Source organism: Acidicapsa dinghuensis, from assembly GCF_025685685.1.
Lineage (GTDB): Bacteria > Acidobacteriota > Terriglobia > Terriglobales > Acidobacteriaceae > Acidicapsa > Acidicapsa dinghuensis.
In genome coordinates this window covers 230,687-288,357 of record NZ_JAGSYH010000004.1, presented here as the reverse complement: position 1 = coordinate 288,357, position 57,671 = coordinate 230,687, and the positions used below count along the sequence as shown (strand labels likewise).

The following is a 57,671-nucleotide window of genomic DNA, read 5'->3' as shown; positions in this document are numbered from 1 at the left end:
GTAACACTCGTCCGCCGATGAGCGCCTTGGCAATGAGGCGCTCATCGGGAACCAAGTACAAATCAGAGGCTCTGGTGTCGGAGAAATCGTGGCCAGTGGCCACGCCGGTAATGAGGACGCGGTCTACTGCCTCGCATCCTCAGCGATTTACCATTTGCTGCATCCTGGCCGGATATCTCTCACCTTGCACTGTAATCTCCGAAACGGCTTCATTGATTGCGTGGAGATCGTCGGGGCTCAGTCCGACGGCAGCAGACCCAATGTTCTCCTCCAGACGATGCTGCTTCGTCGTGCCCGGAATCGGAACCATCCAAGGCTTCTGCGCCAGAATCCAGGCAATCGCGATCTGGGCATTGGTGATTTTCTTTTGCGCCGCGAGCTGGCTGAGCACATCGACCAGCGTCTGATTGGCCTTGCGACTCTCCGTCGAGAAGCGAGGAACCATGTTGCGAAAATCCTTTTCGTCAAAGGCGGTGTTTTCATTGATTGCGCTGGTTAGAAAACCTTTACCAAGCGGGCTGAACGGAACGAAACCAATTCCGAGCTCTTCAAGTGCCGGGAGTATTTCCTTCTCAGGCTCGCGCCACCAGAGGGAATACTCGCTCTGCAGGGCTGTGACGGGCTGAACGGCGTGTGCGCGGCGAATCGCCTCAACTCCAGCCCCTGACATACCGGAGTGCTTTACCTTGCCTTGCGCAATGAGATCCTTCACGGCGCCGGCAACGTCCTCGATCAGCACACTCGGATCCACGCGGTGCTGGTCGAGGAGGCCGATCACATCGGTCCCGTCCGAAATTTAGGTAGAAGTCTGAGATCAACTCGGCGATCGCATGACCTTGAAGTTCCGATCACGGTTAAATCGAAAGTCGGGGAGGCAGGCTCGATAAAAGCGTAGACGATGTTTTCTGCGCCTTCTTTCCTGCAGGACCGACCCCGGTAGCGCAGGCCGAGAGCGTCATGAGATCGGCGTCGAGCCGAACACTTCTGCTCTCGCGCACCTGAAGAAGACCGTTGAACTTCCCAAGCGGATAGGTCCTGTAAGTTGTGGGTGCAAGAGAAACAAACAAGCAACGTAGTCACTATGGAACTTCCTTTTCCGATATTTGCGTTATCCGCGTTTGGAAAGCCAGCAACGTAATGCTCTCGCTTGCAGTCCATCAGAACGCAGACATGTGTTGTCATCTCCGTTCAACTGACTTTGTTTGTGGAGAGAGTTATGGCAGACTTGGCTCAGGACCGTTCTTGTAAGATTTGGTCCCATGTTGTAGCGAGCGCAGCACTCGTCGGCTCAGAGAAAAGTTCTTGTGTGACATACAGAGGTTGGGCGCACGATACTGAAGAAGGTCTCTCAAGCGGACATCGATATTACATTGCCGGAATACATGTCCTTCTACGAAAAGTCATTCGTCAATCCGCAGTGTAAAGAACTTCCTGCAGACTTGACCACAGCTCTCTCTTTATCCGTGGCTAAGTAGCTCCCATGTTGAGCCTCCTAAGGAGAACGTCTCGTGGTATTCCACGCTGTTCCGCGCAGCGCGATCATTGACGCCCTGGTTCATATTCGAGAGCTCCACCGTCGGATCAAACCATCGAACGAGCGTGAGATCCGTGCGTATGAACGAAGAGAAGTTGTAATAAGGGATCTGTTGTCCAATCTGCCGCGAACCAGCGAACACCCAACCCTCAAAACTTTGCTTGAGATTGCAGAAATCTGTTGGCTGACGTTGGAAGGCGCTCATCGGTTGTTTGGCTATGATCTTGAAGCGATCAGAGATTTTGATCTGAGACTGAATGGCGGACGTACACATATTTTCGAGTCGTACCCATTCAACCGCGACCTGCCCGTCGATCTGCCTGCGCGCCTTGCCTCTCATGAATCGTTTGGTGTGGATGCTTCCTTGCGAGATCTCGTGTTGGAGTGGCAAAAAGAAACTCCGATACGAGTGATCGAGGAAGACGGTTGGAAGAAGCCCGGTGCCTTCTATGTGCATGTTGGAACGGAAGATAGCCTGGGATCGAGCATTCCTCCCGGAGCTATGGCTCTCGTAGAACCTATCGGCGAAAACGAGAAGGCACTTCCAAATCCACGAGCAATCTATTTGCTTCAATTTGCGAATGGATATCGCTGCAGTCACTGCGTCGTCACACGCGGAACGCTCCGGTTATTCAGTACGGAGAGAGCCTACTTCGCACGAGAGGAATTCGCTTACCCCGGCGCAGTGCGAATTGCGGGACGAGTTCGAATGTTCGCTATAAACCTTCCTGTCCCGGATCATCCGTCCTTGCGGCCCCTGCCGCACGCCGCACGGGGTGCGGACCTCATTCTTCCATGGGAGCATGTCACACGGGACAGCCTATTGGCGACGAAGCGGAGGCGTTTTAAGAGATCCAAGGAAGAGAAGGAGTTCATTCAGCAATTCCTCAGGACGGAATTGCAGGCCAAGCTGAGTGAAAGAAGCGAGCGACGGTATCGCAGCGATACGTCCTCCGATCCACACGTCAATGCACTCCTTCATCTCACGCTTGCGAACGTCGCGCGCTATACGGACGCTCTTCGAACTGGAGGCTCGTGGTTCTCGGATCGAGGCCGCTTCTCGCTCGAGACTCTCCTGAACGCAACGTCGTTGGAGGAGGCGTCGGATGCCGATCGCAATGCGCATCTGCCCACGCCTGTCGATGTATGGGAGGCCCGTCGCAAAGAGTTCGGCGAATGGCCCCCTCTTTTGTCGATCAAGTTTCCACAACTACAGCGGTGGGACGATCGTGTCATACGGCTATCTCAGGGTGGTGGGATCAAGGATCTTGACCCAGCGATTGGCCCTGGATCGTGGCTGCTCCTTGAAAGAGTTTCCTCTATCCCGGATACGAGAAGAGAGGGAAGACGGTATGGATGGTCGCGGCCGATCTATGTACTGCGGAAAGGATTAGAGATGATTTGCGGCCATCTGGCGCGAGACGGTGACCAATTCGCGCTACTCGCAGACAGAGTCGGCGAAGTGAAGCAAACGTTCCGTATCGATTCGCTTGCACAACTCAATCGCGTTTCCGGCATTGCCGTTCCAGTGTAGAAAATGCAAGCATGCGTGCCGTAAATCTGGCCGAAAACGACATCGATCGCTGCACCATTACAACGACATTCAATCGTCCTAACACCCCTAAAAACATCGATCGAAAGTAAGTTTGGCCAATATAAACATTCTCTCTTTCCGTTTCCTTCATTGAGGGTAAGCTCTTGTTCATTGTCGGCGTCGTCACGACGCTGCCTGCGGGAGGTTATTCAATGAGACGCGACGCTTCACATCTGCGAACAGTTGCAAACGCCGATGGTGCCGTGATCCTCGACACCAGACGCGGCAGGATCTCGACGTTGAATTCCACGGGAGCCTATGTCTGGGCAGCTCTCGAACGCGGGGATGAGGTCGGACAGATCGCTGCGGAGCTCGCACGTGAAACTGGTGAGCACGTAGACGCTCTGGAGCGGGATGTCCGCCAGTTCATCAGCGCCTTGATGGCGGAACAACTTCTGATTCACTGAGGTGGTATCGCGATGGATGAATCGCTTGAAATTGCCGATTCGATGGAGTACCGGATCATCCTCGTGGATGATGTTTCCAAAGCCATATTGGCGCTAGAAACGATCAATGGCTATTCGTTGCCCCACATGTCAATTCCTTCACGGATGCGTCCCGCACAACAACTATGCAGAGCGATTCATGCGACCTGGGGGCTGCGAGTCCTGATCCTGGATTTTGTCACGGCGGACAATGGCAACGTGTGCAGCGCTGTTGCCGAACTGCTGGCCGGGGAGACTCCAAATCGAGGGTTTGCGAAGTTGGCGTTCGATCAGCTCTCCAGTTTCGACTTGTCTGAGCAAGAGATTGCCAATGTTGCTGAAATACTGAAGGGTACGAGTCAGTGCGCACTCTCACGGTTTGGGTGGATCGAGGAGGCTGCCGTCTGGGTGGAAGGGACGACGGGCCGCACCCTCTCGCCACGAAACGAGATCGAGCAGTGGAACGCGGGCCGCGGTTTCGCGCTCATCCGGTTCCGCATGGAGGACGGCGACAGCTACTGGTTGAAAGCCACCGCGCCACCTAACGATCATGAATTTGCCATCACTCTTTGTCTTTCCGAGTTGTCTCCCGATTCGTTGCCACCTCTGGTTGCGGCCAGGAACGACTGGAATGCCTGGTTGATGGAGCAAGCGGGGACTCCATTGGCGGATCGCCCACCGGAGCATGTGTTGACGTACGCTGCAAGAACGCTTGCATCTCTTCAGTTTCAGACAGCGGACTGTCCTGATGTGCTGCTGGCTGCTGGAGCGTTCGACTTGCGGCTTCCGGTTTTGAGAAGCCACATCGATCCGATCACGGAGTTTCTGGTCATCGAAATGGCACGGCAGAGCTCGACCAAAGTGGCTCCCCTCAGTCGAGAACGCCTTCATGGGTTAGCGGACATGCTGCACGAAGCGTGTGAGCGCTTGGAATCTCTCGGTATCCCGGAGACCTTGATCCACAACGATTTGAGTGCAGGTAACATCCTCGACGATGGAACCCGTTGTGTATTCACGGACTGGAGCGAAGCGGCGATCAGCAATCCCTTTCTCTCGTGTGAGCGTCTCTGCCGGTTGAACCCGGATCACAGCGACCAAGTTCGCTCAATCTATCGGCAAACGTGGTCGCACCGGCTCAGCGCTGCCGCGATCGAAGAAGCGCTTGCTTTGATGCCGTTGCTCGCTATCTACGCATACCTGCACGGCAGAGGCGACTGGATCAAAAGCAAGAACCACGATGCGAAATTTAAAAGCTATGCACGGAGCCTGGCACGGCATATGGATCGAGCGGCAGAGAATCCCAATCTCTCGGAGATACTATGCCGCTGAGCGTAGCGATGCCCGCGTTCGAAGAGACGCTTCATGGAGTGACGGTGCGTGATCCCTACCGTTGGCTCGAAGAAAGAGGCATGCCAGAGACCGAAGCCTGGATCCGCGAGCAACAGCGTCGATGTAAGGCCTATTTCGACGGATATCCGGACTTTGAGTGCTTGGAGCGTCGGGTCCGAGATTATCTCGATGTGGAAGTCGTCGATCAACCTAGTCGGGTGGCAGATCGATACTTCTACCGTATGCGGCGCAAGTATGAAGAACAAGGCAGTATCTACGTCCGGGAGGCCGGCACAACGGAGGAACGATTGCTCGTTGACCCCTCACGGGACGGCCTATTCACCTCGGTCGGAATACACCGCGTTTCGGAAGATGCGAAGCTGGTGGCAATCGAAGTGGGAAGAGGCGGCGGCGACCGCAAGGAAATTCATATTGTCGACGTCGAACGTGGCTCAGCCTTTCCCGACTGTATTCCGATGGGACATCCCAGAGGGCTTGCATTCACTCGCGAGAGCAGCGGCTGCCTCTATGCGCAGGATACCGAGGACTCGCCGAATGAGCACTTCATCCGTCTTCATCAATTGGGGCAAGGAGGCGAGGACGAGGTTCTATTCCACGCCCCACGGACCGTTGGGAGTCGACTCGTATTGATCGCCAACGACCTGCTCCTCGGCGCCTATTGTCTTCGCCAGCAAGGCACTGAGCGGTTCGCGGATTTCTGGGTGGCTTCGATGAGCGAGGTGTGCAACTGGGCAACAGTTTTCAGGAATCGACGACTCCCATATGGTCCAATCTTTTGCCAAGACAGAATCTTGGTGCTCACCGCAGGGGCTTCTAGGAATGCAACGATAGTCGAACTGTCTACGAACGGTGAGGAGATCCGAACGGTGATCCCGGAGACGGAATTTCCAATCCGGCAAGTTGTGATCACACGGGACCGAATCTATGTGAGCCGCCAGAAGCGCGATGGTTCAGCGATTGAAGTCTGGGGCACCCAAGGGCAGCAAACCGCCTCGATTGATCTCCCAACTCATGGAACGGTAGAGCTCTTTCCTGGTCACACGCAACACGCCAAAGGCTTACTTTACAGCCATGAGTCCTATGACATGGCTCCGGCAATTTACGAGTACGATGCGGAGACCGGGGCATCGACACTCTGGCATCAGAAATATCAAGGGTATCGCGTACGGCGTCTCCAGATACGCGAAGAGTGTTTTGAATCCAAGGATGGCGTCCTTGTTCCGCTGACGCTGGTAGCACAGAGCGAGGAGGTCTACCTTCGTCCGTCGCCGATCATCATGACCAGCTACGGTGGTTTTGGCGTCTCCACGAAGCCGCGGTTCTCGGTGCTGATCACCATCATGATGGAGCTCGGCGCCATCCTCGCGGTACCACATATTCGCGGCGGCGGGGAGTTTGACAGAGCATGGCATGACGCCGGGCGCGCCAGGAATCGCCAGGTTTGTTTCGATGATTTCCTAGCCGCGGCTGAGTGGCTCTGCAGTCAACGAATCGCAAGCACTCGTCAACTCGCAATATTTGGAGGTTCGAATGCCGGTCTCCTGGTGGCAACGGCGATGATCCAGCGCCCTGACCTGTTTGGTGCGGTGCTATCGATTGCGCCACTGCTTGATATGGTTCATTACGAATCCTTCGATCACGCCATCCAATGGCGACACGAATACGGAACTGTTGAAGACCCCGAAGACTTCCGTGCTCTCTTCGCTTACTCGCCGTATCACCATATCTCGGATAGTGTCGACTATCCACCCATCCTGTTCGTTGCGGGTGACAAAGACGATCGCTGCAATCCGGCACACGTCCGGAAGATGGCCGCAGCCCTGCAAGAGAGAGACAGCCAGAGATCGCCCGTGATTGTGGACTACAGCGAAGAGCGCGGACATTCACCCCTGCTACCCCTCTCAGTGCGCGTGCAGGCCCTTGCGCGCCGCATTGCCTTCCTGTGCCGGGAACTTGCCATCCCTCTGCCAAAAGGAGATCTCGATGCTACGTCGCGTTCTTGAGAGCTGGTTGCTTCTCTTTCGCTTCGAAATCATGATGCGCTTTGCGGAATTCAAGGACCTGCATCGGCTTGTCCGAAGTGTGCCGGTACGAGCTAGTCACGGTTCCGATTTCGTCACCAGCGGAGATCTTTGTCGAGCGATGGACTATGCGTGTGTCTTCTACTTCAGGCGAGTCCAATGCCTACAACGCTCGTGCGCTACCACGTTGCTGCTACGACGTTACGGATGGCGTGCGGAGTTGGTCATTGGCGCGCAACTCGTGCCGTTTAAGTCGCACGCCTGGGTGGAGATCAACAGCGTGATTGTGAACGACAAGCCTTATGTGTCCGAAATCTACCAAGTCCTGGAACGCTTCTGAGGCGAACGCATGAGTATCCTATTCGGCATCTCGAAGCAGCAAGCGGATCCTCAAATGGGGAGCCATTTGGAGCGTTTGGCTCACGCCACGCGACGGTATGCGCCTGATGGTACATTTCTTGGGACCGCAGGAACGGTGGGGATGGGGTTTCAGCCGTACCACACCCATGAACACTCCAGTCTTGAAGCGCAGCCGCTTTCGAACAATCAAGGTGACATGATCGTCTTCGATGGACGACTCGATAATCGAAAGCATCTGTGCGAGCAACTCGATGTTGAGAACCGAAATGCCTCGGATTCATCTATCGTGCTCTCCGCCTTTCATCGTTGGGGTGAAATGTGCTTCTCTCGATTTGTTGGGGATTGGGCTCTTGCAGTCTGGTTTCAGCGAGAGAATGCTCTGTACTTGGCACGAGATCATGCCGGTACGCGAAACCTTTATTACGAGATTGCCGGCGAAGCCATCACCTGGGGTACGTATCTAGAGACGCTTCTCGTTGATGGATGTACGAGGGATCTCGACCAGGCATATGCGCTGCGCTACCTCACTGCGCAGCCTACCCGCGATTCCACGCCTTACCTGGGTATCCGATCCGTCAGCCCCGCTCACTATCTAAAGATCCGTGGTCAAGAGGTACAGCAGCGACCTCATTGGAGCTCGAAAACACGGGAAAGAATCCACTATCGAAACGATGAGGAATATGCCGATCACTTCCTGTCGCTGTTCAAACAGGCGGTCCTGCGGCGCACGGGTCCCGGCGCGCCGATCCTCGCTGAGTTGAGCGGAGGCATGGACTCCTCATCGATCGTGTGCGTATCCGATCACGTGCGTAATCAACCGGGGGCTTCATCTTCTGATTTGCTGGACACGGTATCGTATTACGACGACTCGGAACCGGATTGGAATGAGACCCCATTCTTTATCGCTGTGGAGCGGCAAAGAGCCAAGCAGGGTTTCCATATTGACGTTTCTCGCGCGGAGTACGGCTATGGAGTGCCAGACTCAGTGTATTTACAACCGGGAGCAGACGCATCAGCGCTATCGAGAGAGCAGGCATTCGAGGATCAGATCGAGGAAGGGAACTATCGGGTCATACTCTCTGGAATCGGAGGGGATGAGCTTCTGGGGGGACCGCCCAACCCTCTTCCAGAATTGGCGGATTACGCCTTCGGAGGACGTTTCTGGGCGCTATGGACGCAAGCGCTTTCGTGGAGCCTCGTTTCCAGATCGCCTCTCATCTACACTCTCGCGCACACAGCAGCCTTCATAGGAAAGCTCTATGTGTCGCGATTCCAGCAGTTCCATCACAACCCACCCTGGATTCTTAAATCCCGACTACCAAGTACCCGGTGCCTGGAGCCAGATGATTTACGCCACGTGGAATTCGGCCATTTGCCGTCTGCCCTGGACAATTGCGTTACCTGGTGGAACATGCTTGAGACTCTGCCGCATCGGTTTCCGACGGTGCTGTACCGCCGCGAGTATCGCTATCCGTACCTCGATCGCGATCTGGTGGATTACCTTCTGCGAGTACCGCGGAGCCGGCTACTCAAGCCTGGCCGCAGACGTTTCCTGATGCGTAACGCTTTGCGCGGTATCGTTCCAGTCGAGATTCTGGAAAGAAAAAGGAAAGCCTTCGTGGCTCGCAGCCTAAGGATCCGCTTCTCGCGCGATCGGGAGAGGATCGCATCGCTGTTCGCGAATTCTGCACTAAGCAAAGTCAACTTCGTCGATGTGGATCTGCTGCGGAGTGCCCTCATGGGAGCGAATACTCATCAGATCGAGATGTGGCTCGCTCCCATGCTTCGAGCTGTGCAATTCGAGTTGTGGCTCCGGAGAGAAGACTCCAATAAAACCTCCTGCGAATTTTCGCCGACTTCGAATCGGCCATCAGGCTCTGCGTGAGGAGTAGATCGTTCGATCTTTCTTCACGCAGATATTCCCCAAAGAAAGGAGAACAACATGACCAGGAAGTACGAAGCACCCAAACTCATTGAAGTCTTCGATGCCACCAAATCAATTCAGGGCGGCAAAGACGGCCCGAATGGGGATGCGCATACCGGGCCAATGCAGCCGGAAACCACACCGGCGTATCCGGCCGACGAATAACCTCTAAACCGGAAGGGTGGAACGATCGCGCGCTCGTTCCATCCCTCGGATCATGCCTCGTGAGAGGATCAAGGAAGCATCTTACGAAGCTTCTCCCATCGCGCCGATTCCTTCGCATCGATGTGCGCTTGACCCTCATTTAGCCAAAAGCGGAACCAATCTACGTTCCCTTGTTGCGAAGCGTACCTGTCGAGCGGAGCCTGAAGTATGTGTTGCCCGTCGGGAATGTAGATAAAATCGACCGGCTTGCCTTGCCGGGTCAAGAGAGAGTAAATCTCCCACTCGCCCAACGCGGATAGCTTTCCGATGGCTTCGATCCGGATCGGAGTCATAATCTTATCCAGATGGAAGCCCGGAGCACGTTCGACCCATTGCTGCAACCCCGGGCCGAACGGCTTGCCTCCATTTGCCGCCTTATCCTCCATCGCGGTCGAGGGCATGTTGGCTGCGAAGAGAATGTCTGAGACATACGATTGATCGACGCCATCGATCAGTGTGGCTGCCTTGAAACAATGAGGACAATCAATCAATGCGCTTTCGACATACCAGTGAGTTCTACTGAACCCAATGATTCCGACTCGCGCTTCATCAATCAACCCATCGGCTTTGAGATGTTCGATGGCCGATTTGAAGCCTGCTACCTCAAGCGCCGCTTCCTCCGTGGGGGGATAAGTAAAGCGGTCCGCGCGGTCCTCCATTTGCAGAACGATCATGCCTGCGGCTGCTAACGGTTGTGCCGCGAATCCCGTGGTGAAGGACCCGTCCGCAAGGAACTCTTTTTCGTTATAAAACCCGTGTGTCTGGATAACCAGTGGATAGCGGCACCCCGGCACGTAGTCGGGTGGAAGCACGAGACCGCCTCGCCAAACGTACCCACTCCTGTCTTTCCATCGGTAGACTCTCGCTTCGCCGAAGTGGATTCGCCGCACCTGAGGATTTGGGTCCAACAGCGGTTTGCTGGTGTGAGTGACGTTATCGGCTGCCCACAATTCTGGTGGCGAATCGAGATCTTGATGCAATGACAGGGTGAGCCTGTTTTCCTGTCTTGTGTCAGCCCTCTCCGTTTGCTGCGACCAAGCGCGCCCTGATTGCTGATAGAGCTCGGTATGGATGGCGCCATCTCTCAACCAATCCAGGCGCACCTCCTGGTCCGAGTCTTCGAACTCCGTGTGCCGTAAATACTCCTTTGGAAAGTGGGTGAAGGCGATGCAGGAGGCTCGTCTTTCGGCGATCTCATAGATTGCGGCGGCACACGGGTTGCGCAGGTCGGTATCCACATCGGAAGCCGACCTCTCAAGCGGCAGGTAAGTGCCGGTAAAGAGAATGCGCTTCTCATCTTTCGACCAAACGGCCTCGAAGGCGTCTCCGTTATTGCTCAAAAAGCTCGAGGGTGCCGCAACGAGGGGCTGAGACGTCTTTTTCTCAAGATCGAGGATGACGTATTGCCATGGCCAATTTCGCGATCTTCCTGATCGATCAAGATCTCGGAGAGAATCAGGTCGGAAGCTGAACATGGTGAGCGAGGTCTTGTAATTCGACCACGACTCGGGGATCTCTTCGACAGGCTGGGCAGCGATCAAGTACTTTCCATCCGGCGACAGAGCCAAATGAAAACTCCTGGCTCCATTTGGGAAATACCTCCCATGGTCTCCCATTACCTTCCATGTTTGCCCATTCCGACGAGTCCAAAGCTCATACGAAGGACCAACATTCTCGAGATCGGGATAGCGTTCCGGCTCCAGGAACTGAAACAGTGTGGTGCCGGTGATCACCGACGCTCTTGCGTTGATTGGCTGACCGATCGCATTACCCTTGTGATTCGCGATCTGAGATTCAACCACGTATGCGATGGTTCCGGACGACTCGCTGAAGCTCTGGACATCGACCTCGGGCTGCGGAGTCAAATCTGTCGCTGGCCTGTGACAGGTGACGCATATTCGATAAAGATGGCGTCGTCCCTGAGGCATCTCTACCAGCGCCAGAAGGGAAGCGGAATCGCTCGCCCATTGAACGCTGGTGATGAGCGACCCGTACGAGTTGCTCTGCAACGCTTCCGGCACCTTGGATCGAGTGAACAGCGGGTGCGGCATCGGCGGAACTCCACCCGGCTCCTGCAGATAGTTCCGCACTTGCCGGGACGAATACACCAGGACACGCGACTCCAACCGATTCGACGAGAGCATTCCTCTTGTTGTCACAACCACGAAGTAGCGGCCATCGGGCGACACCTTGCTCGTCGCCCCCGGATCTCTGGTATAGGGATCGCTGAAGGTGGTCATTTCAATCGACAAGGCCACCGAGAAGCGATGGTCTTTTTCCGTCTGAGCCTGCATCGCTCGGCAACACACACAGATTGGCAACAGCCACCATACGAGGCTTTTCATGGGTCGCAGTTATCCTTTGGTCAATCGAAGAATGGGTAGGGAGATGTGTAGAGCTTAACGATGGCGACTCAGAATCCCAGCTTGAGAGAAAACTGCATCGAGCGCGCTCCTCCTTGCTGGTAGAGGGAGCTCATGGAGGCGAGACTCGCGTTCAGCATCTTGATTGCTTCTCCGAACTGCAAGTCGGTCAGGGTCGGATCGATGTACCCGAAATTCGGCTGATTCAAGACATTGAAGGCTTCGGCGCGAAAGGACAGGTGAATATCTCCATGAATCGGAAAATCCCGTCGGATGGCGGTGTTGATCTGATGTGCTCCAAACCCGCGGACAAAGTTACGCGGCGCATTGCCCGTATCCGTACCGGTTGGCAGACTGAATGCAGCCGTTGTTTCCGCTACGTTGGGACCGCCATTCAGGATGCGGCCGCCGGGATATTGCGAGCCATAGAGATAGGCAGGTTTCGAAGAGTCGTAATTCACCGAGCCGTAGGAATAGGAACCGGTCGGATCGACGATGACGTTTCCGGTCAACGTGATGGGAAATGCCGACCTGACATTGAGGCGTCCGTCGACTCCCCAGCCGTTTGTGAACCATTTCAGTGCCGATCCTTGATTCGTGCGCGGAATGTCCCAACTGAGCGCCGCCTGGAGGTTGTGGCGCACGTCGAAATCGGCATTGCCATAGGTGAGTGGCAAAGAAGTGGTCGTCGAACCGAAGTCCAGAGCATGGGACCAGGTGTAAGAGCCGAGCACCTGAAGCCCTGCCACGACATTCCGTTGGAACTTAACCTGAAGCGCTTGATAATTGGAGGTGACGCCTTCCGGGTAGTAGTAGATGATTCCGAATAGCGGGTTGAACGAGTTTACGGAACGATATTGCTCTTGCAATAAACGGCGGCCATCCGAGCCAAGGTAAGAAATGGTGAGTGCCTGTGATCTGCCGAGGGCCTGATCAAGGCTAAGGTTCCACTGCAGAGAGTACGGCAGCTGCATATGCCGCGGATACGCATAGACGAAGCTATCCGTATAGGGCGCGCTCACAGCTGTCGTGAAGTCATAGTCTGAGGCAGCAAACGGCATTGTCGAATTGGCAGGAGTATTCGATGCCAAAAATCCAAGTCCCGAAAAGCCATAGGCGCCGACTTGATTTCCGGTATCAAAGAACACTCCTCCGCCAGTACGAACGACCGATTCCCATCCGGGAGCACTCCGTGCTTTCCAGGCCACACCGAGCCGAGGCGCGAAGTTGTACCACGATGTGTTCCATAAACGCGTTCCTCGAGGCGCCAACGTAAGAGAAGCCGGATCAAAGACGTTGCCTAGGACAGTGTACGGAGGGTGCCCATCCGCTGCGCCCGGCGCAGGGTTTATGTCCCACCGTACGCCTGTGGACACGGTGATCTCGGGTCTGATCTGCCATTCGTCCTGGATGAAAGCGGAGAACTCATTGAACGTCGGCCTCGCAGGATCGGTTTTGCGGAGAAACAGATAGGAAGTCTGACTCGCTGCTAAATCATTGGGACTGAAGAAATAGGGATAGACCGAGATCGCTGCAGGGCCGAGTGGGCTGGTGAGGTGACGTTCGTCCAAGCCCAGGCGTAGTTGATGCCGGCCCAGGGATATCGCAACCGCATCGGTGACGTTCCATTGTCGAAGGCTGTTTCCGCCCTTGTACGATTCGATGAATGCACTTCCCACTCCGCTGATGCTGATGTACGGGAAATAGCTGTAGGTGTCGTAGACTCCTGGCGCACCCACTTCGGTCTGCAAGTCAACAGGAACAGCTCCTCCGAAGGAATCGAGTCCAAAGAGCGCAACCGCCCGGCTCGCGGCGAAACCGATCCGGAAGTCATTGCTGATTCTTGTGCTGAAAGAGTTGTCCAATCCGGCGGTGAATGTCTCGCTGTTCTGTTGCGTCTGCCCAGGGGAAGACAGATTTCTGCTCGAGATGCTGGTTGGCGAGTAGCTATAGCGAAAGAACGCGGTGGCCTTGTCGGAGATGACACGGTCGAATCGTACACTCGTCGCATCGATGCTCGATGGCAATGAGTACGCCTCCACAAAGGAAGCAAGACCACTGAGATTTCCCGCGAGTTCGATCTCATTTCCCGTCGGCAGAGGAAAGGCGTTGAGAAGGGATCGCATGGCAGCATTCAAAGCCGGGTCCTGGCGCAGGGACAGCGAAGGCACATACTGCGCTGAAGCGTTCGTCGGCTGAACCAGTCGCAGCCCCTCATACGAGACAAAAAAGAAGCTCTTTGATCGGCCGTCGTAGAGACGTGGAAGAAGAATCGGACCACCCACTGTACCTCCGAAGTCGTTTTGACGAAGCGCTGGTTCGCGGATTCCGTAATAGTCATTGAACCAGTCGTTGGCGTCGAAGAAATCATTGCGGAGGTAGTCGAATATTGTTCCGTGCAGGGTATTCGTCCCGGACCGCGAGGAGAATGAGAACTGCCCACCCGGCATTCTTCCATATTCGGCAGAGTAGCTTGAACTGGAAACCCGAAATTCCTGAAGGGCATCGACCGAGATCAGATTCTGCGTTGTTCCCAACGCACTCGATGCGGCGATCGATCCTGTCTGTCCGAATCCACCGGTTCCATTGGCACTGCCTGCCCCGGTGTTGGCGGATAAGCCGTCGATCATGTAGTAATTCGACTCGGTACGCTGTCCATTGACGCTGAAGTCGCCCTGAGCCTGAACGCTTCCGCCCTGCTGTGGGCTCTGAGTGACAACTCCAGGAGTCAAAGAAATCAAGTCCTGGAAGCTTCGGCCATTGAGAGGAATATTCTTGACGAACTTCTGATCGACAACCGTACTGACGGAAGCATCCGTAGTGTTGATCAACGAAGAATCGGCGTCAACCGTCACACTTTCCGAGGTACTGCCGACCGGCAACACAAAATTCAGCGCCAACGCGCTTTGAACATTCAGAACGATATCCGCCTTGATGATGGTTCTGAACCCTGGCTTCGAAATCTGCACATGATAGTGTCCGGGCGGCAGGATGGGAACAACGTACATTCCCGAACCATTTGTCCTGGACGAATAAACGACCCCTGTCGCATCGTTTGCAATCTCAACGTCCGCACCCTGGATGAATTTGCCAGAGGGGTCCGTCACGCCACCACTGATCGTGGCGTTGGTGGATTGAGCAATGGCAATGGAAAAACTTAAAAACAAGAATAGGAGAATGAATCCATACTTCATGCGGCGCTCCGAAAGCTTGAGAGTGAATTGTGTCCACTCTGTCTACCGCCGGTGGTCCCAATGTGTACCAAAAGAAATTTGAAACCGATCAAGGGTGATTCGGTTGAATCTGTAAATATGCCCGCAGTAGCGGTTTGCCCGTGGGCCGATTGCTCCCGCCGGGCGGCTCTACGGTAACGAAAACCATATCTAATCTCGCAAGCGATTTCGCATCGTTGCAACGTAACACCCACCGTTTGTGCGTATCGTCTTGATAGAACAAACCAAGGCTTACGGGGGCAGGCCGGTCGCTGCCACTGCCCCAGACCTGGTAGGACACGTTCTGCTTACGACCTGCCTGACTGTCGAGGTCGAATCCGTAGAATACGAGCGAGCGATCCTTGGTATAGAAGATGCGTCCGAACTGCTTTGCGGTTTTCCCGCTCTCCGTTGTATCGAAGATGTCGGCGATGTAGAGATTCCGGGCTCCGATCAGATCGCGGATATCTCGATCGTGAGCCAGAAAGTCCTTGTCGAGGGCCAGCATTCGGTCCTTTTCGTTGAGAGCCACATCCTTCTCATCGAGGGAAGCCCTGAGTTCGTGGACCTGCGAGCCCAGTAACGCGATGCGATTTGCCTGTTCGGTCGCCTCTGTTCCGGTAGAGACCGCTCTCGTCCGCATGGACTCCATCTCAGCCTGCATCGCGAGGAGTTGCTGCTTCAATTGCTCTTTCTCTTGGTTCAGTTGTCCGCGCGCGGTTTGTTCGGAGTCCAACTGTTGCTCAACGCGGTCGAGCGCCCGATTGGCCTGCCTGACGCGATTCGCCGAGGCGTCCAGCTGTTGCCGGAGCTTTGCCGTCTCTGCCTGAGTGCGCTCGAGATCTTGCTGGGCTGCGCTATCGGGAGTCGTCGATACCGACTGGGCCGGCTGGTAGCGCGGAGGAGGCGCCCCGGAGCCTTGTGCTATCGAATGATTTCGCGCGCGAATGAAAAATATGCCGGTCAGGCCGGCTATCGCGAGGGCGCAGACGGCGATCAGCAAGCGCGAAGACCGCCCGACGAATCGTCGCGGTTCCGGACGCGTCTCTTGGGTAGAGGCAGAATCAAGCCGGCGCATCAGCCGCTGTTCGGCAGCGTCTAGCGAGGCGGCGGATTCTGCGGGAGCCTCTGTCGAATCCCACGCTACCACTGCGGCCATTGCCGGAATGACATCGGCATGAATCTTCTGATATTCGAGGAAGGTCTTTCGGCACGAGTCGCAGTAGGACATGTGGATTTGCAGCAGAGCCCACTCCTCATCGGAGATCTCGCCCGAGTAGTAAAGGGCACGGAGAGCTACAAATTCGTCATGGAGTTGAGGATTCACAGAGGCAGCTGTGCTCGCGAGCTGTTTTCGTACCAATTCTCTCACTCAGATGTGTTTGGGGGGAAAAGGTTGGAGCGAAGCCGCTCCAGGCCCCGATAGAAGTGATGCCGGACATTACCGAGCTTTTGGTGCGTCCTTTCGGCGATTTCTTTGAGGCTATAGCCTTCAAAGAAATGAAGTTCGAGAGTTTGCCTTTGGTCCTGAGTGAGTTGTCCGCGGAGGCGGTTCAGAAGATTCCGGGCAGTCAGCTCGTCGATCGATGACCGCGGACTCGGGCCGAACCGTTGTTCATCAAACTCCTGAGCGGTGTAGTGCTGCCGATGCGCCAGGTATGCCCTGCGGTTCATCGCCCGGTGGTAGGCGATCTGGATGATCCAGGTGGAGGCGCTGCCTTTGCTCGGATCGAAGAGTTTTGCCTTTTCGAACAAGTATACGAAGACCTCCTGACACAGGTCTTCTGCTTCGGATGCATCTCTTAAGATGCGCCGAGCTATATGCACCACGGGAGGGCGATAACGGCGAAATAACAATCCTAGCGCTTCCTTCGACCCAGATTGAACCTCGGCAAGCAGCGCGTCGTCGGATCGGATCTGGTGTGGTGCAACGACAGAGCGTTTTGGCTCACCATGGCTAATCTCCAAGTTCGAACAGGAGTCAGTGACCTCGCCGTCCACTAGGCGAGTTAGTGCACCTGGGAGCAATGCTGCACTATCGGATGTCACGCAGGCCTCGGTACGTCATCAAGCATGCAGAAGGTTGTTTGAGCGGGGTGTTCAACAAATCAGAATAGGGAATCAGTGAACGTATTAAACAAGCACTATAGTGCTTGTCCATGTCGGCACTATAGTGCCTCTACGAATCGACCGTCAAGTTCCAATATGAGGAATGGCCCATCGCGGAGCGCCGGAAGGACTCACGCTCGAACAAGCGATCGGCCGAATACTGCGCAAAGAGCGATTAGATCGAGGGCTAAAGCAGGTCGAGGTAGCGGCAGCGACAAACTTTGGAGTGCGTACTATCCGAACAATGGAATATGGCAAGCAGAGCATGACAATTAGATCGCTTGATGCCCTCTCGTTGTTCTTTGAATTGCCTGTAGAAGAAGTGATTATTCGAGCAAAGCGACTTCGAGACAATCTGTTGTAGCTCAGATCCTCCTGCGACGCTATAAGGCACTATAGTGCCTTATAGCGTCGCAGGAGTTAGACAAGATTAGCTTGTGGCTAACGGCGGCAAGAAACCGAGAACGCTTGAAGAAGCGTGCGGTCGAATCATAGTCCATCATCGGGATAGACTCGGTCTATCGCAGATGGATCTTGCCGTGGCGACTGGGTACAGCCTGCGCTATGTCGGTGATGTCGAACGCGGAACAAAGAGTGCCACGTTGCGAACCATGAATGATATGGCTACGTTGTTTGATATTCCCGTGAGCGCCCTGATTCGCGAGGCCGAAGCACTTTCAATGTCCAAGAAGCGCGAAAGCACAACGCCACTTCCAGGGCAAAGACGCTCTTTGAAGCGATGATACTAAAGCCTGCTCAGGAACACCGATTGCCGTACAGTTTAGTGACCGTGCTGGTGTCGATCAGCGAGATAGGTTATTCGGAGGACTTTGGATGCGAGGTTCCGCCAACGAATGCTTGACTCCCCCTTGTTCGGATCGAAGCACTGTTAAGCCGTTGCTTTTAGGGTTTCCTTTCCGGAGGATCCGCTTTAGCCTTTTGACCAAGACAGGAATCGTTTTGGGGTAGCGCTGCTTGTGATAGATGATGGCTGTATCTACTGTCCAATTCACGCCAGTGAGATACCGCGTTGTCAAACCTTCCTCCAGCGAGGTTCCTTCGCGCATCAGGGCGAGGCCGTGTCCTTCTTTAACTAGAGTCTGCATCTCAGATGGATGGGATGCGCAAGAGTATCCGTCTAACGTCACGCCCGCGTCGCTCAGTAATTCGAGCAACCGTAGATGTGCGTCAGGGTGGCGTTGAGGGTGGTAAATCACAGTTAGATTGCCCCGCAAGTCGGAAACCTGAAGTACCGGTTTGGCCGCAAGCGGATGATCCCTGCGAAGGCAGACTACGATTTTGTCTCCGCGCAGTTCCACGATATGAAAATCGGGATGGGTGAACGGTAAGGTAATCATGGCGGCGTCGACTGTGCCGTCAAGGATCTCTTTCGCCAATAGCACCGCATCTCCATGGGTGGGCCGGACGGCGATTCGCGGGAGCAGTTCCTTGTGCAGCGCACAGAAGTTGCGGAATAGATCTTGATCGACAAGCGGGGTTGAGCCGAATCGCACTATTCCAATTTCGCCCCGCTCGATGGCGACCAGAGCGTCGATGACCTCCTCACGAACCTCAAGTACCAATCGGGCCAGGGTAATGAACGCAATGCCAGTTTCCGTGGGCCGAATCTGTCCATTTTTCAACTTGCGAAAGAGACACACGGATGCATGATCCTGAAACCGTCTCGCCTGAACGGTGAGATTCGGCTGCGAGGTGTGCAGCTCTTCTGCGGCGATGCGAAATCCGCCCTTCTCCAGGACCTTTTGCAGATACAAAAAATGACGGAATTCTGCCCAATCGTACATGACCCTCCTCTTGGATAAGCAAGAGTGATGGGAGTCGACGTGGGGAGAACATCGTGCCTTCTCCTGTGCAAATCTTGCCGCACACTCCTCCCAGATGCAACCTCCGGCACTCGATTTGGCCAAAATTACGCCGAGAGAGACTCAAATGGTTGTTGACAGGACACAGCAAACGATGCGGGCTTCGCTTGCCCGCATTCGGTGCGAAACCGGGACTCAAAGCGCCCGAAGATCTTCGAACCAAGACCAATGGTTCTCACGATGGGACTGCATCAGATCCCAGGTAATTGCAACAAACTGGTCGAGTTCAATCCGGCCGATAGCTCCTGTTTATCGGCCGATAATTGGGAAGTATTGGACACATCGGAGTAAACAAGGGACGCTAGGCCCAATGCGATTTTCGTTGCTGCTCGTTGCATCGATACGAGGCACATTATGGGCAACACCGCTAGTTCATCGACGTCAAGATCCCTTTATTCCGATCGAGAGGCCTTGGCAATTGTAGCGCAAGCCAAAGTGATGTCTGGAAACAAGCTAGAACAGCTTGTCGTACGTCTGCAGCGCCACTCCGGTCAACCAAAGGAGGCATGCTGGCGGTTTGTTATTCAGTACGGTCTCAAAGGACGGACTGATCACCGTCGATGGAGCGAGGAAGAGTTCGAGATGCTGCGAGAAGGACTCGTCAAGTTCTCACTCGAAGAGATGGCGGTAAAGCTTCATCGCACTCCCAAAGCAGTGCGCGGCAAACTTCTGCGCGAGGGTTACAACCTGCGTGAGATCCGCTGCGATCTTTTCTCGGTTGATGGTCTCGCGTGTGCAATTCGAGTTCGGCGTTCGCAGGTTCTCTCCTGGATTGAACTGGGATGGCTGCCGGCCACAGTAAGAAAATGCGGCCAGAGAAATCGTTACACCATAACGCCCGAAGCGCTTGCTTTTCTTTACAGGAACCACCTTCAGGATGCGCTTAAGCGCGGACTTTCGAACCAGTCTCTTTTCGAGGCTTACGTGCAGTATTGCTACTCTCCAAAACACACGGTCGGCGAGCAACTCCTCACTGTACGACGTGACAAGCGAGAGCGAGCCGCATTCGAACAGTCGCAGCACCATCTTGGGGGCACCGACGACGGAGAGGAGGAGCAAGATGCGGATAATGAACAGGACGCAGAGCCAGAAGATCGATACAGCATTGCCATCTGACGTGCCGTGTCAGCGGAATGTCAACCCGGCACTCGACTGCGCTCACAGGTCAGAGGTTTCTCAAGCGGCGATTCCGGTTCGCAATGGCAGACGAATTTGCACGCTTTGTGGAACTGACATGGGCTTCCGCTTTGTTGGGCCGATGAGGATGCCAGAGTTCATTCTGAGTTGTCTTTGTATCCTGTTGTGGATCGCGGTTGTCGCGTTTCTCGGATATCTTCTAGTCTTAAGAGTCGAACGCGGCTTCGAACATCTCTTCGGTGGTTGGATGTGGCATGAACCGGTTGATGACTGGAATCTTTAAGTCAATCTTGAGTAACAAGTCTTTGTAGATAACAGGCAACAGCCGAACCCGGGTTGCTACTGCGTATGGCTTACGATCTGATACGTCCGTCATCCATCACGAAACATGTCTAGCGACAAGCCGGGGAGAAAGCGATGTTGCAAACTTCGTTGCAGGCCGTCGCAACCGCAAATCCTTTCAGTTCAATCTTTCCCTGCAACCATCGCTCAGAGGTTTTTCCCGCTTAAATATCCAAGCCCCTCTGACAGCAATCCGCTCTTTAACAGGGAGAAGTATATGGTGCTCGAAAGGCTCAGCGAGGAAGGTTCCTTAAGCAAGGACACATTGGGCGGTATTAGTCTTCAACAATCCGATGCATGCGGACTCGTCATTTGGAAGTAGGAACACATGCGCATGTTCGCATTGAGAACGCTGGTGAGAAGATTCCGAAAACCCCTCTTCTGCTCAGCCCCACACGACCTTTGAATTCTTGACGTTGGCTCCTCCCGATTACGGGGGTTCGCGTGCAGGGATGTCTGTCCGTGAAAAGAGTTCGCCAAAGTACACTGGCCGTTGCCGTTCTTTTGCTGCTCTCCTGCGCATCTCCCGCGTCGCTCCTGTGGGCGCAGGCGACCGAACCCGCGCTCGGTGAATTGAGAGGGGTCGTCGTCGATCCATCCGGAGCGGTGGTACAAGGCGTTGCGATCGTCCTCTCTTCCCCCGCCGGAAAGAAGATGACCACTCAATCGAACGGACTGGGGCAGTTCAATATCTCCAGCCTTCGTCGGGGTGTCTATGTGCATGACGCAATGGCGCATGGTTTTGCGCCATACCATTTCGGAAGCCTGACGATCGCGTTGGGCAGGACGAGCGCGCTGACGATCCGGCTCGCCATCAAAGTCGAGGAACAGGTCCAGGTGGATGCAGAAACTCATCGTGTCAGCACCGATCACGCTTGTGGCCGCCACATCGATCGCGTTGCTTTGCGCAATCGGCGTGTACTTCGTTCTCAATTCTGAAGTCTGGTTCGATTGGGGGAGGGCTCTTGAGGTGCGTTCATGACCGCGGACCTTTTGTTTAGCCGCACGTTCAATTGGCGTCGGAGATAGTTACGCTGGCGAGATGGCGGGAACCCCGAAGTCGTGAAGTGATGAGGTATTGACAGCCGAATCTACTAGTCCGCACAATTTATGCTGGCAAGTTGGCGGCATGCGGCTGGCGGCATTGTCTCTTCAGTCCGCAGCCGCCAGGAATCCCCTTTGATTTCTGCATTGGCCCCCGGAATCATCTGAACTAGATTTGGGCCCTCGACACCGCCGACCAGCCTCCGAAAGAAACAAATGAGAATAAGAGGCCCAGAATCAGGGTGGAGGCGGCAATTACGAGGGATTCTGGAAGGCCGGGCTTTGCTGCCGTGAGCAGAATAGTTCCTATGACGATCCAGATTCTCATGCTCAGCGAGATTTTGAGAAACGCTGACCGCCTCATAGCTTTCCATTCTGACGGATTCATCTGCTCGCGTTCGGCGTTTCTGCGAATTGCGCGCATGCGCTGGCCGGTAATTGCGCCGCAGAGTGCGAAGAGGGCAATCTCAAGCACTGCGACCCGTGGCCAGGCAAACGCCCAGGAATGCAGGCTTTCGGTAAGGTAGGCGCCTGTAACGTAGATGATGACTAACGAACTGATCGCTCCAATGGCTACGGGCTGCATTGTCCCGATCCAGGGCCGAACATCGGCCGGATACGTAGCTCGTCGAAGCTGGAGCAGTATCCAAGCTTCCAGAGTCAATGCAGCGGTAAGGACAAGGACCGCGATCGCATGGACAAAGAGAACTGCTGTATAAAGATTCATTCGCTACTCCCTCGCAGTGGTTGTCTCGGTAAATTCGAGCATCGTCCTCGCCGCGACGTTTCGCCCGCCTGTCTGCGTGCCAGGCTTACCATCTGACAGGCGAGTGCACCTATGGTCGGCGGCGAAAGAAGAAAGCTAATTGAAGTCACCGGTTGTGCGAACCTCTTCATAAATGCCCGCTGTAGACGATTCAACGAAGGTGCGCAGCAGGGCGATCTGCTGCTGTAGAGCCTCGCTCCGGTGATACTCGTGTTGGGCCTCGGCTGACTCGTACTGAGTCACCCGGGCCGCTGACTTGCCATCTGGACTTTTGTACAAGCGACTGCCAATAAGACCCTTTGGTAGAGTTGCCGACGCAACGAAGCTGCGGTCAGCCTCGAAGAATTCGTCGATCTTGTCGGATTTGATCGAAATGAAATTGATTTGTGTTACGGGTTTCATGCCCTTCCTCCTGGATTGGATTGGATGATTGAGTCAAAGGCGTGACCAGACCGCTGAAACGCCGTGGCGGAGAGTTTGGAAGTTAGCCGTAGGCATTTCAGATGGAATGCCCAAAGCGCATGATCATGCGTGCGCCCTCTTCGTGTATGCGATACCTACGACCCGCCGCATGTGTCGGGGTTGCTCGACCTCATCGAGCATGAAATGAGCGACGTCCGCCCGGCTTACTGTCGCATTTACTCCCGAGCCTGATGGCAGATGATTGTCAGCGACGCCGTAACGCTCAGTCCGGGCTCCGTTGGTCAGGCGTGGTGGACGCACGATCGTCCAGTCGAGAGCGCTCGCAGTTACCACTCTTTCCATCTGGACGGAGTCGATGGCGACGTTGCGCAGCAGCGTATTGCGCAGGATAGAACCGAGCAATCCACTTTCCTTAAACAGCATCGCTACCCCGACAATTACCAAGCGGTGGATGCCCGCCGTGCGCATCGCAGTCACGGTTGCCCGCGCGCTATCACCGGTAATTGTGGATGGTCCCAGCCCCCGTGAGCCGATCGCTGAAAGCACCGCATCGTGGCCGGTAAAGGCCGCGGCCATAGCGTCCACGTTGCAGACGCTACCCTCGACGACGGTTAGGTCGTCCTGCGACGCGCCGAGCTTTTCCGGCGACCTCACGAAAGCCGTTACTCTGTGACGACGCTTCAAGGCCTCGTTCACGATTTCCTGCCCAACACCGCCGGTGGCTCCGAGGATAAGTAGTCGCATCGATCTGCGATCTGTCGCAACCATGGTTCAACTCCTCAAACAGGCCCTCAATTGCCACGCAGATGCACTAGCTGTTTCGGCTCCTGTTGCCTATATTGACTAGAGATGACTCTAATGAATAAAGGTTGCTAGAATTTTTGCAGATGGTGGAATCTAAGAAGCGCCGTTACAAATCAACGACTCGCGAGCGTCAGGCGCATGAAACCCGCGAGCGCATCGTGGAGGCCACGCGGCGACTTCTCGAATCCGAAGGCTATGCCGGAATGACGATCGAAGCAGTAGCGCGGCAAGCCGAGGTGTCAGCGCAGACCGTCTATGCCGTCTTTGGGTCGAAGACGGGCATCCTCGCCGAGCTCCTTAATCAAGTTACTTTTGGGGCTGACTACGAGGACACAGTCCGGCAAACTATGGAGGAAAGAGACCCGGAAAGCCGCCTGCGGGGCGCGGCCCGCATCGCCCGGCAAATTCACGATGCGCAGCGGGCCGGCTTTGACCTTCTGCGCGGCGCAGGCGTGGTTGCGCCGGAACTGGCGCGACTGGAACAGGAGCGGGAGTGCATTCGCTACGAGAGGCAGGAACTGATGATCGCTTCTCTCCGTAAAGCGAAAAGGCTTCGTAGGGAACTCAGTTACCGCACTGCCAGGGACATCTTTTGGATGCTGACTGGCAGCGATGTATACCGGATGCTTGTGCGAGAGCGTGGATGGAGCTCGCAAAACTACCAGGACTGGCTGGCCGATACTCTTGTCCGCTCGCTGCTTAAAGTAGGAGATGGCGTCCCGTAAACGGACTCGGTGTCGCTACCTGCCAATGGTCGTAAATGAGAGCAAGATCGCCAATGCATTGACCGACAAAGAACTCCGGCAGCTATTGCGTCAGCGCAATCGGGGACGAAGCAAAGAGGTACATCCAACCCCGGGGCCGGTCAACAGCGCATCGAGCGAGCTCTCCGCGCATGGCGATTGAGCGAGGCTAAGCGTCGGATGGTTCTCGCATTTCGAATCTTCAGCGATCGAGCTCTAGTCAGTATGGCCTCGAACGCACCGAGGAATGAAGCCGAGTTACTGGCTGTGCAGGGTATCGAGGCTGGCATTGTTAAGAAATATGGAGCACAGATCTTTCGACTGGTTAAGGGTACGTCCTAGCCTTGATCAGGACTGGTGCCCACGGTGACGGACCGCCAATGCTTCGCGGCCCAGACTAAGCAAGTAAGGCAATCAACCCCCGACCGATTCAGTTGAATCTCCTTCATTAGGTTTTGATTTCTAAACTAAGCCAGGAGAGAAGAGCTACTCCCTGACCGATGGCAACGGGCTGATGCTTGTCATCTCACCATCCGGTTCGAAGCTCTGGCGGTTCAAGTACAGGATCAATGGGATTCAAAGGAAGATGGCCTTTGGTGCATTCCCGGTTATCACGCGTGCTGAGGCCAGGGTTCTTCATCTCGATGCGAGGAAGAAAGTAGCTGAAGGCGTTGACCCGATGGGTAAGGAACAGCCAGAGCGGAGCACAACCCTCAGCACCGCTGATGTAGCTAATCAGTGGTACGAGCACTGGAAGGTAGGAAAAGCTCTCTTACTGGCCAGTCCAGGTGAGGCGATGATGCACCCGACACGGCGAGGAGAGGCAAGACCGATCAATGGCGCTTTGAACAGACCCAGGACGAAGCTCGGCTTGGAACTGTCCGCATGGATCGCCATCGTTTTCGTGACGGTCACGGTTTTCCTCGCCGCCTTCCGATGGCTCGCAATTCTTACCTTTCCTGCGTTGGCGATTGGTGCGTGGCTCGTCGTTCGGAAGCACCCCAAGATGTTTCAACTCTGGGCTCTCAGCCTAAAATAGGGGAGCTACTATGACCCGCGCAAATAGCGCACCCTGGTTTACCAAAGCGGGAGCTGCGAACAGCATCGTGCCGCTCTCTCATTTTGTTGGCCCGAATATCTTCGCCATCAAGGGCGGGGGTTATGGATGCTTGTTTTCGTTGGAAGGGTGGAGCCCGAAAGGTGCACGGACGACGACCTGCATGCAAGGGTACGTGACATCGAAGCTTCGTTACGTGGATTGCCGCCGAATGCCTGTCTCTACCAATACACACAGGGTCGCACCGGATACGCGTTGCCACCATGGTTCTCAACGACGGGTGCCCCGTAGAGAACGATCTGGGTAAGGCGGAACGCGTGGTTCTTAGCTGCCTGGGGCGCTCGTATTGACTGTCCTGGTCAAGATCGGCCATCATCCGGATGCACCAATTCACGGCCGCCCTTCTGTTCCGCCGACTTCAGGATTCGTGCAATCGCTTCCGAGAGCTTTTCGCATTTACCGGTTTCCACCGTTAATTGCTTGCGCCCTTTTGTTTTCACGCGATAAAACCTTCCCCGGCGATTGTTTTCTGACCTTCCTTCCTCCGCCACAATCCATTTCCTGCGGATCAAACGGTGCAGCGCAGGGTAGACGGTCCCATTTCCTACCGCGAGAACGTCTGTTGTGCTGTATTCAATACATTTCGCGATGGCGTGGCCGTGTCTCGGCCGTAGGAGTAGCGTGCGCAGAATCAACAGGTCCAAAGTGTCCTGAAGAAGTTCGATACGTTCGACGTCTCTGGTAGACATACTACTTTCGAAGATCCGCCCATTGCGTAAGGACAAAGGCACCCTTCTCGACTCGAATGGATTGCGGAATGGCTCGGCTGCCCGATGAAACGTTATAAGCGGGCATCGTACCTGCTCCAGTCGCTCTTGCGCTAATGGCTCCATTGAGAAGCTTGCCATCGCGAAGCTTGAGATTGACGCTTAGAACATAAGGCCGGCGTGCTGCTTCCGGCAGATCGATGTCGCCTTTGAACACTCCATAAAGCGTGCCGTCTTGAAACGAAACCTGGTCAAGAATGGTTCCGAACTGATTACCGAGGTTTGCGCGGATCTCGCCGGACGGAAATACTTCGAGATGAAAAGGTGTTGAAGAGCGATAGGTCTGAACTGTGCCACTCCATTTGCCTATCAGGTCTGGCGGGGGAATAAATGCTGGCTCGGGTGCTGCAGCCGGAGAAAGCTTCCAGTTCGCTACGAGTTTCAGAGTGATTTGATCGGCGATGTTGTTTGCCAGCCGGTCATCCGAGTTAGAAAGGACTACGATGACAAGGTTTTGCGCGGGAACAAGGCGCAACCATGTGGAGACCCCAGGCATTCCTCCACTGTGGCTGACGATTGTGATCCCATTCCTCGTGTCACTTTGCCAACCTATTCCATACCCAGCGCCAGGGGAAAAGAAGATTGATGGCCTCTGCATGGCGTCTATCAGAGCATCCGGTAAAATCGCGGATTGGCTCGGAAGATGTGCTTTGAGGCTGAACATCCCAAAGAGCGCCATGTCATGCGCACTGGAATAGATTTCTGACGCGCCCGGGTGATCAGTGTCGTAGTAGACAATCGGAGTTGCATCTTTGCCATCGTAGCGAATTGCCTCGTACTGGGCGAGAGCCGGGTCGTTCCCAACGGCAGAGCGCGTCATCCCGAGTTTGAGAAAGACTTCCTGGCGCATATAGTCGGCGAAAGATTTCCCGGAAACGCGGCAGATGATGTCGCTGAGCACACCATAACCAAGATTGGAGTATTGAAATTGCTCGCCCGGCAAGGTGATCAGATTGCCGAAGCGAAGAATCGTCTCATCAAAGGACGGAGCCCGCCAGGACTCATTGCGATAAAAGAACTGAAAGTGCTCGGGAAGTCCTGACGAATGATTTGCGACTCGCCTAACCGTGGCATCGTCTACATTGCCTATTCGCGCTCGAATTTTCGCATCTCCAAGATAGTCGTTGACCGGCTTGTCCAGATCGATCTTGCCAGCGGCGGTCAGGGTCATGAGCGCAGTAGCCGTGAGCGGTTTTGAGATAGATGCGAGCGAATACATGGTATTCGCGTCCGCCGGAATGAGCTTTTCACGATCAGCCCAGCCGAAGCCTTGCTCCCAAATGATGTGGTCTCCTTGTGCCACTGCAACAGCAATCGAGGGTACGTTCCGTTGCTGCATTTGGCTAAGGATTGAGGCGCGTATGGACTCGAACTGATCCTGAGCGAAACAGAAGGGCATGAATGCACAGCAGACGAATAGAGCAAGAGTCGGTAGTTGTCGCACGAAACCCCTCCATGGGCTGATCGGACATGCTCGCAGCGTATTTTTTGTCATGGTGAACATTCGATCCTCGATAGAACCGGATAACAGGCATTCGACTTTTAGCTATTACGGGTCACAATATCGCGCGAATTGTTGTGCAGTTCATTTCGGCGATTTGCGCAGAGTCTCTAGCGCGGTGGATGTACGTGCCGTGATCGCAATTGCTTCTGGAGCAGGCGAGGTCGAGTAAAAGCGGTCAGTGTGAGACAGTAGCTGCATACACCGGATCGGAGGAGAGCACATGGATGATCTCTCCAATGACTTTGGAGCCGTTTTCGCCATTAGTGAAAACAACGGCACCAGTAAGCTTGGAAGGGATAAAGAAAGCATGGGTGTTCACTCCCGTGTCGGAACCGGAGTGATCGACTATGGTGACGCCGTTGTGGACGATAACCTGCCAGCCGAGACCCATTCCGGCGGAGATGTGGCAGGCAGTGCCGGGCGTCTCGTGTGTGCAGGCCTGCTCACGTGCGTCCTCCGAGGTCCAGTCGCGGGTAATGATCAGGCGCTCGGCAGCAATGGCCGGGCTGATGCCTTCGTTGCGCATTACGCTGGCGACGAAGTGCCCATAGTCAGTAATAGTCGTTTCGACCAGGTCGGCAGCATTCCAGGTGGAAGTAAGCGCCGGTGGCAGGAAGCCACTGTTCGTGTAGGGCTGGGCGAGGCGGCCGTTAAACCAATTCTGGCTGGTGAATGAGGTGTCCTTCATGCCCATGGGGCCGAACACCTCGTTCTGTGCGAGCTGATCGAACGGCTGTCCAGTCTTGTTCTGCGCAAACCTAGCTAGGTAGAAAAAACCTTCGCCCGAATAGCCGCTCTGCGTACCTGGCTTGAACTTGAATGTCAGGATGCCGTTTGTCATTCTGCGCCAATTGGCGAAGCCGGTCTGATGCGAGAGGCAGAGACGCGGGGTAAGGAGCTTGCTCCAGGGATTGTTCTTGATGTCGGGGTCGACCCAATAGGGGTAGATGGGTTCGTCTAGTTGAAGTTTGTTTTGGGAGGCCATGCGCAGGATGGTTTCAGCGACGATGGGCTTGGTGAGCGAGGCGATGTTGTAAAGGGTCTTGTCTGTAGCAGGGACACCCGGGCTCTGCTCGCCGATGACAACTGTCCAAGCAAGCCGGCCGTTCGCGATGTAAGCGACAGAAGCGCTGGGTACGTTGTATTGCTTGAGCCACCCGGGAAGATCGTGACTGATTCTTGCGCGGAGTGCGGCTTGTGTCGGTTGCTCGGATTGCGCTAAGAGCCGTGTGGACGAATCAATAATCGACCCAAGAGCGAGAACGACGAGTAAGAGCTTGAACAGATTTTGCATGGTTTCCTTCTAACGGCGCCATGATTCGAAGACCGTTGTGCGCAAGTAATCTGAAACATTCTGGAAAAGAGGGGGAAGAACTGAACAACATTCTTCCCCCTTTTCAGGAGCTCAAAGAATGCGGAGACCGCATGAACGAGATATTCTTCGACCCAACAGAACATGCTGCATTTGATCAAACGTCGCGAACGGATGAAAGCAAACGGTTTCATTCCTCACGCAAAGCTGCCACAGGATGTATATTCGCAGCGCGCAGTGCCGGCATAAAGCTTGCAGCTACGCCAACCACAGCGATACCAGCGATTGCAGCCGCCAGCGTGCCGGGATCTCTCGGCTTTAGCCCATACAACATCGCGGCTGCCGCGTTTCCGGATGCGATTGTCATCGCCGTGCCGGTGAGCACACCGATGGATATCAGAATTGCGGCGTCCCCTAAGACCATTCGTACAATGCGGGTTCGATCGGCTCCCAGCGCCATGCGCACGCCGATCTCGTTTCTGCGTTGGAGGACGACATAGGAGATCACACCATAGATGCCGATTACCGCCAAGATCGTCGCCAGTGCACCAAAGAAGCCCGACAGCGTGGCCATCAGACGCTCGCGCAGGAGGCCCTCGCGAATTTGCGTCTTTAAGACCGTATAGCCGATCTCCATCGAGGGATTGATTTGATTTGCCGCTCTGTTGATGGATGGAATCAGCGAATCCAGAGATTCTTCCGATCGAATCACTAACGTCGAGCGTTGTTCAGGACCATTCGACTGCGTGAACGATACATAGACCGTCGGTGGCGGGTCTTCGCGCATATCGTGGAATTTGGAATCCTTCACCATGCCCACAATCTCGTATGGCTTGGCGGGCGCGTCGGAATCGTGGAACACCTTGCCGACCGGATTGGCTCCCCCGTAAAATTTGCGCGCGAATGCTTGGTTTACGATCGCCTTGCGCGGCGCAGCCGGCAGATCTGTATGATCGAAATCCCGCCCCGCAAGCAGCGGAGTTTCCATCGTTTGAAAGTACCCGGGACTAATGCGGTTTAAGGTCACGTCTTGCTGCTCAGCTCCGCCAGGAATATCGATGTTGCTGTCCCATCCGCTCTGGCTCATGGGAATCATCTGAACCTCCGCGGCAGAATTTATACCGGGAATGGCTTCGATACGCGAAAGTAACGCCTGCTTGAAGATCATCTGGTTCTTAGGGGGTAGCATCAGCGCTGCGAACTCGAAGTCAGCGATGAGAATATGGTCCTGTTGAAAGCCTGCGTTCAACGTGACAATGTTCCGGAAGCTGCGTACGAACAAGAGGGCCGCGGTTAGCAATACAAGAGATAGCGCGACCTGGGAGATAACGAATATTCGCCGCAGCAGAAAATGATTTCGGCCGGCAGTTGTCCCACGTGCACCTGCTTTCAGCGCTACGCCCGGTTCGGTCTGCGACGCCTGGATCGCAGGAGCGAGCCCAAACAAGATGCACGTCAGAATCGCCAAGCCGGCGACGAAGCCGAGCACACGCCAGTCGGGAGTCAGTTCCACAAAGACCGGGTTTTGCTGAGTGCTTAAGAATGCGACCAGCGCACGGCTCATGATCTGTGCCAAGCCAACGCCTGCCAACATTCCCAGCGTGGCAAGTAACAAACTTTCTGCCAGCAATTGGCGGATCAACCTCTTTCGCGAGGCGCCGAGCGTCAGCCGTAACGCCATCTCGCGCTGTCTCGCGCTGGCCCGGGCAAGCATCAGGTTAGCCAGGTTTGCGCAGGCAATCAGCAGAACCAATCCCGACATCGCCAACAATATCCACAGCGGAGAATCATAGTCTTTGCGCAGGGCGGAGACTCCAGTGGCTGAGGGCAGCGCACCCAGGTGGAACGTGAGATAGTCCTTCTTCGCAGCTGCGTCGTAACCCGCAGGCAAGGTTGCGGCGAAGATTCCGGGCGAGATCGCATCGAGTTGCGAAGAAGCTCGCTCGAGAGTCCAACCTGGCTTCAGCCGGCCGATGGCCGCGAGCCACCAGACGGCCGGACTGTCCATCAGGGAGGGTCTGTTGGGATTCGTCGAAAAGACCGGCTCACTGCAGAGGGGAAGGGCAGCATCAAAGTTCTGTCCGACCTCCAGACCATAGAAGCTTGCCGGCGTAATCCCGATGATTTGAAACGGATGGCCGTTGAGCAGGAGTTTGCCGCCCACCACGCCAGGCCGGCCTCCAAACTCGCGTTGCCAGAAAGGGTAACTCAATACAGCACCTTGCACGCCGCATCCGCGGTAATCGTCAGCGGGTGAGATCAAACGGCCCGCAAAGGGTTGTATCTCCAAAACATGAAAGAAATCTCCGCTCACCAGCAGAGCGTTGGCGTAATGAGCCTCTCCGCCCGCTCCGACATTTATGCGGGTGTCAGCCCACGCCGCGATCGCGGAGAAACCCTGTTGCCTGTCATGCACGGACTTCCACAGATCACCCGTCAGGTCTGAGTTCGATGAATAGAAATCTCCGCTACAGCAGTGGGGCGAGTTCACAATGGCCACCCTGGCAAGCTGCTCTGGTTTCTTTACCGGTAGCATTCTGAGTCGAACCGCGTCCAGAAGTTGAAAGATAGTGGTGTTGGCACCAATTCCCAGGGCCAGCGAAAGAATCGCGACAATGGCAAAGCCTGGGCTTCTCGAGAGCAGGCGGGCGCCATACTGCAAATCATTCCATATGCCAGCCAGCAGCCTCTCCTGTTTTTCCCTGCCAATAGGGATAGGCACCGACGTCTCGCGCAGGGTCGCTTTCAATCCGGCCACTAGTTTGCCGTCCGTCAGATCCTGCTTCAGAATTTGACGGGCTTGCTCCTCGCTGACGCCCGAGATCAGCAAGTCTTCGTAACGATCACTAAGGTGCTGGCCCAGTTCTTCTACGACCTCTGCTTCGCGCGCTGCCGAAAGATTCAGTGGAGTGATTGCTTTCTCGATCTCCTTGGACCAGTCATGCATTCTCGGCCTCCGTGATCAGGCGGATCGCATTCACCAGATTGGCCCAGGTAGAACGCTGCGCTTCGAGCATCTTCTTGCCCTTCGATGTCAGCTTGTAGTAGCGGCGGCGGCGTTGGCCCGCCTTTTCGACCCAGCGCCCCTCGATCAGGCCGCGATCCTCAAGGCGGTACAACAGCGGATAGAACGAAGCAACGTTATACTTCAACATTCCTCCTGACCGCTCCTCAATCAGCTTGCCGATCTCGTAACCGTGGCGCGCACGGTGCTCAATTAGGGAAAGGATCAGCAGTTCTGCGCTGCCCTTCTTTAATTCCCGGTCGATAGCCATCATAGCGATATGTTTCATTGCGATATATTGCAACCGAACATGAACACTGTCAAGGCCTTTCTTTGAAGGCATCGAGTGGTGTCCGTCCACGAACAGTTTTGATCGAAAACGAACAGTCTACTTCGATTCCAGAGCCTCGGTTCGCGTGCTTCTTTGTAACTACAAAGAAGTAGCACTCCGCGCGCCAAGTGGTGCTTTGCGTGCCTGCAAGGGGCAGGAGCACGTTAGAATGCAAGACTTCTCGACAAATCTCTTCTGTACTGTCCGAGCCGTTGTTCGGCTCGTGGTTCTTGGAGTTATGATCGCCGTTTCAATCCCGGCGCCTCTAGCTAAAGCCCAAATAACATCTGACATGCCCAATCGGATCGCCGCGCCAAATCAGCTCACGAAAACGCTGTCGATTTTCCGGCTCAATATGCAGGACAAAATCACTAAGGCGGCGGAGATGATGCCGGAGTTAAAATACAGCTACCGGCCCACCAAGGACGTCCGATCGTTCGGAGAGAGATCGTGACTCATATAGCGGACATCTCTTACTACTTGTGTTCGAAAATGAAGGGTGAAGCGCCCCCGCCTATGGCAAGCGGAAAGACTTCGAAGGCCGAAATCTCCGCCTACTTAAAAGCCTCGTTCCAGTACAGTGATGCGGCGTTCTCCGGATTCACGGATGACCACCTTAATGACTCAGCGGGCTTCTGGGGTCACGAGACGAACAAGATGTTCATTCTCACCCAACTCGGAAATCATGACGCCTTGCACTATGGCAATCTGGTGACCTATCTGCGCCTCAATAATCTCGAACCGCCCGGTGGATGGTTCTGAGAGAGTTTAGCGATACTCGCGAAAAGAGAAAAGAAGCCCAAACAGTTGCCGATGAGTTCAGGAACCTCGGAAGCACTTGCGTTGCGGATGAGCGCAGCCTCGCGATCTCGAAAACTTTGCCGCTTCTTCATCTATTGGGTTCGGGCATCCAGAACTACATAGCCTTTCGAGTAGCTGATGAAGACACTCTTAAATGCACTGGTTGGAAGCAGGCCGTCCTCACGGGGATTGGGAATCTCCCCCAATCCATTCAGCGGAACTACGAAGGACAGTTGCTTTACGAGATGTGTCCGGACGAGGATGTCTTGGGCAGGCAGAACGGCAAATGACTGCTCCACTCCTTTGACGACGCGCTTGAGCGCTGAAGTTCGAGTTAGAGAAGTCCCCGCGAGACGACTTGGCCGAATACAGAACTGCGGCGTTGCTTCCTGAATCCAGCCGAAGCAGGACAGGGGTCACAATGTCGCTGATCCAGCGCACAGAAACTGGCAGCCGATCAACTAATGCCCGGTTCGATCTCCTCTATTCGAGCTTTGAGCTTTCGTGCCCCATGACGGGTGTTTAGCCAGCAGCGAAACAATTGCGTTCACGACTGCATCTGCTGTCGCATGCGAGCAACTATGCGGCCGTCGGCTTAGGTCGAGAAGGCCTTCCGGTCCTACTTCTTTATAGCGGTTGATCCATCGGTATGCTGTTGGTCGGGAGATTCCAAATGCATGGCAAAGGTCTGTAACAGACATCTCCTCCCTTTGATAACTCGACAAAAACTGCAAGCGTTGATCCAAGATACGACTCTCTTTCCAGGGCATACTTCCATCGTCGTAACTGCCCAGAAGCTGAGGAACTATCGCGTCGCGCTTCGCTGTAAACCATGTCTCCGGTCTGTTTTGTAACGCAAGTGCTAAGTACGCTCAAGGGCGCTGCCCCCCGTGCGCGCAAGGAGTCTCCCCAGGTTTCCGCGCTCCGCTTGTGCAGCTCTTCGCCCTTTCCGCTTTGCCGGGGCCGGTCTACGTTCGTCAGCGACCGCGCTTACAAGGTGGGCATGTGCAGGCGGCGACATAAAAGCAACGGTAGACTTCAAGTCAGTGTTCGAGTCGCGAGAAATGTTCAAGGAAAATTTGCTTTCCGGTTGAAGGCGGATTGCGGATTGCCTGTTCTGCTATGCCCCGTGCAGGGTATTCTTTCAGACGTCTGACCATCACCTTTGTACGTGAATTGGCTGTCAGACTCACAGCGAGGAAATTGATCCTATGGGGACTCGATTCTCAATTTGCAGATTAAAAACAGATGCGAGGTTTCTGATGCACAAGTCCTGGATGGTAGCTGTGTTGATTGCTGTGTTGAGCCTACTTCCCGTAGTAAACGGGCAGGTCGCTACGGGGCCGACCGACATTGTAGGCGATTGGCAGGGTACATTGCATGCAGGCAACGACCTGCGCACAGTCGTAAAGATTACGAAGGACGACAAGGGAACGTACAAGGCGACGTTTTACAGCATAGATCAAGGTGGTGCGCCGATTCCTGTCACGAGCGTGGATCGCGACGGAGCGAATGTGACGATCACGCTGAATGTGATCGGTGGTAAGTTTGAGGGAAAGCTGAGTGCAGACAGTAACACGATAGACGGCAAGTGGAGCCAGGGATCGAATCCTCTGCCGCTGGTGTTGACGCGCACGACGCCGGCAACCGAGTGGGCGATTCCTGCACCACCGCCTGAAATTCCGCCGATGGCAGCGGATGCGAATCCGTCGTTTGACGTGGCGACAATCAAGCCCAATAATTCGGGCGCGAATCAGATGCAGGGATTGGTAATTCGTGGGCGGCAATTTCTAACACGGGCTTCTTCGGTTGAGGATCTTATTTCCTTTGCTTATCAGGTACAGGCTAAACAGATCGTGGGTGCGCCTGGGTGGATCAACACCGAACGCTACGATATTGAAGCCGTGCCGGATGCAGCGGGAACGCCGAATCCCGCGCAGATACGGACGATGATTCAGAAGCTGCTGGCCGACCGCTTCCAACTCAAGTTTCATCACGATCAGAAAGAGCTTCCAGCTTATGTGATGGCGGTGGGCAAGGGCGGTGAGAAGCTGAAACCGACGGAACTGAAGGGACCACTGCCGGGCCTTGGGCTGCGGCCGGCGAGCGGCGGCATCGGCTTGCACGTAGTTAATGCGACGATTGGAGATTTCACCGGATTTCTGCAGACGTTAGTGCTGGATCGGCCCGTCGTAGATAAGACAGCGCTAACGGGCCGATACGATTTCGACATCACGTTTGCGCCAGATGATTCCCAGTTCAATGGTCATCCGCCGCGCTTTCCCACGCCGCAAGGCAGCAGTACAACGCCCGAACCAAGCGCGCAGCCGAACCTGTTTGACGCTCTCCAGGCACAAGTGGGACTCAAACTGAGCGCGGAGAAGACCTCGGTGGACGTGTTGACGATTGATCATGTCGATCATCCGTCGGCGAATTAAAGAGTCGGTCAGGTAAATTTGCTGCTCGTCAATTTTGCGGCGCCTGAAAATCGCAGAGCGATAGCGCGCGCCGCAGGTCTGACAAATAGACCCCCACCCGATTCCAAAGGCAGAGGCATCAGTTGTTGTTTCTTTGGGAATCTGGACATGAATACTTGCGCTTAACCAAAGATGTTGCATCAAGAGGCTTGACAGCAATTACGACTCCAGTCATAGTGTCTATGACTGGAGTCGTAGAGCATGACTGGAGTACGGCTAACTAAATTCGAGATGCAGATCATGGAGACGCTTTGGGGAAAAGGCGAAGCCTCGATCCGGGAGATTCAGGAGTCGTTTCCGGAGAAGAAGCGTCCTGGCTACACGACGGTGCAGAAGATGGTGTATCGCCTGGAAGAGAAGAAGGTTCTTCATCGTGTGCGCAAGGTCGGCAACTTTCATATGTTCGCGGCGGCGGTGACACGCGAAGCCGCACAGGGGCGGTGGGTTGACGATCTTCTCGCAATATTTGGCGGCCAGACGCGGCCAGTAGTTGCTCATCTGATCGGGGCAGGCAAGCTGACTCTTGAAGACGTTGAGTTCGCGGAGCGGGCTCTGAAGCAAATCAAGTCGGGAGGCAAACCGGAATGATGGAAGGACTGACTGCAATTGCAGGACGAATTGCGCCTGCGATCGCCAATCACCTGTGGCAATCGACCGGCTTCGCGATTTTGATGTGGCTGCTGACTCTGCTGCTGAGGAAAGATCGGGCGCAGGCCCGGCATCTGTTGTGGCTTGCAGCTTCGGTTAAGTTTCTTTTCCCGTTTTCGCTTCTGGTCTGGTTGGGAACACTTTCGGGGAGCCTGCGGTCCAGTGCGCTGCCTGCAGGAACAGCCTTCACAGCGACTCTGAGTGCGGTGGGGCAGCCTTTTGCGGAGGGGCAACAGAATTCTGCTGTGGTCTACGCACCTGTACAGAGAAGTCATTCGGGCTCGCTGATGCCGGTACTTGCTCTAGTGTGGGTTTTAGGCGCGACAACAGTGGTTGTGATTTGGGCTTTGCGCTGCAGAAAAGCAGCAAGAACGCTCCGGAATGCGTGTCTGTCCGATAGTGGAATAGAAGTGGAGGCGCTTCGAAGGCTGGAGACAGCGATGGGATCGCGTCGGAGAATTCCACTGTTGCGGTCTATAGAGATGAGCGAACCCTGCATTGTCGGGATCATTCGCCCTGTGCTGCTGTGGCCTGAGCTCCTGACGGAGCGGCTCAGCCACGAGAATGTCGAGGCGATTGTTGCGCATGAACTGATGCATGTGCGGTGCCGGGACAATCTGACGGCGGCTATACATATGGCTGTGGAAGCGGTCTTCTGGTTTCATCCAATGGTGTGGTGGATTGGATCGCGGATGCTGGAGGAGCGTGAACGGGCATGCGATGAGGCCGCAGTGCAGCAGACCAGCAGGCCTGAAATTTATGCAGAGAGCCTGCTGACCGCGTGCAGGTTTTGTGTTGAATCGCCGGTGGCATGCATTTCAGGCATTACCGGTGCGGATCTGAAAGCGAGGATTCTGCGTATCATGTCCGATCAGGTTGATCGTAAGATGAGCATTCATCGGAAGATTGCATTGGTTGCGACGGCAATTGCGTGCGTAGGCGCTCCGCTGGCGTTTGGTATGTTTGGCATGGCGCCGGATAGCACTGTGCTTGCACAATCTGCTGTGCCGAATCTTCCGAAGTTTGATGTGGCATCGATCAAGCCGCATAAGGATGATCCCTCAGGCAACATGATGATGGGTGTGCGGTATACACCGGACGGTGTGACCATGTCCGGGATGTCGCTGGACATGCTGATACGAGGTGCCTTCGGTCTTTCTGAAGACCGCATACTGGGCGCGCCGGGCTGGACGAAGTCGGAGCGCTTCGACATCGATGCGAAGGTGGATGCGGCGGATGTGGCCGCACTCGGCAAGCTGAAGATGGAGGAACGCGGGGCGATGTTGCTGCCCCTGCTTGAAGATCGCTTTGGCCTGAAATATCACCATGAGACAAAAGAGCTGCAGGTGTATACGCTGGTGGTGGCCAAGGGTGGACCGAAGATGGCTGAGTCCAAGCCTGTGACAGGCGACGCCAAGGACATGCCGAAGTTGATGATGCGCATGTCGGGCGAGGGTGTGTCGCTGGAGGGCGGGGAAGTATCGATGGAGAGCCTGGCGCACACGATCAGCATGCAACTGGGAGCTACCGTAGTCGATAAAACCGGACTAACTGGCCACTATGACCTTGCGCTGCATTGGGTGCCCGAACAGGGCATGCGGATGGGGCCGAAAGGCCCAGAAGGTGGGCCAGAGCCAGGCGGAGGCTCGTCAACATCTCCTACAGGGCCCTCGCTTGTCACGGCAATTCAAGAACAGCTCGGGCTGAAGCTGGAGGCGAAGAAAGAGCCGGTGGATGTGATTGTGATCGATCAGGTTAGTCAACCTTCGCCGAATTAGTTGAAAGGCTGGAGACTGCGGATGCGCCGTTGGCAAGCGGTCGGAAATGGGATTGTGTGTCTGATGCTGGGTTGCTGGGCTTTGATTGCGACTGCGGCCGAGCACTATTCAGGCAAGGTGACGTCTGGCGGCATCGCGGTACCTGGCGCGACGGTGACGCTGACGCACGACGGGAAAAAATTAACCGCAGCGACAGATATCGGCGGCATTTACTACTTTGACGATGTGGCCGATGGCGAGTGGACGATCGATGTGGAGATGCAGGGTTTCGAGCCGCTGCATGCGACGCTGACGATCAATGCACAGACAGTCGCGGGCAACTGGCAGTTGGCGATTGAGAGCGTGGAGCAACTGACGGCTGGCTCGGTGCCTGCGCCTGCCGCAGGCGCAGGAGAAGCGCCGAGTGTTGCCACAGTGAAGAAGCCCGAGAGCATCAAGAAAGATGAAGGGGCCGCGAAAGAGGTTACCAAAGCTCCTGGAGAAAGCGAGCAGGCTCAGGATGGATTTCTGGTGAATGGGAGCCAGAATAATTCGGCGACTTCGCAGTTCACGATCGAGCGGGCGTTTGGTAATGCGCGCAGGAACGGAAGATCCCTGTACAACTTCGGATTTGTGACGTTTGTAGACAATTCCGGAATGGATGCGCGGCCTTATGCGGTAAGCGGTGTTACGGCGCCGAAGAGCGACTATACGCACGTGACAAGCGCGGTACAGTTTGGCGGCCCGCTGAATGTTCCGCATGTGATGCCGCATGGGCCTAATCTATTTGCGGCATATGTGTGGACGCGTGTGAGCAATGCCGCGATCAATACGGGTCTGGTACCGACGGCAGCTGAACGAAACGGCGATTTGTCGAGCTTGCCGGTAACGATTACGAATCCCTCGACAGGGCAGGCGTATGGAAATAATCAAGTGCCGGTGAGCCCGCAGGCTGCGACGCTGCTGGCGCTTTTTCCCATGCCGAATATTACGGGTACGCCGGCGTACAATTATCAGGCTGCGGTGCTGAACTCGGTGCATCAGGATACTGCGCAACTGCGGCTGGATAAGACGATCGGACACAGAGACCAGCTATTTGGTGGATTCAATCTGGAGAGCACGCGGGCAGGAAGCGAGAATCTCTTTGGTTTTGTGGATAAGACCGATGCGCTGGGCCTCAATTCGAATGTGCATTGGCAGCACCGGTTCAATCCACATCTCTTCGCGAATACGGGGTTCGAGTTCAGCCGACAGCGGATACAGATTGTGCCGGAGTTCGAGAACCATACGAACGTTTCAGGCGCTGCGGGAATTACGGGGAACGATCAGGACCCAACGAACTGGGGACCACCAGGGCTGAACTTTGTCAGTGGTCTGGCGGCTCTGAGTGATGCGAACAGCGCATTCAATCGCGATCGCACGGATAGTGTTTCGTTGACCGCGAGCTACTATCGCGGGCGGCATAACATTACAGCAGGCGGCGATTTCAGGCGTCAGGAAAACAATGAACTGGCGCAGCAGAATCCGCGTGGTGCATTTACATTCACTGGTGCGGCAACAGGATCGGATCTGGCGGATTTTCTGGTGGGTGTTCCCGACGCCAGTGCAATTGCTTTTGGCAATGCGGACAAGTATTTTCGCGAATCGGTGTATGACGCCTACGCAACCGACGATCTGCGCGTGAACTCGGCGCTGACGATCAACGCAGGGGTGCGCTGGGAATACGGAGCGCCGATGACAGAACTGTTCGGGCGGCTAGTCAATCTGGATATTGCTAGCGGCTTTACCGCGGCTGAGCCGGTATTGGGCAGCGATCCGGTTGGGCCGGTGACTGGAACGCACTATTCTTCATCGCTGATGCAGCCTGATCGCTCGGTGGTAGAGCCGCGTATCGGCTTTTCATGGAGACCGTTTGCGGCTTCATCCGTGATTGTGCGCGGTGGGTACGGCATCTATAGCGATACCTCGGTCTATCTGCGGATTGTGAACCAGATGGCGCAGCAGGCGCCGCTGTCAAAGAGTCTGAGCGTGGAGAACAGCGCATCGTGTCCGCTGACCCTGGCGAATGGATTCCAAAATTGCTCGTCGTTTACGAGCAGCACGTTTGCGGTAGACCCGCGGTTTCGCGTGGGCTATGCGCAGGTGTGGAATCTGATTGTGCAACGTGATTTGCCGTTTGCCTTGCAGGCGGTTGCAACCTATCGCGGCACAAAGGGGACGCATGGGCCGCAGGAGATGCTGCCAAACAGCTATCCTATCGGCGCTGCGAATCCATGCCCTGACTGTCCAGCGGGATTTCTATACGAAACTTCTGGGGGCAACTCAACGCGGCAAGAGGGGCAACTGCAAGTGCGGCGGCGATTGTTGAACGGATTTGAAGCATCGGCGACGTATACCTATTCGAAGTCGATTGACGACGAAGCATATCTGGGCGGCGCGGGACACTCGACGGCAAGCGGGCCGGGTACGGTGCCGTCTGCGAGTATTCCCTCGTCTGCGGCGATTGCGCAGAACTGGCTCGATGCGCGCGGGGAGCGGTCGCTGTCGAGCTTCGATCAGCGCCATCTGCTGAACTTGCAGGCGCAATATACGACCGGACAGGGGCTGCACGGCGGAACGCTGATGAGTGGATGGAAGGGGCGTGCTTTCAAGGAGTGGACGGTCACGACAACGATCGCATGGGGAACGGGAATGCCGGAGACGCCGGTGTACCCGGCGGTGACGCCTGGCACGGGATTTTCAGGAGAGATTCGTCCGGACAGGACGAGCGAGCCTTTATACAGTGGAGCTGCGGGGCTACATCTGAATCCCGCGGCGTATGAAGCGCCGCCGGCGGGTGCGTGGGGCGACGCAGGGCGCGATTCCATTACAGGGCCGGATCTTTTCACATTAGACAGTTCGCTGCAGCGCACGTTTCGTCCGCACGGGAAATGGTTTCTGGATGTGCGCGTGGACTCGACGAATACTCTGAATCATCCGGCGTTTTCCGGTTGGAACTCTGTCTTCGGCAATACGCAGTTTGGATTACCGGTATCCGCCAACGCGATGCGCAACCTGCAGGCAGTGCTGCGCGTGAGGTTCTAGCGATGCGAGACTTGATTGCTTCCGCGCTTCTTGTGGTCTCTGCTGTTGCTGGCGCGCAGCAGATTGGAACGAATGCGCCTGCAGGCGATCAGCAGAGCTATACGCTGACGGTGCAGTCGCAGCTCGTGGTGGAAGCGGTGGTGGTGAAGGACAAGCAGGGGAAGTTCGTTCATGGGTTGACGGCAAAGGATTTTGCACTGACTGAAGACGGCGCGCCGCAGACCGTGCGCTTTTGCGAACATCAGGACCTGAGCTCGCAAATGAAATCGCTGCCAGCGATGAAGGCCAGCGATGAAGACATCAAGATATACAACAGACTCGCGCGCACGCAGATTGCCCCGGAGTCGATGGAGAGCGATCGCTACAAGAATCATCGGCTGCTGGCCTTCTACTTCGATATGACGACGATGCCACCCGGCGACCAGCTACGCGCGCTCGGCGCAGCAGAGAAATTTATCCGCACGCAAATGACTGCAGCGGACATGATTGCGCTTCTGCGATATCAGGGTGGATCGGTGGACATTCTGCAGGACTTTACCAGCGATCGCAACCGGCTGTTGAGCATTCTGGAAACGATGGTTGTAGGCGAAGGCCAGAACTCGACGGATACGGTGGATGATTCAAGCAGTGCGGATACAGGATCAGCGTTTGGACAGGATGACAGTGAGTTCAACGTCTTCAATACGGACAGGCAACTCTCGGCGCTTGAGACGGCGGCGCGGTCGTTGGGCCGCGTAAACGAGAAGAAGGCGCTGCTGTATTTTGCAAGCGGGTTGCGGCTCAATGGCATCGACAATCAGGCGCAACTGCATGCGACGGTGGATGCGGCGGTGAAGGCAGGTGTGCAGTTCTGGCCGATCGATGCACGCGGGCTCGTGGCAGAGGCTCCGCTAGGCGATGCGACGCAAGGGTCGGCGGGAAGTTCGGCTCTCTATACAGGTGGAAGCGCTGGGGCTGTGCAAGCTAATTTCCAAAAATCGCAGGACACGCTATTTGCGCTAGCCGGTGATAGCGGTGGCAAGGCGCTGCTGGACAATAACGATTTGACAATGGGGATTGTGCAGGCACAGCAGGCTACGCAAGACTACTACATTCTCGGCTATTACACGACGAATACAGCAAAGAACGGGCGGTTCCGGCGCATCAAGATCTCATTGACAGACAAGACGGAAGCGGATTTGAGTTACCGCGAAGGCTACTACGCAGATAAGGAGTTTGCGAAATTCACTACCGTGGATAAGGAACGGCAGCTTGAAGATGCGCTGATGCTCGAAGATCCGATCACCGATCTGACGATTGCAATGGAGATCGATTACTTCCAGATCAATCGCGCAGAGTATTTTGTGCCGGTGATTGTGAAGATTCCAGGCCGCGAGCTGGCGCTGGCCAAGCGAGGGGGAGCGACACACACGCTTATCGATTTTGTAGGCGAGATTAAAGACATGGTTGGCGGCATCACAGTCACGAATGTGCGCGATCACGTAAACATCAAACTTTCGGATGCGACGGCGGCGGAGCTGGCACAGCGACCGATTGAATACGATTCAGGATTTACGCTGCTGCCAGGCAAGTACAAGATCAAATTTCTGGCGCGTGACGATGAGACAGGCCGTATTGGAACCTACGAGACGACGTTTACAATTCCGAACTTAAACCGCGTGCAGGATCGCGTGGCCATGAGCTCTGTGGTGCTGAGCAGCCAGAAGGTAGCGTTGAGCGACGCGCTTTACGATGCGACGAAGACAAAAGAACGTCAGAAAGACGAGGCCGCGAACCCGCTTGTGGACAACGGGCGCAAACTGGTTCCGAGCGTGACGCGCGTATTCAGTTCAGGCCGCGCGATCTATGTATATTTCCAGGCGTACAAGGAAGCAATGGAGCAGAGTCCGCAACCGGCATTTGCATTCGTGAGCCTGTATCAGGATGGCAAGAAGGTATATGAAACCAAGCCGGAGCGGCTTGCGCCGAGCGCCACGAGCAGGCTGGGTACGATGCCGATGTCGTTCAACCTCTCTGTGAATAGTCTTGAGCCAGGCAAGTACGATTGCCAGGTGACGGTTCTCGATCCCACAACGAAAAGGGCGAACTTCTGGCGTGCGCCGGTTCTGCTTGTGAAGTGAGTCGAAAAGAAGGCGCTGTTCAAGGCGTCACGCAACGAAAGCCGATGTTGGAGGCGGAGAACTGAGACGATCCCATAGTGAGCGGAAGTCGGTGTTTGATTCTGTAGACGATCTCTTGCGAGAACAGGCTACTTTTTCAGATCCCATTCTGGCTAAGATTGTCTTCCAAGCGGTCCAGATGAGGAAATACATTCTTCTCGATAGCCGGCCAGACGCGATAAAACGAGGGAATGTTATATACTTGACCAAAGATACGAATTGGGAATGTGCTCTAGAATTTTCCCCTGATGCGTGCGTGTGCCGCTAAAGTCGTAGATTTTTCCTTCCCATAGCTCCCGAGACTGTGAAACATTGGTGGCGCATTCCAACACTAATCAGTGTGAGTTCCCTATTTCAGCCTGTCCGCGAGCGTGTGCATGAGTTTGGATAAAAGAATAGCCCTCTATCAGCAGATTGAGGCTTACCGCAAGCGTCCGCTTATCGTCTATGTAACAAGCAAGAGGAAGGGCGTCGTGTCCATGATGTCCAGCGATGCAATTCCGTGCCTGATTGAGCAAATTGACAAATTGCCCCCCGAGACAAAGGAGGTTGATTTCCTGATTGTTAGTTTCGGAGGCGACCCTATGGTTGCTTGGCGCATCTCCTCTCTCTTGAGGCAACGCGTGGACAAAGTATCGGTGCTGATACCTCAAAGCGCATACAGCGCTGCGACTCTGGTAGCGCTTGGCGCAAACGAGATTATGATGCACCCAAATGGCAACTTGGGGCCAATTGATTTCCAGATAGTAATGGAAGATGCGAGCGGTCAATCGCGGTCGTATTCAACTGAAGACATTAGCGCATTCCTTGATTTTGTGCGGGAAAAACTGAAACTTACTGATCAGGAGCATATTCGAACGCTGTTCGAAAAAACCTGTCAGGAAGTGGGAAGCTTGGGCATAGGATTCACTGCACGCAGTTCGAAGCTTGCGGAGGACATGGGGGGAAATTTGCTCGCTGAACACATGAACTCTGGGGAAACGGGGCAAGCGAAAATCCACGCAATTATTGACCATATGAACCGCAAATTTCAATCGCATGGTTATCCCGTTAACCGAAAAGAAGCAAAAAACATCGGGCTAAATGTCCAATCGGATTCAACCCTGGATGCGTTGATGTGGCAAGCTTGGCTCTTACTTGAGGAGGAACTCAAGGAAAGAGAACCATTCGACCCTATCTGTGAATTACTGAACAGCTCCGAGGCCTCTAAGCTGCTGGCCCCGGTTCCGCAATTGGATGTTCCCCTCTGCGCAACGGCAACCGGTCATTACAACACAACCCTAAGCGATTTGAATAACGCCGTAACGTCCAAAGTCGAACCGGTCGATTATGGATATACAGACGCAATCGTTGAATCGCCTCGTGTGGCATTTGCGCATAAGGTCAAAGGGAAGATACTCTCTCATAGGACTCCAGACATGCAAATTCGGTATAATGTACTTGTCAAGTCTAGTGTCTGGGAGAATCTTCCGGTGCAGTCCCAGAGAAAGGAGAGGAAATCATCATGAACAATCTCAATCAGGGAGCACGACAACAGTGGGGAGCATTCCCATTAGATGTAACCTCTCCGCTGCCTTCGCAGCGTTTAGGTTCCTCCGGTAACAGGCAGGAATCTGATTACCGACCGATGGATCGTTCTCCACAAAAGCCGTCCACTCCTCCTCCTGCTTCTAAAGAGGCGGAGCCCTGTAAATAGTCAGCGAAAACAGAGGTCATTTAATACGCTCGGCTTCAATGGCCGAGCGTATGTGTTTAGGCTGTCAGGGTTTCGTATGTCAGCGGATCAGCCGTAATCATGTGCTGAAGCGTTTCAAGGAACAGTGTCTTGGAATGACGGCGATTGAAGCGGAACTGCATTTCCTCAAGGTAGGCCGGAAGGTGCTTGGCGTTGACCTTGTGCCAGCTTCCGATGATGCCGCGGTTGAGCAATGAAAATGCGCTTTCTATGCCATTCGTCGTAAGGTCGCCATCCACATAAACGCCGTTGCGATGATTGACAGTCTTGTGTGGGGTGTTGCCATGTCCAGCCTTGATGATAGCTGTGGGGTAAACCGGAAATTCATCGGTCATAATCACGTCTACGTCAGCCGAGACGTTCTCCTTGATGTACTTCGTCAACGTTCCGGTTTTCACATCTTCGGCCACAAAGAACCGTACATCTCCGCCGCGTTGCTTGATGCCGATGACGATCTCCTTATTGGCTTTGCTGCGACCGCGATGTTTCTTAATCTTGCCGCCGACATACGTTTCATCGATCTCTACAGTACCGTCCAGCATTTGCTTCTCAGCCGTCGCCATTGCCGCGCGGATACGGTGACACAGATACCACGCTGTTTTGTAGCTGATACCCAAGGTGCGTTTGATCTGGTTCGCGCTCATGCCTTTCTTGGACTCGCAGAGCAGGTACACGGCTGTTAGCCACTTGATAAGCGGGAGATGCGAATCATGGAAAATCGTATTGGCTGTGACCGTGAACTGGTAGTCGCAATCTTTGCAATACAGAATCTTGGCGTTCGTGATCAGACGGATGGCCGATCCTTTGCAGCGTGGGCACTCGGGGCCGTTCGGCCACTTCAGGCGCTCCAACATTTCACGGCACCGATCATCACTTGAAAACGTCGTGCAAAGGTCGATAATGGTCATAGGGAGCGCTCCACGCATGAACGAGACGAGCAAACAGACGGAACTAAAGAAGGTTCCAACCCGCAAACTGCTGGCTTCTCTGAAACAGGACATTCGCAAGCAATTGCGACCCTCCGCATCTGCAAGCAAGCCCAAGAAAAAGTAGCGTTTAGCTCATCCATGAGACGAGCATCGCTCTATCTATTACTTTTGTCAAATATATAATCTTCAAACGAGGCTCGCCGTATGGCCCGCGCAGCCTGCAAATATCCACGTTGGGCGAGTTCAGTACTATCCCGGGACTACTAATAAACAGGTCATAGGTGAGTTCAAACAGGGTCTGCAAAGATTCTATCTGGAGTTCTGTAAGAATAAGGGCATGGTGAGGGCTCAGTTCGTCACGAATCTGACCGACCGCGACTTCTGCCGGCCGAGGATGATCATCCTCGGCAAATTGCATAGCTTCGGCAATATGAAGTTGTTACCAAGATGGATAGAGCGGCTGTACTCTTGTACCGATTGCTAATGAACCGTAGGCGGGAGCTGAGGTTCTAAAGAGGTCCAATGCAAATAGGCCACGCCAACAGGTTGGGTTTAATCACCTTGCCGATTCAAGGTGCGGGTGACCTGCACCCCTGGATCCGTACAGAAGTGATTAGGATTTCTGGAAGCGGAGGGGGAAGAAGATGGGAAGGAGCAGGCATACGGAGGCGCAGATCATCGCTGCGCTGAAGCAGGTCGAGGCGGCGCGCAAATCCAAGTTGTCGAAAAACCGGCTAGTCGGAAAAGTGATCGTTGCAAATCGACGCGTCCGACTTTGTGCAGCCACTGACGCGCCCGGATCAATGTAAATCTTGGAGAAACTTAGGACAATTCTTGCTCTCAGGACGGTCGTGTGTGCCAAATGTGTGCCGGAGTCGATCGGTTCGACGGCAGGATCTTTCGGACGACTATAAGGCGCCGGCGGCGATATTGCCTATGGATTTTCCATAATCACTGATAAAATAGAAACATGAATGAGCGCGCCGAAAAAGTGCGGGTTTCCTCAAAGAAGTTTGTGTTGGGGAGCAAGAGCTTCGCGGCCATCTCGGCGGTAGAAGGATTGAAGCTCCATTCTGGGAGTGAGGAACGTCTAGAACGAACGGCTTCTCTCCCGCAAGCGCAGCGGCGTGCAGAGACGATCCGCGCCTTCGCAGGCGCGCGGAAGCGCGGATGAACATTGAAGGCTATGACGCCTTCGATGACCCGTATTGCTATCCTGGCACGACCGTTCTCAAGAATCTCCTTAACATCCAAGACCAAGACACGCTTGATGCCTTCGAGATAGAGATCTCAACGCTCCGTGCGGAGGAGCCTCTGCCAGAAGGCATCTTCGATACAGTCCACTATCGAGCTGTGCATCATCATCTTTTTCAGGATGTTTACGATTGGGCGGGCCAGTATCGTACAGTACGAACATCGAAGGGCGGCAACTTCTTCTGCTATCAGGAGTACATTCCCGCGCAGATGGACGCGCTCTTTCAAGGACTACGTGGCGGGGAAGCCTTTGTTGAACTGACTTCGAGTGCATTTCTTCAGGAGATCGCTCGCTTTTTGGGAGAACTCAATGCTATTCATCCTTTTCGTGAAGGAAATGGACGCTCTCAGATGGCATTCATTGGTCTGATCGGAGCAAACGTCAATCATCCCTTTGCCTTTGAGCGTCTGGATCGAACCACGTTCCTGCCGGCGATGATTGCCAGTTATTTCGGCAACCGGGAGCCCCTGATCGTCGAGCTTGGAAATCTTCTGATCTAAGTCGATCAGCGTTGCAGGAACTTCTTAGCCCGATCGATACGTCCCCGCAGTTCGTCCTGGAAGTGGGGATCGTTGCGCCGATTCTCGACATGCGCTGTGATGGCGGCACGGATCACTTCTGCGACGGGCCGTTGTTCGACCGTGGCTACAGTTTCCAGAGCCTCGGCTTGGTCAGCGGACAATCGAATCGTCATTGCCTTAGAAGGCTTCATAAAAGCATCCTCTCTCAGACTATTTGACTTGTCAATACCACGGTTGTTTGATACCGTGGTATCACGGTGCAGGAGGCGCCGACAGATGCCCGAAGGAATCGATCAGGAGCTGGAGGAATTCAAGCGTAAACAGGCCAAAGAACTTGAGGAGTTCGAGCGACAGCGGCATGAGCGGCTTGAGAAATTTGAAGTGCGCGAACAAGAAGCACTGCGCGCTTTTGAGAAGAAGGAAGCATCTGAGGTACATGCCTTCGAAGTGGAGGCTAAACGGGAGTTTGTGATCAAGATTGACCGCCAAGACTATCACGTCCATCAACGAAGCATGACGGGGAGCGAACTGCGGAACCTGCCAAAACCGCCCATTGGACCCGATCGGGACCTTTTTGAGGTAGTGCCGGGCGGATCGGACAGAAAAATCGAGGATACAGAGGTCGTAAAGATGCGGGATGGGCTTCGCTTCTTCACCGCGCCGGCGCGGATCAACCCTGGAGCGCGCCGATAAGGAGAGAAGCAATGTTGCCGCAAAGCGATATAGATGCGTTAACTGCACGATCGTTAGAACATGCCGTTTCTACAGCAGGTGGGATTACCTGCATTGTTATTCGGAACTACCCGATTCCCCCTGGATTAAATTGCCGTGTCGCGGATCTGCTGCTTCGACTATCAGCAGGCTATCCAGATGTTCCGCCGGACATGTGGTGGTTTAGCCCTGCGATTGGCCGTCCTGACGGCCGTTTGATCGCGGCGACGCAGCAGATCGAGTCGCATTTGGGACGCCAATGGCAGCGGTGGTCGCGGCATCTGCCAGCTGGCGCTTGGAAATCTGGCATTGATTCGCTCGAAAGTTATCTTGCTTTGGTCAAACGTGAACTGGAATCCGCTGCAAACCTGAGGGCCGCATAATGATAACCCTCGTCCTGACTACGCAACTAATGGAAGAGCTTTCGCAAGCAGCCCAAGGGGAGCTGGAAGTCGCGGGAGTTTTATTGGTACGGGTGCTGGAGGCGTCTGATGGCAGTCGGAGGCTCTTGGGTCGTGCAGTGAGGTGGGTTCCCGAACATGAATATATCAAGCAAGAGACATACGGATTAGTGATTCCGTCAACCGGCTATGTCGCGGCCTTGGCTCACGCAGAAAAGGACGGAGACACCGCCATTTGGTTCCACACGCACCCAGGTTGGAACGGCACTCCTATTCCGAGCCGTCACGACCATGAAGTGGATCGCCAAATAGCTGATCTCTTCCGAATTCGGACCGGCAGTTCTTTCTACGGTACCTTGATCGTTTCCCCACGCCCTGAAGGATGTGTATTCACCGGAACTCTCCAGCACGAGACTGACCCCGCGGAGCCGATAGAACGCCTTTGGGTCGTCGGTGACCGATGGAAGCTCGTTTCATCCCTCGATTCTGATACCGAAACTATGCCTGCTATTTTTGATCGCAATATCCGTGCGTTCGGACCCGCTATGCAACAAGCCCTGAGCGACCTTCGGGTGGCCATCGTCGGGTGCGGCGGAACAGGATCTTCAGTTGCCGAACAATTAGTACGCCTCGGGGTACGTAAGTTCACGCTGATTGACGGTGACACTGTATCCGAATCCAATGTGACCCGCCTTTACGGATCAACTTTAGACGATGTAGGCAAACCGAAGGTTGAGGTGGTTGGGTCTCATCTTAGACGTATCGCTCCCGATGCACACTGCACCACGATCGACAGCATGATTACTCTGCTGCCAGCGGCGTTCAGCCTGACGTCAGCCGATCTGATCTTTGGATGCACTGACGATAATGCCGGACGGCTGGTCCTTTCCCGGCTCTCCTCATATCTCCTGACTCCCGTTCTTGATGTCGGAGTGCTGCTCAGCAGCGTAGAAGACGGAACATTATCTGACATCAACGGACGCATCACTGTGCTGTCCCCCGGTTCAGCATGTTTAGTGTGCCGCGATCGCATCGACTTACAGCGAGCGTCAGCCGAACTGATGGACCCAGAGGAACGTCATCGATTACAGGACGAAGGATACGCGCCGGCGCTGGGCGCAATTGAGCCGGCAGTGGTGGCATTCACAACCGCTGTTGCTGCAGCGGCGGTCGCAGAAATGATCGAACGGCTTGTTGGTTATGGACCTGTACCACGGCCGAGTGAGGTTCTCCTGAGGTTTCATGAACGAGAAGTCTCGACGAACTCTCGGCCTTCTCGGGATCGGCATTACTGTCATATGGATTCGAATAAATGGGGCTGGGGCGCTGGCTCACCATTCCTGGAGCAGACATGGCCAGACGTATAAAACTCGCTTGGTGGACCCGCCTTACCTCTCGGCCTTGGCGGATCGTCGCTGAAATAGAATCGGCGGATGAGATTCCAGCTACGCTTCCAAAAAATGGCGCAGTGCTCGTTGTTGCACGCAAAAAACACAAGTGGATTGCTTTTGACTGTCCATGCCATTTGCATCACCGCATTCTTTTGAATCTTGACACAACGCGGTATCCTCATTGGCGAGTGAGCTTTGGTAAGAAAAAACGACTGACGATTTCTCCAAGCGTGAATTCTTCCGATTCTGGAGTGTATTGCCACTACTTCATTCGGGAAGGCAAGGTCTTATGGGCGAAGGATTGAACGGTCAAGATCAGCAGGAACCAACGCAACCCCAGGGAAGCGTTAACGGCCAGTCGGCGCCTAACTATCGCAAGACGCCGATGTACATGGCTATCAACGCGCCACGCTATCAGCGTCAGCAGCTCATTCGCGAACTCGAAAAACAAACAGGTCGTACACTTTTGTGCTACATCTGCGGCGAAAAAGGTGAAATAAATCGAAACGATGCTCTAGGCATCGTTGAGCTCTTACATAACGTTCAGCCAGGCGCGTCGATCGACTTGATGCTCCATACTTTCGGCGGGGATGTTGATGCCGCAGAAAAACTCATCAATATGTTGCGGGCCGCGGTTGTTCCAACGGCTTCCTTGCGTGTAATTGTTACTGATGCCGCAAAGAGCGCTGGCACATTGATGGCGCTTGGAGCGGATGAGATCGTGATGAGTGACACATCTGAACTCGGGACGATTGATCCACAGCTTGAACTAAAGGACGGAAAAGGCAACACAATCGTTCATTCTGTATTGAGTTACCTCGACGCCTTTGATGCCATTGCGACTGAATTGAGAAATGCTCCTGATGATCCTGTATTCAAGATTCAATTGGAGAGTTTCGATCCGACGGTTCTTCGGACCTTTGACGCTGTGCGAACCCGTGCGAAGACTCTTGCTGAGAACCTGTTGAAGCGTGTTGGATTGAACTATACCGCCATCGCTGCTGCCCTGATGGACACGAAGCGATTTCCTTCCCATAGCCAAATGATCGGCTATGAAACTGCGAAAGAAATTGGCTTGAATGTCACTTATATGCCCAGCGAAGACGCGACTTGGCAGCGTTATTGGGAGCTTTATTGTCATCTGCGTCTTGCAGTGATTGGCAAAGAGAAACTTTTTGAGTCGGCTAGAGCCTCATTACCTCTCGATATCTAGTCGGGAAACCGTTCACCTTGCGAGGAACGAAAACGCCTTGACGATGTCCTCTGCATTGGGAATTGTCTTTGATCTTAGTTCTGAAAGTTGCGCCTGGATCTTCGGAATGGCGTCCCCTTCATCAATCGCTTCCACCAATGCCTTATTCGCATCACTAAATAGCCCGTCCCTCTGCAATTCCATCCAACGTAGTGCGAAAGAAGTGGCGTCTTGGTCGGAGACAGAGATAAATACGTCGAAGGCATCGCGAGGACGTTTTTGACTAGGGTACCTGCAGCCTTGCTCGCGATGCAGGTTTCGACCGAGGGGAACCGGACCGTTGGGAGATCCTCATGGAATCGAAACGGAGTGTACTTGAAAACTGCCTCCATAGCGGGCGTGTAGATTGATTGAAGTCGTCCCTTCCCGCCGACAATATTCAGTTCTTCTCCTTGATTTGTCTCGTTGAGAAAATCGACATGAAAAACCAAATCCTCAGCATTCACACGCATGATCCGATGGGCTTGAACCGGTTCTTGACTGCCCTTAAATATCCATTCCCCAGAAGGCGTTCCGCAGCCAGGGTAAAGCTGCCATCCTCCAAACTCGTCGAATGAAGAAGAATATCCGCGTCGAAAGTTCCTGGATGCCCGAATAAGTGTCTATGAAATAAGTACGGTACCCAGCCACCGACGACGACAAATTCGACACCACACTCATCAAGAACGCTGGTTGCATCTTTGAGAAGTGCAAGAGCGGCGGTTTGATCAGAACTGTATTCAGGCTGGGGGTGAACTGGTGGTTTCATCGGTAACGCCCCTGTGTCCGGCCTGCCCAGTATTTCGGGCCGGCGAGAGAGTTTGTGTAGCTCAGCACTGGAGGGACCTGCGCCTGATTCTATTATCCCCTGAATTGATTGAAACCACGGCGTACGCGAGGCACAGCTGCCTCTGCCAAGAATTGGCTTTTGTTCACGATTAGTGGTGGGGATACTGACGAGGGTTCAGTACCTCGCATTTCGACAAGCTCAATGCGCGGCTGCTGCCATACTCGGTCACGCTCGACCTGCCGGACGAGTACCCGGCCAAGTGTGGCATCGAAAAGTACGCTTAGTTACCTGGTGGACATGACCGTGAGCTAGCCGTCAATACCCTTGACGAGCTCTGACACTGAAACACCGAGCCCCTTGGCAAGAGCCACGAGATTGTTGAGGCAGATTTCTCGCGCACCCCGCTCGATGTCGGAAATGTGAACTTCGTGCACACCCGAGTGTTCGGCGAGATCGATCTGCCGCCAACCCTTTTCTCTTCTGATTTTTCTAATCCGCTGGCCAAGCCGGACAGAGACTGTCGCCTTCATCCTTTAAGAATGAAATTTGTGTATCCACTAAATTTAGTGTATACACTAATCTGCGAGCATTTTAGCCAACTACTGAACACACGTTACCCTCTCCTGAAAGGCGACGATATGGCTGCCTCTAAACACACCGGCGCGAGCGCCCGCGACACAAGTCCTTTCTTTTTAGAGCTTTTCCGTGACCGCTCTGAGAAGGACGAACGGGAACGCCTTTGGCACACCGCCATGGCACACGCCGGCGAAGGCACGCCTCCTCTGCGATTTCCAGTCTATGAGTGCCTCTATCTGATCAATGTGCATTCGCAGAAGCTCGTTGACCTGCTGGAAGAGGTCTCGAATCGCTTTGGCGTCGAACACGAATCCGTGGCCTACTACCAGTCGCTGATTCAGTGTGTCCGGGCCGGCGCAAGCCAGGACATCGTTTCGTTTATGAACGATGTCGAACTCACAGAGGAATGGCTCTTTGAGAGGCTGCGAGTAAACGAGGAGAGGAAGTTCCGAGATCCCGAAGACGCCTACCTCGAAGTCCAACGACAGGAGGCTGAGCGCAAAGAACAACGGCTACGCCGCGGGTACAGTTTCTGGAGGAGTCCCAACCGGACGAACAGCCCTAAGTTAGGCTGTACACGAGCAAGAGAACCTGACCGAGATTCAGCTTAGTTGTCTCCCAGCTTCGGACCCCACGAAAACGAGGTCTACTCCAATGGAGTGTGGAATTACGCAACCAGCAGCTTTTCCACCTTCACTGCGGCTTAGTCCTAGATTGAAGGCAAAATGTGGGAATAGCGCCCTAGCGTGATGGAGTTGCCTGCGTGTCCTAACTAATCAGATTCAATGAAAGATATCGAGCAAGGCCTGAGCTGACCAAACGCATCAGAGATCAACGGCCGGCCAGAGATGACACGATGCGGAGAATAGGGTTCATAATATCCGCATGTTGTGCGGAGATTAGGCTTGCATTTGCAAAGTCGAATCGAGCGAAAGACCGGCTCGTGCGATAGAAGGATTGCGACCGACCGAAGATCAGCCTCGTTCAATTGGTGTGTGGCGATACCAGCGCGGACGACTCGCACAATCTCAGCATCACTGATAGATGAGTCAGCAAATTGAACCAAATTGACGGTTGGCGCACGGGCATCTGTGTAGCAGTTGAGATCATCGAGTGTTAGCTGTGTCCGAGCGAAAACTGGTTTGAATTGAGCAGAGCAGCGTGTATATCTCCATCTGTGTTGATTTTCGAAGGCAGGCAAACGAGTGGTTCGACCAAGACAGTATCTTGCATGGTTCATTCCTTTGTGAATTGAAGTTGACTGATTGTTACTTGTGTCAATCCTTGCAAAGGAGGAACTGAACGTCAACGTAAATTATTGAAAATATATAACTTAAAAACCAAGTTCGGGTTGAAGATTCAATCAAAACCTAGTTGAAAATCCTCAAAATGGGCTGTTTTTCAGTGGGCAGCATTGGGCTACTCTTTCGTCGGCAACTTGCCATACGGAAGGGAGAAGCAATGCACAGTTCGACTTTCAAGAAAGAGTGTATTGAGTGTCATCATATGTTAGAAGGAAGGATCGACTTCGAAGCCAAGGGAGCTAAATCGATCCTACATTTATGTCCCAATTGTCACAGACATGTGCCGGGGCTCCCACCCGGCAACGGTCTTTGGTTGGCAGATTCGGAATGAGGAGCTTGTTTGGATGAATCTGGCTGATGCCATCTGAGAACAAGACGGCGTTTGGCCGTTCGATATTCTTCTGCCTGAGTTCCCAGAACGCCTTTCTCGCCGTAATGATCGATCCAAAACAACACAAATCAGCAAGACACTTTATGCCCCACCCAAAGAGCGGAATGAGCGCGACAATAGCGGCGATTTTCTGATGATCGATGGTGGGCAAGTAGCTCTCTCCCTGTGCGCAGTCTGGGCTGAAATTCCTAGTTCGCGCAAATTTGAATCGAAGAATTTCAGCTTGTCGAAACCAGTGCGCCGTGACCTGTCAGAGTTATGTACACGGTTCGACTATGCACTACAAATCATTTGGAGAGGGAGCGTTAACGGCCAGAGGAGCTAGAGCGAAAGCGACAGTTTGCCTTGAATTTCACCGCTTGCTGCCTGTGCCGGACTCGCGTTCAATCCGTTTTATACTTTTGGGATGAACACAGAACAGATAATCACTGCACTCAAAGAAGAACGGCAGCGCATCGACCAAGCTCTCCAGATACTCACAGGCCATGCTTCTACACAACCGGAATCTAGTACCGTTGTGCAGAAGCCACGTAAGAGGCGGAACATGACACCTGAAGGCAGAGCACGGATTGCGGCGGCCGTTAAAAGGCGCTGGGCTATCCAGAAAAAGGCAGGGAAGTAGAGAGCGAATGTAGCTCCCTTCAATGTTTGCAGGGGGAGAGCGATAGTGGTTGCATTTTCCCCGCTTACCGTCCTAAGCTCATCGTCGGGCCCCAAATGCTTCGCTCTACCTGGTTTAACTTCGTGGTTCGCTGCAAACATTGCAACGAAAATTTTCCCGCTTCCCTTGATGCTTTGCGGTTGTGGCGGATGAATATCCAGTGCCCGCTCTGTGGCTGGTACCAACGATGCCGACGTAGGGATATTTTTCAAGGGCGGTTATCGCAGAAGCTAGGACCGAAACTGGTATCGACCGTAGATCCCTAGCTGTTTGGCGTATAGCAAGGACACATTTTTCAACCGAATGCGGAAACCAGCGATGCTCAATCATTTGCACTAAGAGACTTCAGCTTTGTTACCAACTCAGGCGGGGGAAATGGTTTTTGGAGAATGTCAAAGTCATATCCTCGGGCTTGACCAATCAGTTCGCCTACATCCATAAGGGCCGTTAAAATCAGAACTTTCGTAGAGGGCGATAGAGTCTTGGTGCGCAAGGCGAGGTCGATGCCGTTCATCTTTGGCATAAGAACATCGGCGATTAACACATCGGGCGGGTTCGATTTAGCAGCCGAAAGAGCCTCAAGCGGGTCCGAAAATCCCATGCACTCGAATCCCGATTCGCCCAGAATCTCTGTAAGCGTCGAGGCTATTGCCGTGTGGTCATCGACGACGAAAATGAGGGGCCGGCGATTCGAAGACACAGTGTCATTATAGTTCAGCCTCTTCCAGCGACCTTAAGGTCTGTTGCGCGAGTCGCATGGATGCCGAGGCTGCATTCCGGATGCGATTCGAACACTTATAAGTGCTCAATCTGACGGTTGGTTAAACCCACAACTGTTTCATTTTGGACAGATTGATGGACCTTCTGCGCACGATACTCAAGTCGCACTTCTCTGACCAGCTTCTCGTTAACCCTCTCTGATTTCCACATCCCCCATCCCCTGGCGTTCGATTTACCCATTGCAGGAGTCGTTGCCATGACTGAAATGAGAATCTTGGTTGTCGATGACCATAAGGCACATGCCGAAGGTCTCGCTGAATTGCTATCGATCCGTGGCTATGCAGCATGGTATGGAGCGGATGCAGAAACGACGTTGGCCGACTTGGACAAGCTCTATGTTGACGTGATCCTTTCGGACGTAAATCTACCCGGCATGAGTGGTTATGAGCTTTGCCGACGCATAAGGGCAACGTCGAAATTCGACCACGTTGCATTCATATTCCATACAGCGTCGCAGGATATTTCTGGCAAGCTGCACGGAGGCGATGCGTTTCTCACATATCCAATCGGTATAGGTGATTTGACCACCGTAATCACCGGCTGCGTTGCGCCTAGAACTCCCGATAGGACGTTGGATACGGTCGTCCTTCTTGCCGGTGCAGCCTGCGACCGGCCCAGTGATTTAGCACAAAGCGTATATTAAAGACACATTCGCTTCTTAGAGCCGCCCTTGCAAAGTGCCGTGCTCCTCTTTCAACCGGATGCGGAAAGAGGGGATGCCATGCTAGGCCGCCATCGACTCAACACTCCCTTACTCGCGATGTTTGCCGGTGCTGATGGGCATGAAGCCATCACCATCCCTACCGGTGCTGTTCTTGATCTGACCGCCAAGAAGTTCAACGGTGACAGGCTAATGGAAGTGATCTGGGACGACCGAAAGCTCCTGATGTTCACTGAAGACCTAAAAAACACCACTGTTCCCGTCTGACTGAAGAGCAATGCGTATGGTTGGCAAGCTCCGCCTCACCAAACCGACCTTTGGCGTCGCCGCAGAGACAGGTCTTGCAACGGCAGTACCGGCAGGGCAAATTGTCGAAATACCGATTGCCGCGCGTAAGGGTGACCGTACCGTAGACGTTCTTTGGAACGGGAAAAAAGTGATGATGTTCGTGAGCGACCTTCGGGACCGTTCACAACCCATTGATTCCAGAATTGAGTAGGAAAGTAATGCTGCTTAAGAAATAGATCAGAGCTTTCGTCGCAAACATTCCGCGATCACATATCCGACCAACGCATTAAGGCCAATGACCTAAACTTGAAATGATGAAGACCAGCATCAAGTTCTACGAAGCGTGGGGGAAAATTCATCCACTACATAAGCTCGCTGTCCAAGACGCAATTGCGATTGGCATTCTTACTGCGTTCACGCTGCTCATGTTTGGGCTAGTGGGCCTGTATTACAGCGCCTACAATCGCTATCGTGCATCACTCGGATTGCCAACCGACAACACCCCGGTCATCACTCTTCCAACGATGAGGCATCATTGATTGGTGCTACCTAAAACCTGCCCGCTACACAACTTACATTCCTTAAAATAACTGTCACGGCAGAGGTCGATGTTGATTGGGTAGAAACCTAATCGGATACGACCTTTCATTCATCGATCACAGCGGAACCTCAAGGTTGTAATAAGGCACACAACAGTCACACTGAGCACCGGCGAGACCAGGTTTTATCAGGGTCCGAGAGGGGTGTTATTGATCGCTGCGTGTCAGCTCTTCCTTCAGCATGAGAAATGGCGTTATGGAAGTCAGCGTGGTTTATCGTTCCCTATTCGAGGTCGAAAACCCATCAC

The 57,671-nt window shown here is 54.3% G+C and carries 54 protein-coding genes and 1 pseudogene (1 of these 55 cut by a window edge); 36 read left to right on the top strand and 19 right to left on the bottom strand.

All coding sequences use genetic code 11. The annotated features are described in order from the left end of the window. Positions 1-4, top strand: partial view of a hypothetical protein gene (locus OHL22_RS12225; protein ID WP_263337505.1) — the end only. 998 nt of this gene lie to the left of the window's left edge; only the last 4 of its 1,002 coding nucleotides appear in the window; the start codon falls outside the window, past its left edge; its stop codon occupies positions 2-4. Positions 5-139: 135 nt separating this feature from the next. On the opposite strand, the gene OHL22_RS12220 is transcribed toward OHL22_RS12225, so the two are convergent. Then, positions 140-778 (bottom strand): aldo/keto reductase, encoded by a 639-nt coding sequence (locus OHL22_RS12220; protein WP_263337498.1) that lies wholly within the window; start codon positions 776-778, stop codon positions 140-142. An 868-nt stretch (positions 779-1,646) separates the two neighbouring features. Between OHL22_RS12220 and OHL22_RS12215 the strand changes: the two genes are divergently transcribed. The 7 genes from OHL22_RS12215 (at position 1,647) to OHL22_RS12185 (ending at position 9,373) form a co-directional block, all read left to right on the top strand. Then, positions 1,647-3,068, top strand: a complete 1,422-nt coding sequence (locus OHL22_RS12215) for a hypothetical protein (RefSeq protein WP_263337496.1) — start codon at positions 1,647-1,649, stop codon at positions 3,066-3,068. Positions 3,069-3,280: 212 nt separating this feature from the next. After that, positions 3,281-3,535 (top strand): PqqD family protein, encoded by a 255-nt coding sequence (locus OHL22_RS12210; RefSeq protein ID WP_263337495.1) that lies wholly within the window; start codon positions 3,281-3,283, stop codon positions 3,533-3,535. Positions 3,536-3,547: 12 nt separating this feature from the next. Then, positions 3,548-4,882: a phosphotransferase family protein gene (locus OHL22_RS12205; protein WP_263337493.1), complete on the top strand. Its 1,335-nt coding sequence runs from the start codon at positions 3,548-3,550 to the stop codon at positions 4,880-4,882. Continuing rightward, a complete protein-coding gene (locus tag OHL22_RS12200; protein ID WP_263337490.1) occupies positions 4,873-6,906 on the top strand; it encodes a prolyl oligopeptidase family serine peptidase in 2,034 nt (677 codons plus the stop codon). Before OHL22_RS12205 ends, OHL22_RS12200 begins: the two co-directional genes overlap by 10 nt. Further along, positions 6,887-7,264 carry a lasso peptide biosynthesis B2 protein gene (locus OHL22_RS12195; RefSeq protein ID WP_263337488.1) on the top strand — a complete coding sequence of 126 codons (378 nt, stop codon included), beginning with the start codon at positions 6,887-6,889 and terminating at the stop codon, positions 7,262-7,264. The genes OHL22_RS12200 and OHL22_RS12195 overlap by 20 nt, the downstream gene beginning before the upstream one ends. Before the next feature lie 9 nt (positions 7,265-7,273). Next, positions 7,274-9,169 (top strand): asparagine synthetase B family protein, encoded by a 1,896-nt coding sequence (locus tag OHL22_RS12190; RefSeq protein WP_263337485.1) that lies wholly within the window; start codon positions 7,274-7,276, stop codon positions 9,167-9,169. 57 nt (positions 9,170-9,226) lie between these two features. Continuing rightward, positions 9,227-9,373, top strand: a complete 147-nt coding sequence (locus tag OHL22_RS12185; protein ID WP_263337482.1) for a hypothetical protein — start codon at positions 9,227-9,229, stop codon at positions 9,371-9,373. Positions 9,374-9,441: 68 nt separating this feature from the next. Here the strand turns inward: OHL22_RS12185 and OHL22_RS12180 are convergent, their stop codons facing one another. The 4 genes from OHL22_RS12180 to OHL22_RS12165 form a co-directional block, all read right to left on the bottom strand. Further along, positions 9,442-11,757 (bottom strand): hypothetical protein, encoded by a 2,316-nt coding sequence (locus OHL22_RS12180; protein WP_263337481.1) that lies wholly within the window; start codon positions 11,755-11,757, stop codon positions 9,442-9,444. 68 nt (positions 11,758-11,825) lie between these two features. Continuing rightward, positions 11,826-14,969 carry a TonB-dependent receptor gene (locus OHL22_RS12175; protein WP_263337476.1) on the bottom strand — a complete coding sequence of 1,048 codons (3,144 nt, stop codon included), beginning with the start codon at positions 14,967-14,969 and terminating at the stop codon, positions 11,826-11,828. A gap of 88 nt (positions 14,970-15,057) precedes the next feature. Continuing rightward, positions 15,058-16,314 (bottom strand): anti-sigma factor, encoded by a 1,257-nt coding sequence (locus tag OHL22_RS12170; protein WP_263337474.1) that lies wholly within the window; start codon positions 16,312-16,314, stop codon positions 15,058-15,060. 41 nt (positions 16,315-16,355) lie between these two features. After that, positions 16,356-16,988, bottom strand: coding sequence for an RNA polymerase sigma factor (locus OHL22_RS12165; protein WP_263338898.1), 633 nt, complete (start codon positions 16,986-16,988; stop codon positions 16,356-16,358). A 211-nt stretch (positions 16,989-17,199) separates the two neighbouring features. On the opposite strand from OHL22_RS12165, the gene OHL22_RS25050 reads away from it, so the two are divergent. Then, the gene (locus OHL22_RS25050) at positions 17,200-17,460 is read left to right on the top strand and encodes a helix-turn-helix domain-containing protein (protein ID WP_377819221.1); all 261 of its coding nucleotides are present in this window, start codon (positions 17,200-17,202) and stop codon (positions 17,458-17,460) included. Between the two features lie 73 nt (positions 17,461-17,533). Continuing rightward, the gene (locus OHL22_RS25045) at positions 17,534-17,839 is read left to right on the top strand and encodes a helix-turn-helix domain-containing protein (RefSeq protein WP_377819220.1); all 306 of its coding nucleotides are present in this window, start codon (positions 17,534-17,536) and stop codon (positions 17,837-17,839) included. 60 nt (positions 17,840-17,899) lie between these two features. Here OHL22_RS25045 and OHL22_RS12160 read toward each other — a convergent pair whose 3' ends face one another. Next, positions 17,900-18,901: a LysR family transcriptional regulator gene (locus tag OHL22_RS12160; RefSeq protein ID WP_263337472.1), complete on the bottom strand. Its 1,002-nt coding sequence runs from the start codon at positions 18,899-18,901 to the stop codon at positions 17,900-17,902. A gap of 660 nt (positions 18,902-19,561) precedes the next feature. On the opposite strand from OHL22_RS12160, the gene OHL22_RS12155 reads away from it, so the two are divergent. Together OHL22_RS12155 and OHL22_RS12150 are read left to right on the top strand one after the other, a co-directional pair. Continuing rightward, positions 19,562-20,095: a hypothetical protein gene (locus OHL22_RS12155; protein WP_263337469.1), complete on the top strand. Its 534-nt coding sequence runs from the start codon at positions 19,562-19,564 to the stop codon at positions 20,093-20,095. 825 nt (positions 20,096-20,920) lie between these two features. Then, complete coding sequence (locus tag OHL22_RS12150) at positions 20,921-21,397, top strand: carboxypeptidase-like regulatory domain-containing protein (RefSeq protein ID WP_263337467.1); 477 nt, start codon at positions 20,921-20,923, stop codon at positions 21,395-21,397. 274 nt (positions 21,398-21,671) lie between these two features. Here OHL22_RS12150 and OHL22_RS12145 read toward each other — a convergent pair whose 3' ends face one another. The 3 genes from OHL22_RS12145 to OHL22_RS12135 all read right to left on the bottom strand — a co-directional run bounded on the left by OHL22_RS12145 (position 21,672) and on the right by OHL22_RS12135 (position 23,459). Further along, entirely contained in the window at positions 21,672-22,229 is a 558-nt protein-coding gene (locus tag OHL22_RS12145) for a hypothetical protein (protein ID WP_263337464.1), read from the bottom strand. 135 nt (positions 22,230-22,364) lie between these two features. Continuing rightward, positions 22,365-22,670, bottom strand: coding sequence for an antibiotic biosynthesis monooxygenase (locus OHL22_RS12140; RefSeq protein WP_263337462.1), 306 nt, complete (start codon positions 22,668-22,670; stop codon positions 22,365-22,367). Positions 22,671-22,793: 123 nt separating this feature from the next. Further along, complete coding sequence (locus tag OHL22_RS12135) at positions 22,794-23,459, bottom strand: NAD(P)-dependent oxidoreductase (RefSeq protein ID WP_263337461.1); 666 nt, start codon at positions 23,457-23,459, stop codon at positions 22,794-22,796. A 119-nt stretch (positions 23,460-23,578) separates the two neighbouring features. On the opposite strand from OHL22_RS12135, the gene OHL22_RS12130 reads away from it, so the two are divergent. The 4 genes and pseudogenes from OHL22_RS12130 (at position 23,579) to OHL22_RS12120 (ending at position 25,277) form a co-directional block, all read left to right on the top strand. After that, positions 23,579-24,220, top strand: a complete 642-nt coding sequence (locus tag OHL22_RS12130; RefSeq protein ID WP_263337458.1) for a TetR/AcrR family transcriptional regulator — start codon at positions 23,579-23,581, stop codon at positions 24,218-24,220. A 57-nt stretch (positions 24,221-24,277) separates the two neighbouring features. Next, a complete protein-coding gene (locus tag OHL22_RS25040) occupies positions 24,278-24,580 on the top strand; it encodes an HRDC domain-containing protein (protein WP_377819474.1) in 303 nt (100 codons plus the stop codon). Positions 24,581-24,722: 142 nt separating this feature from the next. Then, positions 24,723-24,920, top strand: a pseudogene (locus OHL22_RS12125) (Arm DNA-binding domain-containing protein); the annotation flags it as partial. A gap of 117 nt (positions 24,921-25,037) precedes the next feature. Continuing rightward, positions 25,038-25,277, top strand: a complete 240-nt coding sequence (locus OHL22_RS12120; RefSeq protein ID WP_263338895.1) for a VirB3 family type IV secretion system protein — start codon at positions 25,038-25,040, stop codon at positions 25,275-25,277. 377 nt (positions 25,278-25,654) lie between these two features. On the opposite strand, the gene OHL22_RS12115 is transcribed toward OHL22_RS12120, so the two are convergent. The 5 genes from OHL22_RS12115 to OHL22_RS12095 all read right to left on the bottom strand — a co-directional run bounded on the left by OHL22_RS12115 (position 25,655) and on the right by OHL22_RS12095 (position 32,216). Further along, positions 25,655-26,044 carry a PadR family transcriptional regulator gene (locus tag OHL22_RS12115; protein ID WP_263337457.1) on the bottom strand — a complete coding sequence of 130 codons (390 nt, stop codon included), beginning with the start codon at positions 26,042-26,044 and terminating at the stop codon, positions 25,655-25,657. Between the two features lies 1 nt (position 26,045). Continuing rightward, positions 26,046-27,566 carry a serine hydrolase domain-containing protein gene (locus OHL22_RS12110; RefSeq protein ID WP_263337454.1) on the bottom strand — a complete coding sequence of 507 codons (1,521 nt, stop codon included), beginning with the start codon at positions 27,564-27,566 and terminating at the stop codon, positions 26,046-26,048. Between the two features lie 235 nt (positions 27,567-27,801). Then, positions 27,802-28,920, bottom strand: a complete 1,119-nt coding sequence (locus tag OHL22_RS12105) for a serine hydrolase domain-containing protein (protein WP_263337451.1) — start codon at positions 28,918-28,920, stop codon at positions 27,802-27,804. Between the two features lie 208 nt (positions 28,921-29,128). Next, a complete protein-coding gene (locus tag OHL22_RS12100; protein ID WP_263337443.1) occupies positions 29,129-31,885 on the bottom strand; it encodes an ABC transporter permease in 2,757 nt (918 codons plus the stop codon). After that, positions 31,878-32,216, bottom strand: coding sequence for a PadR family transcriptional regulator (locus OHL22_RS12095; protein WP_263337437.1), 339 nt, complete (start codon positions 32,214-32,216; stop codon positions 31,878-31,880). Before OHL22_RS12095 ends, OHL22_RS12100 begins: the two co-directional genes overlap by 8 nt. 295 nt (positions 32,217-32,511) lie before the next feature. Here OHL22_RS12095 and OHL22_RS12090 point away from each other — a divergent pair, with 295 nt between their 5' ends. After that, complete coding sequence (locus OHL22_RS12090) at positions 32,512-32,727, top strand: hypothetical protein (protein WP_263337435.1); 216 nt, start codon at positions 32,512-32,514, stop codon at positions 32,725-32,727. A gap of 38 nt (positions 32,728-32,765) precedes the next feature. Next, on the top strand, positions 32,766-33,035 hold the full coding sequence (locus tag OHL22_RS12085) for a DinB family protein (protein WP_377819472.1): 270 nt from the start codon (positions 32,766-32,768) through the stop codon (positions 33,033-33,035). Between the two features lie 500 nt (positions 33,036-33,535). On the opposite strand, the gene OHL22_RS12080 is transcribed toward OHL22_RS12085, so the two are convergent. Further along, complete coding sequence (locus OHL22_RS12080) at positions 33,536-33,775, bottom strand: helix-turn-helix domain-containing protein (RefSeq protein WP_263338892.1); 240 nt, start codon at positions 33,773-33,775, stop codon at positions 33,536-33,538. A gap of 561 nt (positions 33,776-34,336) precedes the next feature. Between OHL22_RS12080 and OHL22_RS12075 the strand changes: the two genes are divergently transcribed. The 6 genes from OHL22_RS12075 to OHL22_RS12050 all read left to right on the top strand — a co-directional run bounded on the left by OHL22_RS12075 (position 34,337) and on the right by OHL22_RS12050 (position 44,707). After that, positions 34,337-35,512, top strand: coding sequence for a TIGR03435 family protein (locus OHL22_RS12075; protein WP_263337430.1), 1,176 nt, complete (start codon positions 34,337-34,339; stop codon positions 35,510-35,512). Between the two features lie 240 nt (positions 35,513-35,752). Continuing rightward, positions 35,753-36,139 (top strand): BlaI/MecI/CopY family transcriptional regulator, encoded by a 387-nt coding sequence (locus OHL22_RS12070; protein WP_263337429.1) that lies wholly within the window; start codon positions 35,753-35,755, stop codon positions 36,137-36,139. Further along, on the top strand, positions 36,136-37,977 hold the full coding sequence (locus tag OHL22_RS12065) for a M56 family metallopeptidase (RefSeq protein WP_263337428.1): 1,842 nt from the start codon (positions 36,136-36,138) through the stop codon (positions 37,975-37,977). The genes OHL22_RS12070 and OHL22_RS12065 overlap by 4 nt, the downstream gene beginning before the upstream one ends. 21 nt (positions 37,978-37,998) lie before the next feature. Continuing rightward, positions 37,999-41,040, top strand: a complete 3,042-nt coding sequence (locus OHL22_RS12060; protein ID WP_263337427.1) for a carboxypeptidase regulatory-like domain-containing protein — start codon at positions 37,999-38,001, stop codon at positions 41,038-41,040. Between the two features lie 2 nt (positions 41,041-41,042). Further along, positions 41,043-43,160 carry a VWA domain-containing protein gene (locus tag OHL22_RS12055; RefSeq protein WP_263337425.1) on the top strand — a complete coding sequence of 706 codons (2,118 nt, stop codon included), beginning with the start codon at positions 41,043-41,045 and terminating at the stop codon, positions 43,158-43,160. Positions 43,161-43,576: 416 nt separating this feature from the next. After that, positions 43,577-44,707: an SDH family Clp fold serine proteinase gene (locus tag OHL22_RS12050; RefSeq protein WP_263337423.1), complete on the top strand. Its 1,131-nt coding sequence runs from the start codon at positions 43,577-43,579 to the stop codon at positions 44,705-44,707. Positions 44,708-44,951: 244 nt separating this feature from the next. On the opposite strand, the gene OHL22_RS12045 is transcribed toward OHL22_RS12050, so the two are convergent. Further along, on the bottom strand, positions 44,952-45,842 hold the full coding sequence (locus tag OHL22_RS12045; RefSeq protein WP_263337422.1) for an IS1595 family transposase: 891 nt from the start codon (positions 45,840-45,842) through the stop codon (positions 44,952-44,954). Positions 45,843-45,858: 16 nt separating this feature from the next. Between OHL22_RS12045 and OHL22_RS12040 the strand changes: the two genes are divergently transcribed. Both OHL22_RS12040 and OHL22_RS12035 read left to right on the top strand, forming a co-directional pair. Further along, on the top strand, positions 45,859-45,987 hold the full coding sequence (locus OHL22_RS12040; protein WP_263337421.1) for a hypothetical protein: 129 nt from the start codon (positions 45,859-45,861) through the stop codon (positions 45,985-45,987). 1,046 nt (positions 45,988-47,033) lie between these two features. Continuing rightward, positions 47,034-47,618, top strand: a complete 585-nt coding sequence (locus tag OHL22_RS12035; RefSeq protein ID WP_263337419.1) for a Fic/DOC family protein — start codon at positions 47,034-47,036, stop codon at positions 47,616-47,618. Between the two features lie 5 nt (positions 47,619-47,623). Here the strand turns inward: OHL22_RS12035 and OHL22_RS12030 are convergent, their stop codons facing one another. Next, positions 47,624-47,830 (bottom strand): ribbon-helix-helix domain-containing protein, encoded by a 207-nt coding sequence (locus tag OHL22_RS12030; protein ID WP_263337418.1) that lies wholly within the window; start codon positions 47,828-47,830, stop codon positions 47,624-47,626. An 85-nt stretch (positions 47,831-47,915) separates the two neighbouring features. On the opposite strand from OHL22_RS12030, the gene OHL22_RS12025 reads away from it, so the two are divergent. Genes OHL22_RS12025 through OHL22_RS12005 form a run of 5 tightly spaced genes read left to right on the top strand, consistent with a single transcriptional unit; the run spans position 47,916 to position 51,355 of the window. Continuing rightward, the gene (locus tag OHL22_RS12025; protein ID WP_263337416.1) at positions 47,916-48,332 is read left to right on the top strand and encodes a multiubiquitin domain-containing protein; all 417 of its coding nucleotides are present in this window, start codon (positions 47,916-47,918) and stop codon (positions 48,330-48,332) included. Positions 48,333-48,343: 11 nt separating this feature from the next. After that, positions 48,344-48,733, top strand: coding sequence for an E2/UBC family protein (locus tag OHL22_RS12020; protein ID WP_263337414.1), 390 nt, complete (start codon positions 48,344-48,346; stop codon positions 48,731-48,733). Continuing rightward, positions 48,733-50,118, top strand: coding sequence for a ThiF family adenylyltransferase (locus tag OHL22_RS12015; RefSeq protein WP_263337408.1), 1,386 nt, complete (start codon positions 48,733-48,735; stop codon positions 50,116-50,118). Before OHL22_RS12020 ends, OHL22_RS12015 begins: the two co-directional genes overlap by 1 nt. Then, positions 50,103-50,447 (top strand): DUF6527 family protein, encoded by a 345-nt coding sequence (locus OHL22_RS12010; protein WP_263337407.1) that lies wholly within the window; start codon positions 50,103-50,105, stop codon positions 50,445-50,447. The genes OHL22_RS12015 and OHL22_RS12010 overlap by 16 nt, the downstream gene beginning before the upstream one ends. Then, entirely contained in the window at positions 50,432-51,355 is a 924-nt protein-coding gene (locus tag OHL22_RS12005) for an SDH family Clp fold serine proteinase (RefSeq protein ID WP_263337406.1), read from the top strand. The genes OHL22_RS12010 and OHL22_RS12005 overlap by 16 nt, the downstream gene beginning before the upstream one ends. A gap of 1,116 nt (positions 51,356-52,471) precedes the next feature. On the opposite strand, the gene OHL22_RS12000 is transcribed toward OHL22_RS12005, so the two are convergent. Next, positions 52,472-52,693, bottom strand: a complete 222-nt coding sequence (locus tag OHL22_RS12000) for a helix-turn-helix domain-containing protein (RefSeq protein WP_263337405.1) — start codon at positions 52,691-52,693, stop codon at positions 52,472-52,474. 108 nt (positions 52,694-52,801) lie between these two features. Between OHL22_RS12000 and OHL22_RS11995 the strand changes: the two genes are divergently transcribed. Continuing rightward, positions 52,802-53,350: a hypothetical protein gene (locus tag OHL22_RS11995; RefSeq protein WP_263337404.1), complete on the top strand. Its 549-nt coding sequence runs from the start codon at positions 52,802-52,804 to the stop codon at positions 53,348-53,350. A gap of 2,067 nt (positions 53,351-55,417) precedes the next feature. Here OHL22_RS11995 and OHL22_RS11990 read toward each other — a convergent pair. Next, positions 55,418-55,795: a response regulator gene (locus tag OHL22_RS11990; protein ID WP_263337403.1), complete on the bottom strand. Its 378-nt coding sequence runs from the start codon at positions 55,793-55,795 to the stop codon at positions 55,418-55,420. A gap of 276 nt (positions 55,796-56,071) precedes the next feature. On the opposite strand from OHL22_RS11990, the gene OHL22_RS11985 reads away from it, so the two are divergent. From OHL22_RS11985 to OHL22_RS11970, 4 genes are all read left to right on the top strand, one after another. After that, a complete protein-coding gene (locus tag OHL22_RS11985; protein ID WP_263337402.1) occupies positions 56,072-56,518 on the top strand; it encodes a response regulator in 447 nt (148 codons plus the stop codon). Between the two features lie 78 nt (positions 56,519-56,596). Continuing rightward, on the top strand, positions 56,597-56,803 hold the full coding sequence (locus tag OHL22_RS11980) for a hypothetical protein (protein ID WP_263337401.1): 207 nt from the start codon (positions 56,597-56,599) through the stop codon (positions 56,801-56,803). A 16-nt stretch (positions 56,804-56,819) separates the two neighbouring features. After that, the gene (locus OHL22_RS11975) at positions 56,820-57,035 is read left to right on the top strand and encodes a hypothetical protein (protein ID WP_263337400.1); all 216 of its coding nucleotides are present in this window, start codon (positions 56,820-56,822) and stop codon (positions 57,033-57,035) included. A 103-nt stretch (positions 57,036-57,138) separates the two neighbouring features. After that, on the top strand, positions 57,139-57,363 hold the full coding sequence (locus OHL22_RS11970; protein WP_263337398.1) for a hypothetical protein: 225 nt from the start codon (positions 57,139-57,141) through the stop codon (positions 57,361-57,363). Positions 57,364-57,671 lie beyond the last annotated feature (308 nt).

Coding starts and splice junctions, on each gene's coding strand:
- OHL22_RS12195 (WP_263337488.1), top strand. CDS start 6,887: ATGCTACGTCGCGTTCTTGAGAGCTGGTTGCTTCTCTTTCGCTTCGAA.
- OHL22_RS12035 (WP_263337419.1), top strand. CDS start 47,034: ATGAACATTGAAGGCTATGACGCCTTCGATGACCCGTATTGCTATCCT.
- OHL22_RS12210 (WP_263337495.1), top strand. CDS start 3,281: ATGAGACGCGACGCTTCACATCTGCGAACAGTTGCAAACGCCGATGGT.
- OHL22_RS11970 (WP_263337398.1), top strand. CDS start 57,139: ATGAAGACCAGCATCAAGTTCTACGAAGCGTGGGGGAAAATTCATCCA.
- OHL22_RS12085 (WP_377819472.1), top strand. CDS start 32,766: ATGAAGGGTGAAGCGCCCCCGCCTATGGCAAGCGGAAAGACTTCGAAG.
- OHL22_RS12105 (WP_263337451.1), bottom strand. CDS start 28,920: ATGCAAAATCTGTTCAAGCTCTTACTCGTCGTTCTCGCTCTTGGGTCG.
- OHL22_RS12120 (WP_263338895.1), top strand. CDS start 25,038: ATGCACCCGACACGGCGAGGAGAGGCAAGACCGATCAATGGCGCTTTG.
- OHL22_RS11980 (WP_263337401.1), top strand. CDS start 56,597: ATGCTAGGCCGCCATCGACTCAACACTCCCTTACTCGCGATGTTTGCC.
- OHL22_RS12045 (WP_263337422.1), bottom strand. CDS start 45,842: ATGACCATTATCGACCTTTGCACGACGTTTTCAAGTGATGATCGGTGC.
- OHL22_RS12200 (WP_263337490.1), top strand. CDS start 4,873: ATGCCGCTGAGCGTAGCGATGCCCGCGTTCGAAGAGACGCTTCATGGA.
- OHL22_RS12190 (WP_263337485.1), top strand. CDS start 7,274: ATGAGTATCCTATTCGGCATCTCGAAGCAGCAAGCGGATCCTCAAATG.
- OHL22_RS12015 (WP_263337408.1), top strand. CDS start 48,733: ATGATAACCCTCGTCCTGACTACGCAACTAATGGAAGAGCTTTCGCAA.
- OHL22_RS12130 (WP_263337458.1), top strand. CDS start 23,579: ATGGTGGAATCTAAGAAGCGCCGTTACAAATCAACGACTCGCGAGCGT.
- OHL22_RS12065 (WP_263337428.1), top strand. CDS start 36,136: ATGATGGAAGGACTGACTGCAATTGCAGGACGAATTGCGCCTGCGATC.
- OHL22_RS12095 (WP_263337437.1), bottom strand. CDS start 32,216: ATGATGGCTATCGACCGGGAATTAAAGAAGGGCAGCGCAGAACTGCTG.
- OHL22_RS12135 (WP_263337461.1), bottom strand. CDS start 23,459: ATGGTTGCGACAGATCGCAGATCGATGCGACTACTTATCCTCGGAGCC.
- OHL22_RS12055 (WP_263337425.1), top strand. CDS start 41,043: ATGCGAGACTTGATTGCTTCCGCGCTTCTTGTGGTCTCTGCTGTTGCT.
- OHL22_RS12025 (WP_263337416.1), top strand. CDS start 47,916: ATGCCCGAAGGAATCGATCAGGAGCTGGAGGAATTCAAGCGTAAACAG.
- OHL22_RS12205 (WP_263337493.1), top strand. CDS start 3,548: ATGGATGAATCGCTTGAAATTGCCGATTCGATGGAGTACCGGATCATC.
- OHL22_RS12000 (WP_263337405.1), bottom strand. CDS start 52,693: ATGAAGGCGACAGTCTCTGTCCGGCTTGGCCAGCGGATTAGAAAAATC.
- OHL22_RS11995 (WP_263337404.1), top strand. CDS start 52,802: ATGGCTGCCTCTAAACACACCGGCGCGAGCGCCCGCGACACAAGTCCT.
- OHL22_RS12090 (WP_263337435.1), top strand. CDS start 32,512: ATGATCGCCGTTTCAATCCCGGCGCCTCTAGCTAAAGCCCAAATAACA.
- OHL22_RS12075 (WP_263337430.1), top strand. CDS start 34,337: ATGCACAAGTCCTGGATGGTAGCTGTGTTGATTGCTGTGTTGAGCCTA.
- OHL22_RS12140 (WP_263337462.1), bottom strand. CDS start 22,670: ATGAAACCCGTAACACAAATCAATTTCATTTCGATCAAATCCGACAAG.
- OHL22_RS12080 (WP_263338892.1), bottom strand. CDS start 33,775: ATGTCTGTTACAGACCTTTGCCATGCATTTGGAATCTCCCGACCAACA.
- OHL22_RS11985 (WP_263337402.1), top strand. CDS start 56,072: ATGACTGAAATGAGAATCTTGGTTGTCGATGACCATAAGGCACATGCC.
- OHL22_RS12050 (WP_263337423.1), top strand. CDS start 43,577: ATGAGTTTGGATAAAAGAATAGCCCTCTATCAGCAGATTGAGGCTTAC.
- OHL22_RS12040 (WP_263337421.1), top strand. CDS start 45,859: ATGAACGAGACGAGCAAACAGACGGAACTAAAGAAGGTTCCAACCCGC.
- OHL22_RS12155 (WP_263337469.1), top strand. CDS start 19,562: ATGCTGCGAGAAGGACTCGTCAAGTTCTCACTCGAAGAGATGGCGGTA.
- OHL22_RS11975 (WP_263337400.1), top strand. CDS start 56,820: ATGGTTGGCAAGCTCCGCCTCACCAAACCGACCTTTGGCGTCGCCGCA.
- OHL22_RS12175 (WP_263337476.1), bottom strand. CDS start 14,969: ATGAAGTATGGATTCATTCTCCTATTCTTGTTTTTAAGTTTTTCCATT.
- OHL22_RS12185 (WP_263337482.1), top strand. CDS start 9,227: ATGACCAGGAAGTACGAAGCACCCAAACTCATTGAAGTCTTCGATGCC.
- OHL22_RS12160 (WP_263337472.1), bottom strand. CDS start 18,901: ATGTACGATTGGGCAGAATTCCGTCATTTTTTGTATCTGCAAAAGGTC.
- OHL22_RS12070 (WP_263337429.1), top strand. CDS start 35,753: ATGACTGGAGTACGGCTAACTAAATTCGAGATGCAGATCATGGAGACG.
- OHL22_RS12030 (WP_263337418.1), bottom strand. CDS start 47,830: ATGAAGCCTTCTAAGGCAATGACGATTCGATTGTCCGCTGACCAAGCC.
- OHL22_RS12060 (WP_263337427.1), top strand. CDS start 37,999: ATGCGCCGTTGGCAAGCGGTCGGAAATGGGATTGTGTGTCTGATGCTG.
- OHL22_RS12180 (WP_263337481.1), bottom strand. CDS start 11,757: ATGAAAAGCCTCGTATGGTGGCTGTTGCCAATCTGTGTGTGTTGCCGA.
- OHL22_RS12020 (WP_263337414.1), top strand. CDS start 48,344: ATGTTGCCGCAAAGCGATATAGATGCGTTAACTGCACGATCGTTAGAA.
- OHL22_RS12145 (WP_263337464.1), bottom strand. CDS start 22,229: ATGAATCTTTATACAGCAGTTCTCTTTGTCCATGCGATCGCGGTCCTT.
- OHL22_RS12005 (WP_263337406.1), top strand. CDS start 50,432: ATGGGCGAAGGATTGAACGGTCAAGATCAGCAGGAACCAACGCAACCC.
- OHL22_RS12115 (WP_263337457.1), bottom strand. CDS start 26,044: ATGTCTACCAGAGACGTCGAACGTATCGAACTTCTTCAGGACACTTTG.
- OHL22_RS12010 (WP_263337407.1), top strand. CDS start 50,103: ATGGCCAGACGTATAAAACTCGCTTGGTGGACCCGCCTTACCTCTCGG.
- OHL22_RS25050 (WP_377819221.1), top strand. CDS start 17,200: ATGGCCCATCGCGGAGCGCCGGAAGGACTCACGCTCGAACAAGCGATC.
- OHL22_RS12100 (WP_263337443.1), bottom strand. CDS start 31,885: ATGCATGACTGGTCCAAGGAGATCGAGAAAGCAATCACTCCACTGAAT.